General features: G+C 68.7%; 35 protein-coding genes and 3 pseudogenes. 25 read left to right on the top strand and 13 right to left on the bottom strand.

Annotated elements, in window-relative coordinates; translation table 11 throughout:
- Positions 1-936: 936 nt before the first annotated feature.
- Positions 937-1098, top strand: a pseudogene (locus tag AB0D12_RS37535) (TetR/AcrR family transcriptional regulator); the annotation flags it as partial.
- Between the two features lie 302 nt (positions 1099-1400).
- Here AB0D12_RS37535 and AB0D12_RS37530 read toward each other — a convergent pair.
- The gene (locus AB0D12_RS37530) at positions 1401-1556 is read right to left on the bottom strand and encodes a hypothetical protein (RefSeq protein ID WP_362693506.1); all 156 of its coding nucleotides are present in this window, start codon (positions 1554-1556) and stop codon (positions 1401-1403) included.
- Between the two features lie 345 nt (positions 1557-1901).
- A complete protein-coding gene (locus AB0D12_RS37525) occupies positions 1902-4685 on the bottom strand; it encodes an AAA family ATPase (protein ID WP_362693501.1) in 2784 nt (927 codons plus the stop codon).
- 187 nt (positions 4686-4872) lie between these two features.
- Between AB0D12_RS37525 and AB0D12_RS37520 the strand changes: the two genes are divergently transcribed.
- From AB0D12_RS37520 to AB0D12_RS37500, 5 genes are all read left to right on the top strand, one after another.
- Positions 4873-6078, top strand: coding sequence for a PP2C family protein-serine/threonine phosphatase (locus AB0D12_RS37520; protein ID WP_362693498.1), 1206 nt, complete (start codon positions 4873-4875; stop codon positions 6076-6078).
- 102 nt (positions 6079-6180) lie between these two features.
- Complete coding sequence (locus AB0D12_RS37515; protein ID WP_362693495.1) at positions 6181-6618, top strand: ATP-binding protein; 438 nt, start codon at positions 6181-6183, stop codon at positions 6616-6618.
- 235 nt (positions 6619-6853) lie between these two features.
- On the top strand, positions 6854-7588 hold the full coding sequence (locus AB0D12_RS37510) for a response regulator (protein ID WP_362693492.1): 735 nt from the start codon (positions 6854-6856) through the stop codon (positions 7586-7588).
- 143 nt (positions 7589-7731) lie between these two features.
- Complete coding sequence (locus AB0D12_RS37505) at positions 7732-8715, top strand: alpha/beta hydrolase-fold protein (protein ID WP_362693489.1); 984 nt, start codon at positions 7732-7734, stop codon at positions 8713-8715.
- Between the two features lie 174 nt (positions 8716-8889).
- Positions 8890-9567 carry a response regulator transcription factor gene (locus AB0D12_RS37500; RefSeq protein WP_362693486.1) on the top strand — a complete coding sequence of 226 codons (678 nt, stop codon included), beginning with the start codon at positions 8890-8892 and terminating at the stop codon, positions 9565-9567.
- A gap of 67 nt (positions 9568-9634) precedes the next feature.
- Here AB0D12_RS37500 and AB0D12_RS37495 read toward each other — a convergent pair whose 3' ends face one another.
- Positions 9635-10477, bottom strand: a complete 843-nt coding sequence (locus AB0D12_RS37495; RefSeq protein WP_362693483.1) for an endo alpha-1,4 polygalactosaminidase — start codon at positions 10475-10477, stop codon at positions 9635-9637.
- A gap of 229 nt (positions 10478-10706) precedes the next feature.
- Between AB0D12_RS37495 and AB0D12_RS37490 the strand changes: the two are divergent.
- Together AB0D12_RS37490 and AB0D12_RS37485 are read left to right on the top strand one after the other, a co-directional pair.
- Positions 10707-11797, top strand: a pseudogene (locus tag AB0D12_RS37490) (IS630 family transposase).
- Between the two features lie 463 nt (positions 11798-12260).
- On the top strand, positions 12261-12662 hold the full coding sequence (locus AB0D12_RS37485) for a hypothetical protein (protein WP_362693481.1): 402 nt from the start codon (positions 12261-12263) through the stop codon (positions 12660-12662).
- A gap of 35 nt (positions 12663-12697) precedes the next feature.
- Here the strand turns inward: AB0D12_RS37485 and AB0D12_RS37480 are convergent, their stop codons facing one another.
- The 3 genes from AB0D12_RS37480 to AB0D12_RS37470 form a co-directional block, all read right to left on the bottom strand.
- Positions 12698-13270, bottom strand: a complete 573-nt coding sequence (locus AB0D12_RS37480; RefSeq protein ID WP_362693479.1) for a TetR/AcrR family transcriptional regulator — start codon at positions 13268-13270, stop codon at positions 12698-12700.
- Positions 13271-13506: 236 nt separating this feature from the next.
- Positions 13507-14739: an amidohydrolase family protein gene (locus AB0D12_RS37475; RefSeq protein WP_362693476.1), complete on the bottom strand. Its 1233-nt coding sequence runs from the start codon at positions 14737-14739 to the stop codon at positions 13507-13509.
- Positions 14740-14793: 54 nt separating this feature from the next.
- Positions 14794-16470, bottom strand: a complete 1677-nt coding sequence (locus AB0D12_RS37470; RefSeq protein WP_362693473.1) for an ABC transporter substrate-binding protein — start codon at positions 16468-16470, stop codon at positions 14794-14796.
- Positions 16471-16824: 354 nt separating this feature from the next.
- On the opposite strand from AB0D12_RS37470, the gene AB0D12_RS37465 reads away from it, so the two are divergent.
- The 8 genes from AB0D12_RS37465 to AB0D12_RS37430 all read left to right on the top strand — a co-directional run bounded on the left by AB0D12_RS37465 (position 16825) and on the right by AB0D12_RS37430 (position 26110).
- A complete protein-coding gene (locus AB0D12_RS37465) occupies positions 16825-18336 on the top strand; it encodes an aldehyde dehydrogenase family protein (protein ID WP_362693470.1) in 1512 nt (503 codons plus the stop codon).
- A 128-nt stretch (positions 18337-18464) separates the two neighbouring features.
- A complete protein-coding gene (locus AB0D12_RS37460) occupies positions 18465-19406 on the top strand; it encodes an ABC transporter permease (RefSeq protein ID WP_362693467.1) in 942 nt (313 codons plus the stop codon).
- On the top strand, positions 19391-20311 hold the full coding sequence (locus AB0D12_RS37455) for an ABC transporter permease (protein ID WP_362693464.1): 921 nt from the start codon (positions 19391-19393) through the stop codon (positions 20309-20311). The genes AB0D12_RS37460 and AB0D12_RS37455 overlap by 16 nt, the downstream gene beginning before the upstream one ends.
- Positions 20308-21303: an ABC transporter ATP-binding protein gene (locus tag AB0D12_RS37450; RefSeq protein ID WP_362693460.1), complete on the top strand. Its 996-nt coding sequence runs from the start codon at positions 20308-20310 to the stop codon at positions 21301-21303. Before AB0D12_RS37455 ends, AB0D12_RS37450 begins: the two co-directional genes overlap by 4 nt.
- A complete protein-coding gene (locus tag AB0D12_RS37445) occupies positions 21300-22112 on the top strand; it encodes an ABC transporter ATP-binding protein (protein ID WP_362693457.1) in 813 nt (270 codons plus the stop codon). The genes AB0D12_RS37450 and AB0D12_RS37445 overlap by 4 nt, the downstream gene beginning before the upstream one ends.
- A gap of 42 nt (positions 22113-22154) precedes the next feature.
- Positions 22155-24122: a CocE/NonD family hydrolase gene (locus tag AB0D12_RS37440; RefSeq protein WP_362693454.1), complete on the top strand. Its 1968-nt coding sequence runs from the start codon at positions 22155-22157 to the stop codon at positions 24120-24122.
- A gap of 56 nt (positions 24123-24178) precedes the next feature.
- The gene (locus AB0D12_RS37435) at positions 24179-25366 is read left to right on the top strand and encodes an MFS transporter (protein WP_362693452.1); all 1188 of its coding nucleotides are present in this window, start codon (positions 24179-24181) and stop codon (positions 25364-25366) included.
- A 120-nt stretch (positions 25367-25486) separates the two neighbouring features.
- Positions 25487-26110 (top strand): TetR family transcriptional regulator C-terminal domain-containing protein, encoded by a 624-nt coding sequence (locus AB0D12_RS37430; RefSeq protein ID WP_362693449.1) that lies wholly within the window; start codon positions 25487-25489, stop codon positions 26108-26110.
- Between the two features lie 62 nt (positions 26111-26172).
- On the opposite strand, the gene AB0D12_RS37425 is transcribed toward AB0D12_RS37430, so the two are convergent.
- Complete coding sequence (locus AB0D12_RS37425) at positions 26173-27078, bottom strand: DMT family transporter (RefSeq protein WP_362693446.1); 906 nt, start codon at positions 27076-27078, stop codon at positions 26173-26175.
- Between the two features lie 242 nt (positions 27079-27320).
- Here AB0D12_RS37425 and AB0D12_RS37420 point away from each other — a divergent pair, with 242 nt between their 5' ends.
- The 9 genes from AB0D12_RS37420 to AB0D12_RS37380 all read left to right on the top strand — a co-directional run bounded on the left by AB0D12_RS37420 (position 27321) and on the right by AB0D12_RS37380 (position 38500).
- Entirely contained in the window at positions 27321-28478 is a 1158-nt protein-coding gene (locus tag AB0D12_RS37420; protein ID WP_362693443.1) for an acyl-CoA dehydrogenase family protein, read from the top strand.
- A 41-nt stretch (positions 28479-28519) separates the two neighbouring features.
- Positions 28520-30148: a 5-guanidino-2-oxopentanoate decarboxylase gene (locus AB0D12_RS37415; protein ID WP_362693439.1), complete on the top strand. Its 1629-nt coding sequence runs from the start codon at positions 28520-28522 to the stop codon at positions 30146-30148.
- A complete protein-coding gene (locus tag AB0D12_RS37410; RefSeq protein WP_362693436.1) occupies positions 30145-31365 on the top strand; it encodes a Glu/Leu/Phe/Val dehydrogenase dimerization domain-containing protein in 1221 nt (406 codons plus the stop codon). Before AB0D12_RS37415 ends, AB0D12_RS37410 begins: the two co-directional genes overlap by 4 nt.
- Positions 31362-33494, top strand: coding sequence for an acetate--CoA ligase family protein (locus tag AB0D12_RS37405; RefSeq protein ID WP_362693433.1), 2133 nt, complete (start codon positions 31362-31364; stop codon positions 33492-33494). The genes AB0D12_RS37410 and AB0D12_RS37405 overlap by 4 nt, the downstream gene beginning before the upstream one ends.
- A 23-nt stretch (positions 33495-33517) precedes the next feature.
- A complete protein-coding gene (locus AB0D12_RS37400) occupies positions 33518-34315 on the top strand; it encodes an SDR family oxidoreductase (protein ID WP_362693430.1) in 798 nt (265 codons plus the stop codon).
- Positions 34316-34934: 619 nt separating this feature from the next.
- Positions 34935-36203, top strand: a complete 1269-nt coding sequence (locus AB0D12_RS37395) for an amidohydrolase family protein (RefSeq protein WP_362693427.1) — start codon at positions 34935-34937, stop codon at positions 36201-36203.
- 176 nt (positions 36204-36379) lie between these two features.
- Complete coding sequence (locus AB0D12_RS37390; RefSeq protein ID WP_362693423.1) at positions 36380-37558, top strand: ATP-binding protein; 1179 nt, start codon at positions 36380-36382, stop codon at positions 37556-37558.
- A 148-nt stretch (positions 37559-37706) separates the two neighbouring features.
- Positions 37707-38276 carry a winged helix-turn-helix domain-containing protein gene (locus AB0D12_RS37385; RefSeq protein WP_362693504.1) on the top strand — a complete coding sequence of 190 codons (570 nt, stop codon included), beginning with the start codon at positions 37707-37709 and terminating at the stop codon, positions 38274-38276.
- Positions 38177-38500: a transposase gene (locus AB0D12_RS37380; RefSeq protein ID WP_362693420.1), complete on the top strand. Its 324-nt coding sequence runs from the start codon at positions 38177-38179 to the stop codon at positions 38498-38500. Before AB0D12_RS37385 ends, AB0D12_RS37380 begins: the two co-directional genes overlap by 100 nt.
- A 206-nt stretch (positions 38501-38706) precedes the next feature.
- On the opposite strand, the gene AB0D12_RS37375 is transcribed toward AB0D12_RS37380, so the two are convergent.
- The 6 genes and pseudogenes from AB0D12_RS37375 to AB0D12_RS37350 all read right to left on the bottom strand — a co-directional run.
- Entirely contained in the window at positions 38707-39369 is a 663-nt protein-coding gene (locus tag AB0D12_RS37375) for a response regulator transcription factor (RefSeq protein ID WP_362693417.1), read from the bottom strand.
- Entirely contained in the window at positions 39366-40826 is a 1461-nt protein-coding gene (locus AB0D12_RS37370) for a HAMP domain-containing sensor histidine kinase (protein ID WP_362693415.1), read from the bottom strand. The genes AB0D12_RS37375 and AB0D12_RS37370 overlap by 4 nt, the downstream gene beginning before the upstream one ends.
- Positions 40804-41196, bottom strand: a complete 393-nt coding sequence (locus AB0D12_RS37365; protein WP_362693412.1) for a hypothetical protein — start codon at positions 41194-41196, stop codon at positions 40804-40806. The genes AB0D12_RS37370 and AB0D12_RS37365 overlap by 23 nt, the downstream gene beginning before the upstream one ends.
- Before the next feature lie 261 nt (positions 41197-41457).
- Positions 41458-42825 carry a phytase gene (locus AB0D12_RS37360; protein ID WP_362693409.1) on the bottom strand — a complete coding sequence of 456 codons (1368 nt, stop codon included), beginning with the start codon at positions 42823-42825 and terminating at the stop codon, positions 41458-41460.
- Positions 42826-43507: 682 nt separating this feature from the next.
- Positions 43508-43738, bottom strand: a complete 231-nt coding sequence (locus tag AB0D12_RS37355) for a hypothetical protein (RefSeq protein WP_362693405.1) — start codon at positions 43736-43738, stop codon at positions 43508-43510.
- Positions 43739-43789: 51 nt separating this feature from the next.
- Positions 43790-43966 (bottom strand): annotated as a pseudogene (locus AB0D12_RS37350) (IS3 family transposase); the annotation flags it as partial.
- Between the last annotated feature and the right edge of the window lie 325 nt (positions 43967-44291).

Here is a 44291-nt window from a genome sequence, read left to right as displayed (position 1 = left end):
CCTCCGGATACGGAGACTTGCGTCCCACCTGGACATCCCTCCCTGGACCATCAAGATCCATTGTCAGGGTGTCCACTCCAAAGGTTCAGCCTCACGATGAGACTTGAACCAGCGAAGCGCTCAGCTGTTACCGGGGTAGCTTCACAGGCCTCGAAGCACACGACTATGGCGACCGGGGCGAAAGAACCATCCGCCGCACCAGGGCACGATGCACCCGGTAGGCGCTGCTGCCGCTGACTGCACGATGGGGCCCGGGGCAACGGGAAGGTTCGACAAGTCCGGAAAATCTTCGGCGGGAATTTTTAAGGGAGATGCGCGGCGCGCACCGTGACGGCTGAGAGGTACCGCTCAATCGACACTGTGTCGGGCTTCAGCACATCGAGATGATCGTGATTGTCGCCCATGCCGAGCACGCCGCCGACCGGTGGTCCATTGCCACCTGGGCAGCCCCGCTCTGATCAAGTTGCGGGAGGCCCCGAAGTCGGTCGGCGGGGGAGCGCGTGGGGGCGAAAAGACGGGCGCCGCCAGGGCTCACGCGGCGGCCCTGCACCTGCGGCGGGCGTGCACGGGAAGCGCAACTTCCTAGTCGACGAGGTGTTCACCAACGGCGCCACGTTCCACACCGTGGCAAGCTCCTGACTGAGGCCGGAGCGGTCGAAGTTCGGGGACTCGTCCTCGCCCGGGTACCACTCGGCTCCTGACGCCAGACGAACCCGTTCTTGAGCATCCAGAGCCCCGCGAAGCGCCCGCCACGTGAGGCCGTACTCAGGGAACGTGTTGGCCTTCTTCGCGAACGCCTTGCCCAGCGGCAACACGGACCATACGCGGCTCGGGTCAGAGTACCCACCTCAGTCAATTGGCCGCCGGGAGAGACATGTACTCGCGGTCCGCAATTCTTGCGCCGGTTCGCACATCCCGGCCTCCAAGCGGCAACGCATGAGCGGTCAAGGAGGGGCTCTCCGCCGCGCCTTGATTGCCGAGACGCTGCAATTCGTGTCCGAAGCCGGGCTGGAGAACTTCAGTGTCGCCAAAGTCACGCGACGGCTTGGCGTCAGTACCGCAGCGCCCTACCGGCATTTCGCCGATCGTGACGACCTGTTCGCCGCGGTCTTCGCCCGCGCAGCGACGGAACTGGCAGGGGAGTGTGAGCAAGTGGTGCGAGCTCAGGCACCTGGAACAGTGTTGCAACTTGCTGCCACGGCCGGCGTTTACGTTCGCTTCCGCCATCGGCGCCGGATCGGCCTCGATCTCATCTTCGGTTCTGTTGTGGGTCGTACCGTGACCTCGTCGACGCACGCAGCGCCCTGGTCCGCACAGTGCTGCCGCTGGCTGCTCGCTTGGTCACCAGTGCGCCGGAGAGGGAACCGGAAGCAGGTGCCGACAACCTCGACGGAGCGACCCTACAGAGGGCCATGGCTCTTCTGGAGGACCATTCCGCCACTGCGCACGGGTTCAGCGCCCTGGTGGAAGCCGGCGTTTCCCTTCCCGGCCATCCAGACGTCGACGACGTGGCCGACCGCGCGGTACGCGCTGCCATAGCGGTCATTACGGCCCACACAGCGACCGCATTTGCAGCGCGCTGATCGAAGGCCACGGTAGGTCTCCTCAGTATTTCCCAACTCCCGTAACACACGGTCTGGTGCTCTTCACAGGCCGACTGCACGTACTGATTCGTCGATACTCTGCGCGACTGATCTTGGCCAACCGCTCAAGTCGCATCGTGTCCGCAGCGGAGCGCGGCGGGGACGTAATCCCATTCGTTGTATGCCAATAGCAATGCAGGCTTGTGTTGTGGTGCGGCGCGCACCATGAATCGGCCGCCTCCGTGATCAGCTCCGGAGGAGGCCACTGTCGGCGTGCTGCCATCCCCGTGTTGGTGCCCGAACCCCGTGCGGCGGTGCTCAGGAGTCCTGCTGACCGGTCCCGGGGGAGGCCATGTGCGTCTGCACGCTGTCGCGGAGTTGACGTCTGTTGGACATGCCGAGCTTGTCGAAGACGTGACTCAGGTGATACTCCACGGTCTTGGAGCTGAGGAAGAGTTCGGCGGCAATCTCCCGGTTGGTCAGTCCACGTCCGATCAAGTGGGAGATCTCGCGTTCCCGCTGTGTCAGCTGCTGGGTCACGATCGCCGGAACGGCTTGCGGCGCATTGGCAGGCGTGGCGAGATCCGCGGCGCAGCGCTCAGCGAAAGGCCGTGCGTCGAGAGCGAGAAAGCGGTCACGGGCACGCTGCAGCCACTCCGCCCCACGCGGTTCCTCCGGCACGAGCAGGCGGCCGTACGCCTGCTCCAATTGCGCCCGGTTCAGCAGTCCGCCATCGTGCCCGACGGACAGCCGCAGTCCCTGTTCGTACGCACTTCGGGCGGCGCGCGAATCGCCGCGGTGCTCGGCGTGCAGACCGGACAGCCACGCCATCGCCGTACGCAGGAACGGTGCTTGACGAGTGTGATCGGTCAGTTGGTGCAGCGACAGTGCGGCATCGTCGGTGCTGCCCGTCATGATGAGCGACTCCGTGAGCGGTGGCAGCCACAGGATCCTTGTCACCAGAGGCCAGCCCGAGGTCATCGCGAGCATCGGCAGCAGATGCCGTACGACGGTGTGGTGGTCTCCCTGCGCGCCGGCCAGCATGGCCCGGCCGAGAGCGGTGTACACCGGAGCGAGGCCCGACGGATAGATCAGGGCGAGCCGCTCCGCGGTCCGCAGCAGGTTCGTGGCCTGGCCCCAGTCGCCTCTCAGGGAAGGCACCCAGGAGGCGGCCGAGTAGCCGACGACGTAGTACCACTGTCTGTCCTGAGCCGACGCATGGGTCAGCGCCCGCTCGGCGTCGATGACGCAATCGTCCCAGTCGCCGCGCAGGAATGCGGCCGTCGCGAGATTGCCGTGCACGTAATCGTCCACTACCGCACGGCCGCTGCTGTGGCCGATCTCCAGCGCTGTCCGCAAATCCTGCTCGGCTTCGGTGAAATCCGGGCCGCTGACCCGCAGCATCCCCCGGAACGCGAGGTCGAGCGCGTCGGCGGGCAACGGATATCCGTCCCCCAGCCTGGGGTTCAGCTCCGCCAGTGTCCTGAGCCCCGCGGCGGGCCCGTTCTGCAGCGCCTGAGCGAAGCCCAGCATGCCGCGTGTCGAGGCGAGAAGCATCTCGTCGGAGTTGCCGATCCTCAGCGCTCTCTCGGCAGCCTCTTGCGCCAGCGTCCCACGCCCCTGCATGACATAGAGGAGGCTGAGCCACGTACTCGCCGCGGCCGTCATGCGCTCTCCCTCCTCCTCCTCCTCGCTCGCCTCCAGTGCGCTGATCAGTAGTTCCTCGGCCCGTGGCAGGGCGCAACGGTAGATGGCCCAGGAGCCGAGCACGAGATTGCGCAGAGCGGTCGGCGCGCAGCCGTCGACGCGTGGCATGAGCGGCTCCGCCCTGGTGTGGTGCCCCAGCCGGATCAGCAGAGCGACCGCGGTCAGGAAGCGCCGCTCGCTCGGGCTCCCGAGCGGGGAGACGTCCGCCGCCCACAGCAGGAGGGTCGCTGCCCGGCCCGGTGTGCCCGCCGCGACTTGCTCCTCGGCGGCCTGCTGCAGCTCCTGGGCGAGGTTCGGGTCGGGTCCATCGCAGGCCGCGACGCGATGGGCCCAGGCGGCTCCCTCCGGCACCAATGCCGCCGCTGTGGCATGCAGGGCGCGCAGCCGGGCGGTGCTCGTCGCCGCGAGAACGCCGTGACGCAGCAGAGGGTGCCTGACCTGGATCGGAGTGGTGGGCTCGGTCGGCTCCCACTGGAGAAGGCCCCTTGCCACCAGCAGGTCGGTGGCCTCCGCCGGATCGGCGACACCGGCCACCTTGGCGGCCAGAGCCAGTGGAACGGGGCCGTCGAGGACGGAGCTTGCCTGCGCGAGGCGGCGCGCCGGTTCGGGCAGTTCGGTCAACTGCTGGCGGACCAGGGCCGCGAGCGAGGGAGGGAACGGGCGGGAATCACTCGCCCCGCGGGGCCTGTCCGCCGGGGTGTCGGCCAGAAGAGCCTGTACGTAAAGGGGGTTGCCGTTGGTGTCCCGGTGAAGCGTCCGGGCCGCCTCGGGACTCATCCGGTGCCCGGTCCGCTCGGCGAGGAGAGCGATGTGGTCCTGGGTGAGGCCGTCGAGCGTCAGGTGCGTGTTCCGTTCCCCCTGTCCGACCAGCCGCCACAGCTCTTGCCCCGCCTCGCCCGCCCGCAGGAGGAACACCGTCAGTACGGCATCCGCCTCAAGTCGGCGCAGTACGAAGCCCAGCGCCTGCAGCGACCCGGGGTCGGCCCACTGGACGTCGTCCACCAGTACGGCCACGGGCCCTGTGCTCTGCGCATCGCCGAGAACATCGAGCAGACGGGCTCCGACGTTCAGCGCGGACGCCCCTGGGGTCGCGATCAGGCCCTCCAGCGCCTCGGCGGTCTTGGACGCGGCCGGGGCCGCATGGCGGATCAGCTGCCCCACGACGCCGAACGCCAGGTCGCTCTCCACGGGAGCGCACACGGCCCGCAGAAGGGTGAAGTCCGCGAGCTGGGAAGACCGTGCCCACTGCCGGGCGAGCGCGGACTTCCCCGAACCGGCCTCGCCCTCGATCACCACGGTCCACGGGCGTCCGGCCCTGGCCGCCGCCACGCATCCGGCGAGGCGCGCCAGTTCGTCCTCGCGGCCGACGAACGGCATGCGGTCCTCAAGGTCCATGACGTTCCCTCCGTCGCGGCAGCGCCTAATTCTTGATGTACGGCTCGGTGGATACGCAGATTCTCACTTTTGCAGCGATTAGGGAATTCTCCTAGTGACCTTTTGGAAGGGTATAGACCAGACTAAATGCGAGCCTCCGCTCCTAAAAGGGTGGCGGCACCCTTTGTCCTCCACGCAAAGAGTTGAAATGAACACCTCACTCCCCGTGGGCAGGCTGACCCGACTGGTCGACTCCGGCCATGCGCTGCGGAACAGGTTGTCCCTGCCTTGGAAATTCTCCACCGACGGCCGGCCCCTGGCGTCAGTAGTGCCCATCGGCTGGCTCAGGGCTCTTCCCGTGTTGATCATCACAGGAGGCGTGCTCATAGATTTCGCGATGCCGACGTGGTTCGAGGTGCGTTTCCTCCTGGCCGCTGTGCCGCCGCTGGCCGCGATTACTTTTGATCCACTCCGCACCGCCTCCCTTTCGCTGGCCGCGTGCGCCGCTTCCGTTTTTCTCGGCTTTCACTACCAGATTCCCGAAGAGCTCATCACGCTGGAGGATCTCGGCTCCTTCTCCCTTGTCGCCCTGCTGTGCGTCCTGCTCGCCATGGCCCGGTCCCGGGGCGAGCGCCGGCTGAGCCGTATGCGGTCCGTAACGGAGACAATGGTGCGCACCCTGCTGCTGCCCATGCCCTCCAGGCTCGGTCGACTGAGCATCGCCGGCTTCTACCGGGCCTCCGACGAATCCGCCGGTGTGGGTGGTGACTGCTACGACTTCCAGCAGACCACCTTCGGCACCCGCGCCCTCGTGGCCGACGTACGGGGCAAGGGCCTGGAAGCGGTGGGGACGACCGCGGCCGTACTGGGCACCTTCCGGGAGGCGGCACACCATGCTCCCGATCTGCCCGCCCTCGTCGACTGCCTGGAGGCTCGCCTGGAACGCCACCGGGCGTCCCTCGGCTCGGAGGGTGCGGAGCTCTTCGTCACAGCGGAGCTGTTCGAGTTCTCCGACGAGGAATCAGTGGTACGCATTGCGAACTGCGGCCACCCGTCTTCGCTGCTGATCCGCCGCGGCGCCGTCGGGCCACCGAGGGGGCACACGCCCGGTCTGCCCCTTGGCCTCCGCAGGATGACGATGCCGGGCGAGGAGCCACAGGTGTCTGTCACCACCGAGCGGCTCGGGCCCGGTGATGTCCTGCTGGCCTACACCGACGGCGTGACGGAGACACGCAATCGAGCGGGGGAGTTCTACCCCCTGCGCAGCCGGTTGACGGAGACCGTCTCGCCCGAGCGGATGCCGCGGCCCCGCGACGTGACCATGTTCGTCGAGAAGGATCTGCTTTCGTACGGCCGACGGCAGAAGGCCACCGATGACGTCGCGGTCGTCGCCATGTCGGCCACCGGCTCCTGATCCGACCAGGGACTTCCCCTGATTCGCCCGCGCACCGCACCGGCGCATCGTAAAGGGGTCGGAGAGCTCCATTCCTTCACCGAAGAATGCAGGCGAACGCTCATGGCAAGCACACGCGACCAGCCCGCCCGACCGGAGGTCGTCCACCGGGTGGTGGACCTGGAATCCCAGATCCGGGCACCACGCTATGCGCGCCACGTCCTGAAGGACGTACTTGAGGAGAAGAAGCTGCTCAGCGCTTCGGAGGAGAAGATACGGGACCAGGCGCACGCCGCCTTGCTCGTGGTCTCCGAATTGGTGACCAATGCCTGCCGCCACGCCACCGGGCCGCGCGAAATGCGGCTGATCTGGCACGGCAGGGTCCTTCTCATAGAAGTGGACGACGCCAGCGGGATGTTCCCGGCCGTGGTCCCCGACGCCGCGCGCGGCCCCGACGGTGGATACGGCCTCGGCCTCGTCGAGGAACTGGTCGACGGCTGGGACGTTCTTCCGAATTCGGAGGGAAAGACGGTGCAGGTCTCGATGGAATTCCCTCAGTGAAGGGTGCCACCGGGCCGATGGCGCCGTCTGACGGGAGCTGTCCCGGAAGCGCGCCATACGCGGAGCAAACAGCCCGGAGGCTGGGATGGCCGCCGATGGGCGCCCCGCGCGCCGAAAGTCCAGCCGGCCGACTACGCCCATGGGCACGTCACCTGCCAAGGGGTGGCCAGCGCCCTGCCGCAGGTAGTGGGTAGTGGGTAGCCGTCGAGCGGCCGGTGAGCCAGCGCAAGAGGTCATGTTGATCCGCATTCTGATCGTCGAGCAGGACGCCGACTCGGCTGCCTTGCACAGCAGATTTGTCCACTCCCTCGCCGGGTTCCACGTCATCGGCCGGGCACGCTCCGGACTGGAGGCATTGCGACAGCTGCGTACCCACAGAGACGCGGTGGACGTCGTCCTGCTCGATCTGCAGCTGAGCGACGGATCGCTCCCCGGGCTGATAAGTGCCCTGCGCTCCCGACCCTGTCCCATCGACATCATCGGTGTCACGCAGGGAGACGCCGGGGAACCGCTGCGCGCGGCATTCGCACTTGGGGTCGTCCAGTGCCTGGTCAGGCCCCTCAGTTACGCCACGCTGAGCCGACAACTCGCGCGCTACGCCTGGTTCAGGGCGGTGGCGGCCCAGCCGAACATGTCGGTCAGTCAGCAGGATGTCGACGCCTTGTACGCGATCCTCCACACGCCGAGTGGCCTTGAACCAGCGGCTCCCAAAGGGCTGTCCGGCGCCACGCTGAGTTTGATTGCGGACATCATGTGCAATGCGGGCAGGCCTGTCACTGCGGAGGAGACCGCCCGCACCGTCGGCCTGGGACGGGTCACAGCCCGCCGGTATTTGGAACACCTGGCCGATGCCGGCCTTGTGCAACGGACCCCGCTCTACGCGGGTGTCGGCAGACCCACCATCGTCTACTGCTGGCGGCGAGCACCGACTGAGCCGACGCGTAGCCCCCCGGACCACCACCTCGGCTGAAATGCCAGGCCCCGGATCGCCCGCGGCCTGTGAACGGAACGCACTCAATCTGTACGTCGAACGACGGATCGTCGAAGGTCTTGCCACAACATCGGCCGGACCAGCCACGCGCCCCAGGGCCCGTGGAGGGAAAGGAATCACACATGACGCACTTCAGCAGAACGCTCCGAGCTATCAGGGGTGTCATCGCCACCAGCGCGTTCGCCGGGCTCGTGCTTGGCACGTCCGGTGCTGCCCAGGCGGCACCAGCGGCGGAACCCCGCGCGGCCGGCGAGCGCATGGCGACCACAGGCTGCGGCAAGGCGCCCGAGGTGACGCCAGGAGTCACCTCGGAACAGCGGATTGAGTCCGGCGGACTCGCGCGGTCGTATACCGTCCACCTCCCTGAGAACTACAACCCTGGGCACCGCTACCCTGTTGTGCTCTCCTACCACGGCCACAAGCGCACCTCGCAGTGGCAGGAAGAGCTGTCCGGCTTCTCCGCCTACGACACCATCGCCGTCTACCCGCTGGGGCTGACCGGCACCGACGGCGAGTCGGCCTGGCAGGGTGCGCCGTACTCGGCCGACGCCGACGACGTACAGTTCACTGGCGATCTGCTGGACCGTCTCCAGCAGCAGTTCTGTGTCGACGAGCGGCGGATCTACGCTGCGGGCAAGTCCAACGGCGGCGGGTTCGTCGGTGTCCTGGCGTGCCGCATGCCCGAACGTATCGCGGCTTTCGCCCCGGTCGCCGGCGCCTTCTACCCGCAGAGCGGACCCTGCGAGCCTTCCAGGCCCACGTCCATCATCGCCTTCCACGGCACGCAGGACGCGACGATCCCCTACGAGGGGAACCCGGCCAAGGGGCTGCCCGCGCTGCCCGACTGGCTCGAGGGCTGGGCCGAGCGTGACGGATGTCGTCCGGAGCCGAAGACCAGCACACCGCAGCCGCAGGTGCAGGTGCAGGTGCAGGTCCAGCGTTGGACCGGTTGTGACCGCGCGTCGTCGCTGGTCCACTACCGCGTCGAGGGTGCTAAGCACGTGTGGCCGAGCACGACGCCCAACAACGACTCCAGCACCCCCACCGTGATCGATGCCACGCCGGTCATCTGGGACTTCTTCAAGAGTCACGCGCTCAAGCACTGAGAAGGCTCCAAGGCTCCCGGCGGCGTGGGCCTGTCAGGACATCCGCCGGGAGCCTGCATCTCATGAACCGAAGAGGTGCGGATTTTCCATACGCTGCCGATAAGCTCGCCGATATCCCCTTGATCCCGGTTGAGCAATGGAGTTGCCGCCGGAGGCGGGGAGCAGGAGGAGCGCGTGCGCGTGCTGATTGTCGAGGACGAGCCGTATCTGGCGGAGGCTCTCCAGGCGGGCCTGCGCCGGGAGGCCATGGCCGTCGATGTCGCCCCCGACGGAGCGTCCGCTCTTGAACGGCTTGCCTGTCACGACTACGACGTGGTCGTCCTCGACCGTGACCTGCCGCACGTTCATGGCGACGACATCTGCCGACGGCTGAGCGCGGAGGGGCGTTCAGTGCGCATTCTGATGCTCACCGCCGCCTCCTCGCTCGACGACAGAGTCGGGGGTTTTCAGCTGGGCGCCGACGACTACATGGCCAAGCCGTTCGACTTTCCCGAGCTGGTGGCCCGGCTGCACGCGCTGCACCGCCGGGCCGGCGAGCCGCAGCCTCCTGTGCTGGAGTTCACCGGGCTCCGCCTCGACTCCTTCCGGCGCGAGGCCTACCGCGACGACCGCTATTTGCGTCTGACCCGCAAGGAGTTCGCCGTACTGCGGGTGCTGATGCAGGCCGACGGCGGTGTCGTCAGCGCGGAAACGTTGCTGGAGAAGGTCTGGGACGAACACGCCGACCCTTTCACCAACGCTGTACGCATCACGGTTTCCACTCTCCGCCGCAAGCTCGGCGGGCCGTCCCTGCTGCACACGATGACCGGAGTCGGCTACTACCTCGCGGCCCCGGCGGGCAGCCGTACGTGAAAGCGCAGTTCCTCCGCCGCCGACCGGGGTGTGTTTCCCGGTCGGCGGCGGACTTGTGCCCCCGCTGTCAGCAGGCCTTGCGTACGTAGCCGGACTCCGTCGGCTCGTGCACCTGCAGGTCGCGCTGGACTATGGACAGCTTGCCTCCCCAGGTGGAGCAGGCGCGGCTGAAGTCCTGCTTGCGGTATTCGATGACGAAGACACGGTCGCCGTAGCGGGCCGTGTAGTCATCGCATTCGTTCCACCGGCCGCACTCCTCCGCCACGGCGAAGTCGAAACCGTTCCGCTTGCTCTCGGTAAGCAGATCCGCGGTGTTCTTCTGGGCGATGGCCAGGCCCTTCGCGTGTGCGCGCTCCGCCAGGAGCTTGGCGAAGGCCGACGCATGTGACTTGGTCAGCCGGCCGCCGGAACGGTCGTAGGAGTCGAAGTTGTCGGGCTCGACGCCCTTGAAGCCGCTCTTGGCACAGCCGTCGATCCAACCGCCGACGATGGCGGCCAGCCTCTTGCGTTTGCCGGTCGTCGAAATATCCAGCAGAGCCTCGTCCCACCCGCCGTCGACCACGTTGCGACCCTGGGCGTCCTTCAGGAGAAGGTCGTTGTGCTTGGACTTCCACCAACTGAGCTCTTCGGGCTGCGCCTGGAAGGCGTTGACGTAGCAGATGTTGTACAGACCTGCGGCGGGGCTGTCCGAGCGGTCGCGCACGACCACCTTCACTCCGGCTGCGGGCTTGTAGGCGCCGCCGATCTGATAGTCGAAGGGAGCATTCGCGGGCGGCAGGGTGACCTTCTTGGTGCCTGCGGCCTGAGGCGCGGGAGCCTTGCTACCGACGCCCGTCACAGCGGAAGCGCCGAACCACAGCGCTCCGGCGCCCAGCGCCCCGACAACGCCGACGGTGACACCAACTCGCACTGTTCTCGCTGTCCTGGACGGGGCGACGTGCTGGACCACTGATCCTCCTGGGGGCAAGGGCTTCCCCGGTGGGGAGAGCCCGGAAACTGCAGCACCGAAGTTGATCACTACGGCTGTTCGGCCGCCGTATGGCCGAGACCATACGCTCGCGAGACATTCGTTACGGTCGACTAGTGCCCGAGTCGGGAATTCGCTGCGTAATTGGTGGTTGGTTCGGCATGATGTCCGGATGGCGAGGACGGGACGGCCGAAGGCCGAGCTGGTACTGACCGATGATGAGCGTGAGACGTTGTCCCGCTGGGCCAGGCGTCGTACATCCTCGCAGGCTCTGGCCCTGCGGTGCCGGATCGTGCTGGAGTGCGCAACAGGTGCCTCGAACAAGGATGTTGCCGCTCATCTGGGTGTTGCGGCACATACGGTCAGCCGGTGGCGGGCGCGTTTCGTGCAGGACCGTCTGGAAGGTCTGGCCGAAGAGCCCCGGCCGGGCGGGCCGCGGACGGTGACCGATGAGCAGGTCGAAGAGGTCGTCGTGCGCACGCTGGAGAGCACGCCGAAGGGCGCGACGCACTGGTCGACACGGGAGATGGCCCGGCAGACCGGGCTATCGCAGTCGACCGTCTCGCGGATCTGGCGGACCTTCGGCCTCAAACCGCACCTGGTGGACACGTTCAAGCTCTCGAAGGATCCGCAGTTCATCGAGAAGGTCCGCGATGTCGTGGGGCTCTATCTCGCGCCTCCTGACCGGGCACTGGTGCTGTGTGTGGACGAGAAGACGCAGATCCAGGCCCTGGACCGATCGGCCCCGGTGCTGCCGATGATGCCCGGCATGCCTGAGCGCCGCAGCCACGACTACGTGCGCGGCGGGGTCATCACCTTGTTCGCCGCGCTGAACACCGCCACCGGCGAGGTGATCGGCTCACTGCACCGCCGGCATCGCGCGGTGGAGTTCAAGAAGTTCCTCGTCCGGCTGGACAAGGAAGTTTCCGCCGACCTCGACGTGCACCTGATCTGCGACAACGCATCCACACACAAGACGCCGGCGATCCAGAAGTGGCTGCTGGCGCACCCGCGGTTCCACATGCACTTCACCCCGACCAGCTCCTCCTGGCTCAACCAGGTCGAGCGGTGGTTCGGCCTGCTCACCGACAAACAGATACGGCGAGGCGTCCACAAGAACGTCCAGGCCCTGGAGAAGGACATCCGCAACTGGATCAAAACTGGAACCAGGACCCGAAGCCCTTCGTCTGGACGAAGACCGCAGACGAGATCCTCGAACGCCTCGCCGGATATCTGAACCGAATTCCCGACTCAGGACACTAGGTCCTGCGGCGGCCCCCATCGCCGCCACACGGCGGCGCGGCCGGGGAGCGGTCGCCCGCTCCCCGGCCGCGTCGACCAGTCCCCGACGCCTACGCCCCCGCCTCATAGCTGCATCATAGAGTTGCAGCAGAAAGCACTTCTGCTACTCTAAGTTCAGGTTTCTGCGCATTATCGGAGCATGGCGATTACGTTGACCGTGGGTAGCCCACCAGACCTCGTCCCTCGGAAAGTGAGGGGACACGGCATCGACGACACATCGCGTCCTGAAGTGGTAGCGCGGCTGCGCGCCACATACGCTCTCGCGGCGGACGTGGCGAAGCCGAGAGTCGGGGGCTGGGCATCGGAACTGGCCAACACGGTAAGCGAGTTCTACGGCGCGGACCCCAGACGCCTGTCCGATTGCGGCCGCAGGCACACGGTACACAGCGCCCACCGTGCTCGCCGGGTTCAGGACGTCGCGTCGGTGCTGGCGCCGGAGAGCGAGACCGTCAGCCCCGTGCTGCGGGTCCGGGGCGTGCGGAACGTGGAAGAGGCGATCACGTTCGTCTCCGACGGCCCAGACCGCCGGCCGGCTATGGGTTCACCCGCTCAGGCAGCACCGCGGCCGCGTTCGTACGGCGTCCCTTCTCCGGAGACCGTCGGCATCAACAAGGTCGTACGGCAGGGCACCACACCGCACTTGCCGTTCGATGGGGCGGCGGACAGCGGCATGGGCACCTATGACGGACGCTGGGGATTCGACACCTTCAGCCACCGCAAGGCCGGCCTGGTCGGGTCGACGCGTGTCGATCTCCCCCTGGGCCACTCGCCGTACACCCAGGCCAAGTCCGCTTCGCCTACCGGCTTCTGTAACCGCGCATGCTGACCGCGCCACGAAGGCGAAGGGGCGTCAGCCTCGTCTCAACGGGGTGCGGCGCCGTGCAGCACGGTGTCGACGACCAGGGATGCCATCTTGTCGACATCAGCGTCTGCCCAGGGACCGCCCTCCATGACCTGGCCGATGAGCGCGTAGTAGACGCTGCGCACCCAGTCCAGGTCGGCGGCCGCGTCGATCAGACCCGCCAGTTGTGCACGGCGCAGCAGGGCGACACAGTCCTCCGCCATCTCGGCCTGCGTCCGTGCGCTTTCCGGTGTCGCGGGGATTCCGTGGAAAGCGAATCTCCAGTTGCGCTTCACCTGCAGCACATTGGCCGCGACCTGATGCAGCGCGACAAGCGGCGGAGCGGTCCGAGGCCGGGCTGCCTCCACAGCGGCGCGGAAGTCCGCCAGCGCCGAGGCCATCATGGTCTCCAGCAGGGATTCGCGGGTGGCGAAGTGGCGGTGGATCGTCGTCCTGGCCACCCCTGCGGCTTCGGCGATCTGTTCCATCGTCGAGTCCGGGTTGTCACCGAGCGTCTTTTCGGCCGCCGCGAGAATGGCGGTGACCGAGCGCCTGGCGTCCGCCCGTCGCGGGCGCTCCCCGGAAACCTTCAAGGGTGTCACGTCTCCTCGACGCTATTGGGACTCGTTATGTGTCCGATCCGGGTCATGGTAGGTCGTGTGGTCTGCGAAGTGCAACGCGATGTAGCGCATACCGATACTTCCGGACCGCTGACACGTCCGCTGCCGCAGAAGCGCACCGGCCGGCCCGTACGCGTCGCACCCAGGAGCAGCGCGACGGTAACCACCGGTCGTCAGCAGAGCCCGGAGTGCGGCTCGGCCCTGCGGCCTCACGGCCCCTTGAGGACCTCACCGCCCTTCATGACGAAATCCACGTCACGGAAGGCCGTCATATCCTGGGTCGCGTCACCGCGCACGGCGACGATGTCCGCGAACTTGCCGGGAGCGATCGAACCGACGCGGTCCTCCCAGCCCATGCACTCGGCGGCGGTCACCGTGGCCGACGCAAGGGCCTGCAGCGGGGTCATGCCGTGATCGACCATGGTCTGCAGCTGGTTGCCGCGCAGTTCGTGGGGGAAGCAGCCGGAGTCGGTGCCGAAAGCCACCTTGACGCCGGCCCGTACGGCCTTGGTGAACGCCTCTCGCTGCACGAGGGTCGCCTCGTCGTTCTTGGCCAGGGCTTCTTCGCTCCAGCCGTTGGCGGCGGCTTCGGCGGTGATCCAGTCGCTCCACCAGATGTCGGGGACCAGGTAGGTCCCGTGCCGCAGCATCAGCTCGATGCCTTCGTCGTCGAGGTAGCTGCCGTGCTCGATGGAGCGGACGCCGGCGCGGACGGCCATCTTGATGCCTTCGGTACCATGTGCGTGGGCCGCCACATGGGCGCCGTACCACCGCGCTTCCTCGACGGCCGCGCGCATCTCGGCCTCGTTGAACTCCGCTGCCCCCGGCGCGGTGCCGTCGGTCATCACCGAACCGGTGGCGACGAGTTTGATCAGATCCGCGCCGCCGTGGAGGATCTCTCGCACGCACCGGCGCACCTCGTCGACCGTACCCGCCACGCCACGACGGAACTCTCGCGGAAGAGTGATGTCGGGAGCGAGGCCCTGGATCGCTCCGCCTCCGCTGGAGACGGTCACGAAGGCGCCGGCAGCTGCCATCCGGGGCCCCGGAACGATGCCGTCGTTGATGGCATCGCGCAGCGCTGTATCGGTGAACGCCCGGTAGGTGCCCACGTCGCGGACCGTGGTGAAACCACCCAGCACGGTCGTACGGGCATTGCGGACGCCTTCCAGGACCTGCTGCGCGCCGGTGGTGGTCAGCTCACCGCAGCAGTCCCCGGATCCCTCCGGGCCGACGAGATGGGTGTGCAGGTCGATGAGGCCAGGTATGACCGTCGCGTCCCGCAGATCGATCACCCGTGCCCCGGGGGGCGGAGTGTCGGACGAGTCCTGGATCGCGGTGATGCGGTCGCCGGTCACGACAACCGCCCGACCGGTCAGGACTCGCCCGGCGACGACATCGACCAGGTGGCCGCAGTGCAGGACGGTGGGTGCGGTGGACATGGAACTCCTAGGAGAATGCAGAGCGGGAAGGGCGACGGGACCGGGAAACGGCCGTCATTCCGAGACCCACAGCCGGTCGTAGTACGCGGCTGTCTCCCCGCGCATGGTGTAGTCACGCACGCGCGGACTGCGGGCGGCGAGGAAGCGCAGCGAGGACAGGAACACTGCGGGCGCGTCGTCCTTGAGGATTTCCTCGGCCCGGGCGATGGCGGTCATGCTCTGCTTCTCGCCCGTACTGCGTCGTGCCTGCGTGAGCAGCGCGTCCACCCGCCCGTTGCTGTAGCCGGTGTAGTTGCTGGACCCGTCGGAGGCGAAGCACTGACCCGCCAGGTCGAGGGCGTTGGGCATCGCCATGTACCACCTGGCGGGGTAGACGTCCCCCTGCTTGTCATAGGTGGCCTCGTCGAACGCGCTCTTGGACATCTGCTTGAGGACGAGGTCGACGCCCACCGCGCTCCACTGCTGCTGCAGGACCTGGCTCAGGTTGCCCCAGGGATCCTCACCGGAGTGCAGGAACTCCAGGCGCAGGCGCCGGACGCCTGCCGCGGCCAGCAGACTCTTGGCACGCTCCGGGTCGTAATCGTAGGGCTTGGCGGTACGCCGGTAGCCGGGAAGCTCCTTGGGCAGCGGCAGACCCCAGGGCTCCTGGGTGCCATAGGTGAGCTTCATCAGGTTTTCGCGGTCGGTCGCGAGGTTGAGGGCCTGGCGTACCCGGCGGTCACGCAGCTCCGGGCGGCCGAAGTTGAAAGCGAGCCAGCTGGTCGCTCGGACCGGGACGTCCAGGGTGTACTTGCTGCCCAGCCCCGGGTCGGCGCGCACCTGCGGGCCGAGCGACGACGGGATGCCGTCACCGAGGACGTCGATCTGCCCCTTGCGCAGCTGGAGCAGTCCCAGGTCGCTGCTGATGCCCCATCGGTACTCCAGGGTGTCGATGAACGGCGTGCCCTTCTGGAAGTAGTGCGGGTTGCGCCGGAAGACCGACTTGCGTGCCTTGCCGTCGTACGAGGCGCTCATGAACGGGCCCGTGCCGACCGGACGTCGGCCGAATTCCTTGCCGAGCCTTTCGACCTCTTCCCGTGGCACCGCGGCCATGTACGGCTGGCACAGGACGTGTACGAAGGTGATGTCGGGCGCGGTCAGCCGCACGCGCAGCGTGTGAGCGTCCACGCGCCGGAGGCCGGAGACCCGTTTCGCCTTTCCCTCGGAGTAGGCGGTCGCGCCCTCGATGCTGAGGAGGTAACTGCTCGCCCAGGAAGCCAGTTCCGGGTCCAGCACCCGGGTCCACGAATAGATGTAGTCGTCGGCGACCACCCGCCGGCCGTTGTGGAACCTGACGTCGTGCCGAAGCCGGAGGGTGTATGTGCGGCCGTCGTCGGAGATCTCCGGCAGGTCGGCCGCGGCGCTCGGGGCGGGGCCGCCGTGCGCTCCGTCGAACTGGAGCAGCGGAGTGTTGAGCACGGTGGAGATGGCCTCCCACGCCTGCGGGTCCCAGGCGACCGCGGGGTCGTAGGTCATCGGCTCCTCGGCCCAGGCTGTGATCACCCGGCCGCCGCGGCGGATCCTGCCGGACCCGGGCGGCCCTGGAGCGAGTGTGGGAGGGGCAGGGGTGTTGCCGGGCCGCTGCGCCATGGAGGACGGCGTCTCGCCGGGCAGGCATGCCGAGAGGAACGTGGCCGTAGCGCCGAGGCCCAGGCCTTGCAGAACAGTACGGCGGTTCACGGGGGCGGACATGGCAATCCTCGATCCGATCCAGAGGTGTGGTCGAGTGGAGCGGATACTGCCGGTCCCACGAGGTACCGGCTCCGAATCCAAGGCCACCTACTGACTGTCCCATCAGTCAAACTGCGTCGCGTTCGAGCTGTCAAGGGTTTGCTGCCTCCATGCGGTCTCCACTCGGAGTCGATTGGGTTGCGAAGCCGATTCGTGGCCGATTCACGGACTAGTGACTCACCGGTAACCAGTGGATTCATATTGACTCGTGAATCAGTAAGGCTCTACGGTCCGAAAGAGATGGCCCGCTGGGCCTCCTTCCACTTGCTCGGCAGCCGGGATCGCTCCGGCCCCGCCATCCCTAGGAGCATGACCATGGAATCCACGGCCGGCCCAGGTGCCATCGGCACCTTCGCCCCAGACCGCCGTACCTTCTGGATAGACGGTCGGTGGCAGTACCCCCGCGCCGGAGCGGATGCCCCCTTCTGTACGGTGACGAACCCCGCCTCCACACGCACCGTCGGCCGCGTCCCCGTCGGCAGCGCCGAGGATGTCGACGACGCCGTACGCGCCGCCCGGGAAGCGTTCGCCCAATGGGCAACCACCACCCCCGCGGCGCGTGGCACCCTGCTCTCCACCGTGGCCGCCGGAATCCGTGGCCGCGAAGACGAGTTCGCGGCCGTGATCACCGCCGAAATGGGCGCACCGCGGGACAACGCACTCGGCGTACAGACCCGGCTCGCGGCCGAGGTCTTCGAGTCCTACGCCGAGCTCCTCGGGACCTACGCGTGGGAGGAGCGCATCGGCACCTCCCAGATAGTCAAGGAGCCCGCCGGAGTCGTCGCCGCGATCACGCCCTGGAACTACCCCCTCTATCTCATCGCCGCCAAGGCGGCCGCCGCCCTCGCCGCCGGCTGCACCATCGTCCTCAAGCCCAGCCAGGATGCTCCCCTGGACGCCTTTCTGCTGGCCGAGATCTTTGCCGGGGCCTGCGACGCCACCGGGGCCCCCGGGGGTGTGTTCAACCTGCTCACCGGCGCCGGGGCGGTAGTGGGCCAGGCACTTGCCGAGCACCCCCAGGTGGACGTCGTTTCCTTCACCGGTTCCACCGCTGCGGGCCGCAAGGTGGCCGCAACCGCGGCCGCGACCGTCAAACGCGTCGGCCTGGAACTGGGCGGCAAGTCCGCCTGCGTTGTACTGGCCGACGAACCGGGCGGCAGCGAAGTCGGCGACCTCGGGAAGATTCTGAGCGCCGCCCTGGACGATGTCTTCCACAACTCTGGCCAGACCTGTACCGCCTGCACTCGCATCCTGCTCCCCGACGTCGTCTACGACGAGGCGGTCCAACTGGCTGCCGCCGAGGCGCGTCGCCGGCGCCTGGGTGATCCCTCCAGCCCCGGCGACCACCTCGGCCCCATCGCGACGGCCGCCCAGTACGACACCGTGCTGTCCTACATCGACCGCGGCGTGGCCGAGGGCGCGCGCCTGGTGGCCGGTGGGAAGACGGAGGAGGCAGACCGCCCCGACGGCTTCGGCGACGGATTCTGGGTCTCGCCCACCGTCTTCGCGGACGTCACGTCCGACATGTCGATCGCCCAGGAGGAGATCTTCGGGCCGGTGGTGACCCTGCACCGCTACCACGACGAGGACGAGGCCGCTGCCATTGCCAACGACTCGGTCTACGGGCTCGGCGGAGCCGTCTGGTGTGCGGACCCGGTCAGAGCCGGTTCGTTCGCTCGCCGGATCCGCACCGGCCGGGTCAGGGTGAACGGCGGCTCCTTCAACGTCGCGGCACCGACCGGCGGATACAAGCAGTCGGGCATCGGCCGCGAATTGGGTGCGCACGGACTCGACGAGTACCTCGAGATCAAGACCCTTCAGTGGTGACCGGTGCCGGCGCCGGGAAAGCCCGGACGGAACCAGTCCCGACCTTCCGTCGACACGCTGAGAGGACCCCCCATGGCCGCCCCTGTCAATGACGCCGCTTCACCCGCCGAACGGACGGTGATCATCCCATGAGCGGTCTGTCCGTCACCCCGCCGACGCCCCTCGCTCCGCCCGCTCGGGAGGACGATGCCGGGCCACCGATCGCCCAGCGCACGAACCGCGGATCCCACGGACGACAGGGGCGCCCACTCTGGCTCGCGGGAACCTGCCTGCTCGGCGCGCTCATTGTGCTGGCTCTCCTCGCCCCGCTCTTCGGCTCGCCCTACACCATCCACACCGAGGGGCTGAGCCAGCAGGGCCTTCCCTCCGGCTTCGGTGCCGCCTCCCACCTCATGGGGACGGACGCCATCGGGAGAGACCTGACATCACGGTCCCTCCACGGCCTGCGGGCGACGCTCGTGATCGCGCTCGTCGCCAACCTGACCTCCGTGGGCCTGGGCACTGTGGTCGGCCTCGTCGCCGGCTTCTACCGGGGCTGGACCGAGCAGGCGCTGATGCGGATTGTCGACGTCTTCCTCGCCATCCCCACCGTCCTGTCCGGCCTCGCCCTGGCCAGCATCGTCGGCCGCGGCACCAGCGGAATCATCGTTGTGGTCACCGCCCTGTACTGGGCATGGACGGCCCGGCTCGTGTACGGCGAGACCGTACGCCTGCGGGGCAGAGGCTTCGTCGAGGCCGCCCTGGCCCACGGCGTCCGGCCGCGCACGGCGCTGCGGCGCCATGTGCTGCCGCACCTCTCCACCATCCTGCTCAACGTGGCGGCCCTCAACGGAGCGGCCGTCGTGGTGGTCGGCGCAGGTCTGTCCTACCTCGGCGCCGGCATCCAGCAGCCCACCCCGGAACTCGGCAACCTGCTGGCCGAAGGCTCAAGAACAATAATGTACGCCCCGCATACCCTGCTCGTGCCCCTTGCCCTCATCGTCGCGACTGTCCTCGCCTTCGTGCTCATCGCGGAAGGCCTGAACCGCCGCAACCCCCTTTCGGAGCGACGCTCATGGCTCGACGCATAGCCATCCGCCTCCTGCTGGGACTCTGCACCGTCACCGCGGTCGTCCTGCTGACCTTTGTCCTGCAGTACGTACTGCCCGGAGACCCGGCACGCAGCATCGCCGGTCCCAAGGCCGGTCCCGAGGTCCTGGCAAGGATCCGTGAACAACTACACCTCGACGACCCCCTGTGGTCGCAGCTCGTGCACTACTTCTCCGGCGTCGCCACCGGTGACCTCGGCAACTCCTACGCACAGGACGAAGCTGTCCTCCCGCTCATCCTCGACCGGCTTCCGGCCACCGCCCTGCTCGCTGCTGCGGCCTTGCTGGTAGAAGTCGTGATCGGCGGCCTGTGGGGTGTGTGGGAAGCCCTCCGTCCGAAGCGGAGTTGGCTGCTGGCCACCGTCAACGTGGGGCTGCTGTCGATCCCGCCGTTCTCGCTGGGATTCCTGCTGCTGCTCGCCTTCGCCTACCAACTGCCTGTCTTCCCCATCGACGGGGGTACCGGCGTCATGAAGATCGTCCTGCCGGCACTGACCCTCGGCGTCCTCGGCGCCCCCTACTACGCCAACGTCGTCCGTGACAGCATGCGCGAATCGCTGGCCTCCGCCTATGTGCGTACCGCCGTCTCGAAGGGGATGCGCCGCCGGCGGATCGTGGCACGCCACGTGCTGCGCAACACCGCGTCCCCGGTGGTCACGCTGCTCGGCATGGACGTGGCGGTCTTCCTGTCCGGCGTCGTCTTCGTGGAGAAGATCTTCGCCTGGCCGGGCATCGGCCAGATGCAGACCGAGGCCTTCGCGGACCTCGACCGGCCCGTGCTCACCGGCACGGTCATCGTGGCCGCCGTCATCGTGGTGGCCGCCAACCTCATCGCCGACCTCACCCGGACATTGATCGACCCACGCGCACAAATGGAGGCGCTGTGACCGTCACCGAGGTTCCCCGGCCCGACACCCTGGGCAGCGAGGTGAAGATCGAGCGTCTCAGTGTCACCTACGGCTCCTTCACTGCAGTGCGCGATGTCAGCCTGACCGTGCCCGCCGGCACGACGACCGCACTGGTCGGCGAATCAGGATCCGGCAAGTCGACCCTGGCCTTGGCCGCCAGCAGGCTCCTTCCCCCCGGCGCACGCATCAGCGCCGGATCGGTCGTGGTCGACGACACCGACCTCGCCACCCTGACCGGCAAGCCACTTCGTCAGGCACGCGGACGCGTTGCCGCCTACCTGGCCCAGGACGCCTCTGCCGCGCTCAACCCGGTCATCCGCGTCGGCCGTCAGATCGGGGAAGTCCACCGGCTCCGCGAAGACGCCAGCCGCAGGCAGGCCGACACACTTGCCCTGGAAGGTCTCGCGGACGTCGGCATCTCCGACCCCGAACGCGTTGCGCGTCTCTATCCGCACCAGATCTCCGGCGGCATGCGCCAGCGCGTCATGATCGCCACAGCGCTCGCCTTCCGCCCCCAGCTCCTCATCGCGGACGAACCGACCACCGCGCTCGACGTGACGGTGCAGGCCGAGATCCTCGCCCTGGTCAGCCGACTGCAAAAGGAGTACGGGCTGACCGTGGTGTGGATCACCCACGACATGTCCGTCGTCGCCGAACTGGCCGACCGCGTCGCGGTGCTGTACGGCGGACGCCTCGTCGAGCACACGGACGTGCTCTCCGCGTTCGAATCACCCCGCCACCCCTACACCCGCGCCCTCCTCGAGTGCTTCCAAGGCAGCCGCGATGCCGCTCCCAAGGAGCGGTTCACCACCATCTCGGGCAACCCGCCCGTGGGCGGCCTGCCCACCGGCTGCCCGTTCCACCCGCGATGCCGGGACGCCAGCTCAGAATGCCAGACCGCTCTCCCCGAGCCGCAGCTGGTGGCCACTGGGCATCACGCGGCCTGCCACCGTCTGGAGGACCTCCGATGAGGCGGACCGAACCCGAGGGAACCCCGAGCACCACACCCCTGCTTCAGGCGTGCGGAGTTACCAAGCGCTATGGATCCTTCACGGCGCTCAACGCGGTGGACCTGACCGTCGAAGCCGGCCGGACCGTCAGCATCGTCGGCGAGTCCGGTTCGGGAAAGACCACTCTCGCCCGGATCCTGGTCGGACTGGAACGCGCGGACCGGGGCACCGTGCTCCACCGGGGCCGGCCGGTCCGCGGCCGTCGCGCCCGGCGAGAGTTCCAGCGCAGCGTCGGCATGGTTTTCCAGGATCCCTACGAGTCGATGGACCCCCGGATGACGATCGGTGAGGTGGTCGCCGAACCGCTGCGCGCCCACGGGCTCCACGGCCGTGACGGGGAACGCCGCATCCGCGAACTCCTCGACTCCGTGGGCATGGAGGGGGCCGAGCCCGACGCCTACCCGCACCAGTTCTCGGGCGGCCAGCGCCAACGCGTGTGCATCGCCCGAGCCCTTGCCACCGACCCCGAACTGGTCATCTGCGACGAACCCACATCGGCCCTGGACGTCTCGGTGCAGGCCCAGATCCTCAATCTGCTGCTCGACCTCCAGCGCGAGCGCGGGCTGGCTTACCTCTTCATCACTCACGACCTGGACGTCGTCCGCAGAATCAGTGACGAGGTCGACGTCCTGTTCCGGGGCGATGTCGTCGAACGGGGCAGTGCCGAGAAGGTCACCCGGACGCCCGAGCACGCCTATACCCGCAAGCTGCTCGACGCCCTCCCGGCCGACTCTCCGCGTGACCGCCGAATCGGTTCGCCGATCGCGTGACGACCGCCCCCGCCGCACCGCGAACCCGCAGGAGAAGCACGTATGAGCTCCTCGACACCTCCCACCGTCACCAAGCTCATGATTCCCATGAGCGACGGCGTACGGCTGGCCGCCACCCTCTACCTGCCGGACCGCGACGAACCCGCCCCGGCCCTGCTGGAGGCCCTCCCTTACCGCAAGGACGACATCCTCGGTGCTGAGTCACGGCCGGAATACGCACGTCTGCGCGATGAACACGGATATGCCGTCTGCCGGGTAGACGTCCGGGGCACCGGCAGCTCTGAGGGGCTCGCGACAGACGAGTACCCGGCGGGCGAGACCGACGACCTCTGCGAGGTCATCGCGTGGCTCGCCGCCCAGCCGTGGTGCAGTGGTGCCGTCGGCATGTTCGGCACCTCCTACAGCGGTTTCAACTCCTTGCATGTGGCCATGCGCAGACCGCCTGCCCTGAAGGCCATCGTGCCCATCTACAGCTCCGACGACCGTTTCACCGACGACGTCCACTACATGGGCGGTGCCCTGCGCCTCATCGACCTCGTCGACTACCCCGCCTACATGTCGGCGCTCAACGCGCTGCCGCCCGTACCTGCCCTGGCAGGGGCCCATTGGCGCGAAAAATGGCAGGAGCGGCTGGAGAACACCGAGCCTTGGCTGCTCAGCTGGCTCGAGCACCAGCGGCACGGCCCATTCTGGCAGCGCGGCTCCGTCCGCCCCCACTACGACCGAATCGCCTGCCCCACAATGATCGTCGCGGGCTGGGCCGACGGGTACCGCAACAACTCCTTCCGCACCGTGCGAGGTCTCGCCGAAGCGGGCACGCCGTACCGGCTGGTGATCGGTCCATGGAGCCACATGGCGACCGACAGTTCCTTGCCCGGACCCCACAGCGACCTCGTGCCCGAAATGGCCCGCTGGTTCGACCGCTGGCTGCGCGGCACAGACAACGGCATCGACCGCGAGCCGCCGATCATGCTGTTCACCCGTCGTTCCACGAGGCCGGAACCCGACCTGGCTCAGATCAGAGGAGCCTGGCGCGCCGAACCGCAATGGCCCCCGGAGCGCGGCACCGAGCCGGTGCTCGCCCTCTCGGGTGAGGACCGGGTCCTCACCGTGCGCCCGTCAGTGGGAACCGCCGCCTGGAACGACTGCGCCGGCTCCCTCCCCTGGGGCCAGCCCACGGATCAGCGGTACGACGACGCCGACTCGCTCACCTGGGAGTGGGGAACCGGTGAACTGGCCGACGGCCCTGTGGAGATACTCGGCCACCCGCGCGCACGGCTCTCCCTCACCTCGACCGCCCCCGTCGCGTACGTGTCCGTCAAGCTCTGCGATGTCTTCCCCGACGGCACATCGGCGCTGATCACCCGCGGCGTGCTCAACCTGACGCGGCGCAACGGCCATGACACCGCCCCCGTGCCCCTCATCCCCGGCGTCGCCGAGAATGTCACCGTCGAATTGAACGCGACATCCTGGATCCTGGAAGCCGGCCACCGGCTGCGCATGTCGGTGGCAGGTACCGACTGGCCCAACATCGCCGCGCCCCCTGAGCCCTGTGACCTGACGCTGCACGCATCCGCCGGCGCGCTCCACCTCCCGTTGGTGCCCGGCGCCGCACCGCCTCCCGCATCGGACGGGGCAGCCGCTGCCGATCCCGTTGCCTCGGCAGACGCGGCAGGCGTCACCTGGCGCATCGAACGGGACGTCCTGGCCCGGACCACCACCTGTGCGGTCGGCCACGGTTCCACCTGGGCCACCACCGAAGGGACGGGCTGCGAGGACCGGTACACCGGCCGGGTCACGGTCGACGACCGCACCTTCGAACAAACGGTGACCGCTCACTCCGCGTTCACGGTCGAGTGGCCCGAGGCCACCGTCACCGCGACGGCGGACCTCCATCTGATGGCACGTCAGGACCATTACGAAACAAAGATCACCGTGCGTGCCTTCGACGACGGCCGACAAGTCTTCGAGCGCCATTGGCGACGGGATGTCCCCCGCGACCTCGGCTGACGCCCTCACCCGGGCGCGGCGCCGAGTCCTGTCCGCACCCTTCCCCCGGAGCCACCATGAGCACCCGCCACGAGGGTTACGTCGCCCTGCTGCGCACCCCCGGTGTCCCTCGGATCGTGCTGCCGTCGGTGATCGCCCGCCTCCCCATCGGTATGACAGCCGTCCTGCTGATCCTGCTCGTCCAGCAGGGCACCGGCTCGTACCGCACGGCGGGGCTCGCGATGGCCGTGAACTCGTTGGCCTTCGCCGCGACGGCCCCCTGGTTCGGACGGCTGGCCGACCGTGGCCACGCCGCTGCCGTCATCCTCATCACCGGCTGCGCCCACCCTGTCGCCTTGATCGGCCTGCTGCTCGCCGTGCACGTCTCGGCGCCGGACTGGGCCGTCCTCGCGGGTGCGGCGGCAGCAGGCGGCATCTGCCCGCCGGTCGCCGCCGTCACCCGGGCCCTGTGGCCCCGACTTGTCGACGAGGACATGCGCCCCACGGCCTACGGCCTGGAAGCGGTGCTGGCCGAACTCACCTATGTCCTGGGCCCGATGGTTGCCGGCATTGTCCTCGCGGTGGCCGGGGCATCGGCAGGTCTGCTCGTCGCGGCCGCGGCCGTTCTCGCGGGTTCCGTCGGCCTGGCGCGGGCGCGGCCCGTGCGCGAGTTCCGCGCGGCTCCCGCGACGGGCCCCCGCCGTCATGTGCTCGCCTCTCCTGCTCTGCGCGCCGTGCTGTTGGTCACTACGGTGACCTCCGTGGCGTTCGGTATCCTCGAGGTGGCGGTGCCCGCGTTCGCGGTGGAGCACGGTTCGCCCGCCGCCGGAGGCATCCTGGTCGCCCTGTGGTCGACGGCCAGTGTCATCGGGGGCCTGCTCTACGTCCGCCGCAGATGGAAGTCCCCGCTCACCCGGCAGTTCGCCGTGCTGACCGGCGCCAACGCGGTGTCCTTCGCGCTGCTGGCGCTGGCCGATGAGCCGTGGCAGCTGGGTGTCCTGCTCGTCCTCGGCGGCGTGCTCCTGGCGCCGGCCGCCGCGGTGGAGTACGCACTTGTCAGTCATGCGGCGGACCCGTCGGCTGCGACGCAGGCGTTCACCTGGTTCGGCACCGCCGCCTATATCGGCAGTGCGGTGGGCGGCGCGCTCGGCGGCGCGCTGGTCGCGCCCCTGGGACTGACCATGGTCTTCCTGGCGGCAGCCGCCTGCGGACTGCTGGGAGGCGTGTGCGCCTGGCGAGTCGCTACTCTGCTGAGAGGTGTCTGACCTGCGGTGCTCTTGAAGGCGCCGCCTGAGCCGGGTCCCGTCGGGGCCCGGCTCGCACTTGCGGCGGCGGGCTCCGACGGCGTGGTAGTGCGTGCGATGAAGGGGAATAAGGTAACTGCTGTGGCGCGGAAACGGGTGGAACTCAGGCGCGAGGAGATCCTCGAGGCGACGATTGAGCAGATTCAGCAGCGCGGTATCGCGGCGGTCCGGGTGGCGGACGTCGCCACCGCGCTGGGCGTCAGCAACGGACTGGTCTTCTACCACTTCGAGAGCAAGGAAGCGCTGACGCAGGAGGCGTTCGCCTATGCCGCGCGCCGGGACCTGGATGTCCTGCGCGCCACCTGCTCGCGTTCCGTCCCGGCGGCGGTGCGTTTCAAGTCCGTGGTGCGCCAGTACGGCCCGACGGGCAAGGCGCTGGGCTGGAGGCTGTGGATCGACGGCTGGTCGACCGGCCTGCGCGAACCCGGCCTGCGTGCGGTGATGCGCTCCATGGACGAGGACTGGCGAGGCGCCATTACCGGCTTGATCGAGGAAGGTGTCGAGACGGGTGAGTTCTCCTGCGACGATCCGGTCGAAGCCGCCTGGCGGATCACCGCGTTTCTGGACGGTCTGGCGGTGCAGCTGGTGGCCAGGGGCGGTCAGCTGAAGAAGACCAGGACGACGCAATGGGTGAACTCCTTCGTGGCGCGTGAACTGGGCATCGACGCCGCGCTGCTGGAGCCCGGACGTCCTGATCCGCGGTGACTCCGGAGCTTGTCTGCCCGGCACCGCACGCGATGCCGGGCAGGCAAGCTGATGCCAGTCGGTCAGCCGACCACGGGGCGAGCTTTGCGCCCCGTCGAGATCACCAGGTACATCGCCGCCAGGATCAGCAGTCCGCCGACGACCGTGCGCGAGGCCAGCGCGGAGCCGACCAGCACACTGAACAGCGCCACGAACAACGGTTCGGATGCCATGACCACGGCGGCGCTCGTCGCTGAGACGCGTGCTTGGGCCCAGGTCTGCACGGCGTACATTCCGAGGGTCGCCATCAGGGTCAGATAGATGAGCCAGCCCCAGCCGGCGCCGGTGTCGGGCAGGTCGAATCCCGTGGGTACGGCCCAGCACGCCCCCAGGGCGCCGGTGCCCAGCAGTTGCAGCGCGGCGAGTCCGTAGACCTTGTCCCGTTCGGCGTACTGCGCCAGCAGGACCATCTGCAGGGCGTATCCCAAGGCGCCGCCAAGCGTGAGCCAGGTGCCGAGGCCGAGGGAGACCCCGTTGAAGGAGATCACGGCCAGGCCGGCGGTCGCGGTGAGTGCCGCGCCCCACACAGCCGGGGCGATAGCCGTCTTGAACAGCAGGCGCGCCACCAGCGGTGTGAGGACCACGAACAGCGAGCACAGAAAGCCGGACTGGGCCGCTTCGATGTAGAGCTGCCCCTGGGTCTGCAGCAGTGCGCCGGCCGTGAGGCAGCAAGCGAGGCCGAGGCCTGCCAGCGTGTGGCGGCGCCCGAGTGTGAGCACCGCCTTCGGCCTGATCAGCAGCATGATCAGGCCCGCCAGAAGGAAGCGGCCGGCGATCAGGCTCGGCGTCGACATCTCCGGCAGGATCCAGACCGTGGCGATGTAACTCCATCCCCAGACGGCGGCCGCGCACACGAGTGCGATCAGCGCGCTGCGGTTTCCGGCGTTCAACGCCGGGGCGACGGCCTGCGTGGGCATGGTTGCGGTCACGGCAGTTCCCCCTCTGATGGAAGCGGGCCGGAGAGTGCGGAACCCCGGCCGGACGGACGATCCGCGGCCCTTGCTGAGCTGCGGCTACCGAAGGCTATCTTTTGACTGATGAGTCAGTCAAAAGGCATTGACACTACTGCTGATCCGGCGTTCAGTAGTGGTGCTGGCGCCGCACAGGTGTCGCGCTATTACTGACTCACTGGTCAGTAGTAATTCCCCATGAGAGCGACTGGAGGCCCCCAATGACCGACCTCCCCACCGAGTTGTGCAGCCTGACCGAGGAACAGCAGGACATCGTCGACCTGTGCCGCGCCTTCGCGCGTGAGGAGATCCGCCCCATCGCCCAGGACGTGGATGAAGCCGACACAGTCACCCCCCGGGGGCTGTGGAGCAAGGCGGCCGCGGTGGGCATCACCGGCTTCATGCTTCCCGAGGAGTACGGCGGCGGAGGCTTCACCGACGTGTTCACGCAATGCCTCGTGCAGGAGGAGCTCTGCGTGGGCGACCTCGGCATCGGCAACCTGCTGTGCTCCAACGGATTCTTCGCCGACCCCGTGCTGGAACTGGGCACCGAAGAGCAGAAGCGGACATGGCTCACGCCGCTGACCGGTACCGACAGTCCCTTGACCTCTGTCGCCACCACCGAGCCCTCCTCCGGCTCCGATGCGGCGTCCATCACGACCACCGCCGTCCGCGTCCCCGGCGGTTACCGGCTCAACGGCCAGAAGGCGTGGATCTCGAACGCCGGCGAGGCCGGGCAGTACGTCGTCTTCGCCAAGACCGACCCGACCCAGCGTGCCCGGGGCATCAGCGCGTTCCTGATGCCCGCGGACACCGACGGCGTCACCTTCGGCGAGCCGATGAAGAAGATGGGCCAGCGAGCCATCGTCTGCCGGGAGATGTTCTTCACCGACGCCTTCGTCCCCGAGGAGAACCGACTCGGCGAAGAGGGCCAGGGCTTCTACGGCCTGATGCGCACCTTCGACGTCTCCCGCGCCGTACTCGGCGCGGCCGCCACCGGCATCGCCCGGGCCGCCTACGAGTACGCCCGCGACTACGCCCGCGAGCGCGTGCAGTTCGGCAAGCCGATCATCGAACACCAGGCCGTCGCGTTCCGCCTCGCGGACATGCGCAACCGCATCGAGCAGTCCCGCCTGATGACCTGGCGGGCCGCCAAGCGACTCGACGCCGGACTGCCCGCCACGGCCGAGGCAGCCATGGCCAAGCTCACCGCCTCCGAAACCGCCGCCTACTGCACCTGGGCCGCCGTCCAGACCCTCGGCGGCTGGGGCTACTCGCGCGAGTACCCGGTCGAGCAGTGGATGCGCGACGCCAAGCTCGAGGAGATCGAGGAAGGCACCTCCGACATCATGCGTCTCATCATCTCGCGGACCCTCTAATGGCCGGCCACCGTCCCCCGCCCCCTGCCCTCAGGCCGTTGATGAGCGGCGGTCAGGCACTGGTGCGCGCACTCGCCGCACACGGCGTCGACCTGGTCTTCGGCATCCCCGGTACACACAACCTGGAGATCTACGCCCACCTCGGCGGGTACGACGTCACGCACGTCACTCCGCGCCACGAACAGGGCGCCGGGTACGCCGCCGACGCCTACGCAAGGACCACCGGCCGACCCGGCGTGGTGATCACCACCACTGGCCCCGCCCTGCTCAACGCCTCGGCCGCCGTCGGCCAGGCCTACTCCGACAGCGTGCCAGTCCTGGTCATCTCACCCGGTATGCCGCTGCGTCACCCTGAACTCGCGACGGGCCAGCTCCACGAGATGCGCAGTCAGAGCCAGGCTATGGCCGCCATCGCGGCGTTCAGCCACAGGGTGACCTCGGTCGCCGAGATCGACGCCGCCGTCGCACGGGCCTTCGCCCTGTTCCGGTCCGGCCGGCCTCGCCCCGCACACATCGAGATCCCGCTCGACCTCCTCGACTCCACCGAGGCTGTCGACGAACGGCCGCGCACCGCAACTCGCGCCGCGCCCCTGCGGGCCGACGCCGGGTGCCTGCGCCGCGCGGCCGAAACGCTGCAGCGGGCCGAACGCCCCGGAATCGTCCTGGGCGGCGGCGCCCGCACGGCCGGCACGGACTGCCTCCGCCTGGCCGAGGCCCTGGGCGCACCCGTGGTCACGACGGCGAACGGCAAGGGAGTCGTCCCCGAGTCCCATCCACTCGCCCTCGGCGTCGCCCTGCACACCGCCACCGTCCAGGACTGGCTTGCCGACTGCGATGCCGTCCTCGTGGTCGGGAGCGAGCTGGCCGAGTCCGACTTCTGGCGCACCCCGTCGGCCGTCGGCGGCACCCTCATCCGTGCCGACATCGACCCCGGCCAGATGTACGCCGGGCAGCCCGCCGACATCGCCCTGGTCGGCGACGCCGCCGTCGTGATCGACGACCTCCTGGCCCTGGTCCGCGTGCAGACGGCATCCGCCCACCGGGACGGAGCCGTACGCAGTCCCGGGGGTCGCGAGCGGGCCGGCGCGCTCTCCCGTGTCATGCGCGACAAGCACCGCTCGGAGAACGCCGCCCGTGACGCCCGCTGGCTGCCCTATCTCGCGGCGATCCGCAAGGTGTTGCAGCAGGATGCGGTGGTCACGTCCGACAGTGCCATGTGCTGCTACTACGGTGCGCTGCCGCACCTGCCCCTCGACCCGCCCGGCCGGATGCTCCACCCCACCGGCTTCGGCACCCTCGGCTACGCCCTGCCCGCGGCCATCGGCGCCAAAGTCGCCGACCCCGACCGTGAGGTCGTCGCACTGAGCGGCGACGGAGGCCTGCAGTTCTCCGTCCAGGAACTGGCCACGGCCGCGCAGCTCGGACACCCCCTGCCCGTCATCGTCTTCGACAACGGCGGCTACGGAGAGATCCGCGACGAGATGACGGCCCGTGGTGATACGCCCGTGGCCGTCGACCTCCCGGCCCCGGACCTTCCCGCCCTCGCCCGGGCCTACGGCGGCCAGGGCACCAGAGTCTCCACCCCCGAGGCTCTGGCAGCCGCTCTGGCCAAGGCGCTGAACACCAGTGGCCCCACCGTCATCGTCGTTCCTGAGGAGACCACACCATGACCAGCAACCGACCCCACGCCGGAACCCCGTCAGCCGACGGTCGGCCGCCCCTGCTGAGCGTCACCTGGACCGACCACGTCACAGGCCGCAGCGGCTACCTGGTCATCGACCGGCTCGTCCGCGGCGTCTCCAGCGGCGGCCTGCGCATGCGAGCGGGCTGCACTCTCGACGAGGTCCACGGCCTCGCCAAGGGCATGACCATGAAGGAGGCGCTGCACTACGACCCAGCCGCTCGCTACATCCCGCTCGGCGGCGCCAAGGGCGGTATCGACTGCGACCCCGCCGACCCCGACGCGTACGGCCTGCTCGTGCGTTACCTGCAGGCCATGGGCCCGTACATCGAACGTTTCTGGACGACCGGTGAAGACCTGGGACTCACCCAGAGCCTGGTCGACGAGGCGGCCGCCGATGCCGGTCTCACCAGCTCCATCCAGGCGGTCTTCCCACTGCTGGAGGACGAGGACAAGGCCCGCGCCCGGCTCTCGGACGCCTTCGGCGTCGAGGTCGACGGCATCGGGCTGGGCGAACTCGTCGGAGGCTGCGGAGTCGCGGAGGCCGCCCTGGCCACCCTCGACCGGGACGGAGTGCCGTACGCCGGCAGGCGCGTCGCGGTCCAGGGCCTGGGCACCATGGGTGGCGCCACTGCCCGCTTCCTGGCCCGAGCCGGATTGAAGATCGTCGCCGTGTCCGACGTCCGGGGAACCATCGCCAACCCGGACGGCCTCGACGTCGAAAGGCTGCTCGCGGCCCGCGATGAACACGGCACTGTCTCCCGCGACGTACTGCGCCCCGAGGACACCAAGCTGCCCGGCGACGCCTGGCTGGCGGCCGACGCCGACATACTCGTCCCGGCAGCCGTCTCGTACTGCATCACCCCGGACAACGAGAGCCGGATCACGGCCCGTTACATCGTCGAGGCCGCCAACATGCCCGTGCTGCCCGCCGCGGAGACGCTGCTCGCCGCACGTGGTGTCACCGTGCTGCCCGACGTGGTGGTCAACTCCGGTACGAACGCCTGGTGGTGGTGGACGCTCTTCGGCGACGTCGACGCCGACGCCGAGCAGGCCTTCGCGAAGGTCCGCTCCTCGATGCGTGCCCTGATCACCACCATGCTCGACCGGGCCACCACCGAGCGCCGTACACCCCGCTTGGCAGCGCACGCCATCGTCGAGGACCGGCTGCCGCTCATCGCCGACACCTTCGGGCGGTTCCGATGACGACCGTCATGCGCCCGGACAACGGCACTCCACTGACCCCGGCACCCGTCACCGGCCTCTTCGACCCCGGGTCGGTCGCTGTCGTCGGCGCCTCGGACAACGTCGAGAAGTGGGGCCACTGGATCGCCCGCGGCGCCCTGGCGGGCCAACGACGGCGGCAGGTGCATCTGGTGAATCGACGCGGTGGCAGCGTACTCGGCTCGCCGTGCCACACCGGACTCGACCGTCTGACCACGTCCCTAGAACTGGTCTGCGTGGTCGCCCCGCCGCACTCCGTGCGCCCCATCGTCGAGCAGGGGCTCGCACTAGGCGCCCGGTACTTCGTCGTCATCACGGCCGGCGTCGACGTCCCCGGCCTCACCGCCGCCGACGCCGAGGCGGAACTGGCCGCCCTCGTCCGCTCGCGCGGCGCCCGTCTGCTCGGCCCCAACTGCATGGGAGTCGTCGACACCGGCACCGACCTGCGGCTGTCCTGGGGCGACTTCCCGGCTGGGAACGTCGGCATGGTCTCGCAGAGCGGAAATCTCGGACTGGAAATCGGCCGCCTGCTCGGCCGCGCCGGCCAGGGCTTCTCCCGGTTCGTCTCGCTGGGCAACCAGCGGGACATCGACGCCACCGAGGCCATCGAGGCGCTGATCGCCCACGAACCCACCCGAGTCATCGCCGCCTATGTCGAGGACGTGCGCGACGGACGCCGATTCGCCCGGACGCTGGCAACTGCCCGGGACGCCGGAAAACCCGTTCTGCTCCTCACCGTCGGCCGCAGTGCGGCCTCGCAACTGGCGGCCGCCTCCCACACCGGCGCCCTGGTCAGCGACAGCGCCGTCATGGATGCGGTCTTCACCGCAGCGGGCACCCTCCTGCCATCGTCGGCGGGAGCGCTCGTCGACGCCGCGCTCACCCTGCTCGCCCCGGCGTTGCCGGCCGGACGGCGCATCGCGGTGGTCGGCGACAGCGGTGGTCAGGGCGCCCTGGCCGCCGACGCCCTGACCGGTGAGGGCCTCGAGGTGCCCGTACCGGCCGAGTCCACCGCCACGACGCTCGCCGCCCGCCTGCCGGCCGCTGCCGGTGTGCACAACCCGGTCGACCTCGCCGGAGCGGGCGAGGCCGACCTGGGTACGTACGCCGCGGTCGCCGAGACGCTCCTCGCGAGCGGCGACGCCGACGCCGTACTGCTCACCGGCTACTTCGGCGACTACAGCACCGGCACCGCCGGCCTGCTGGAGAAGGAGTGCGCGGTCGCCGGTGCACTGGCCGACGCCGTACACGCCACGGGCCGTCCGCTCGTGGTGCACTCGATGGCTCGTGACACGCCCGCTCTGGCCGTGCTGCGCGAGCGAGGAGTTCCGGTCTACGAGCGCGTCGACCAGGCGGCATCCGCCCTCGCCTCCGCCGAACGCTGGGCGCGCGGCCGCCTGGACGCGGCGGCCGGAACCGTACTCGCAACTGCGGACAACCCACCGGTCCCGCCGGCCGGCCGGCCGCTGCCCGACGGAGACTACCGCACGGTGCGCGCCCTTCTGCATGCGTACGGAGTGGAGTTCCCCGAGGCGGCATTCGTATCCGACCCCGACGAGGCCGCGCGGGAGGCCGATCGCATCGGTTACCCGGTGGTGCTCAAGGCCATGGGCCTGGCACACAAGACCGAAGCGGGTGGTGTGGCCCTGAACCTCGCCGACGCCGAGGAACTGCGCGCCGCCTTCACCAGGATGCACGACGCGGTCGGGGCCGGTGCGTACGCCGTCGAGCGGATGGTGCGCCGCCCCCACGCGGTCGAGCTGATCGTCGGCGTTCGCCGGGACCCGGCCTTCGGCCCGGTCGCCATGGTGGGAATCGGCGGTGTCACCGCCGAACTGCACGCCGACACGGCTCTCGGCCTCGCGCCCCTGAGCGAGGACCGTGCCCGCACTCTGCTCGCCTCGCTGCACCACACGCCCCTCCTGCGCGGCTGGCGCGGAGCCCCGGCAGTCGACCTGGCCGCGGCCGCCCGTGCCGTCGCGGCCGTCTCGCGGGCCGCCTGCGACCACCCGGAGCTGGCTCAGCTCGAAGTCAACCCGCTGGTGACCCACCCGGGGGGAGCCTGCGCGCTGGACGCGCACGGCGTCCTCACCGGCGAGGGATCCCCGTAACTCCACTCCGAAAGGTTGCCCCCATGAACAGCGCTCAGCCCTACACCGACCGCACCATCATCGTCACCGGCGGCGGCAGTGGCATCGGACAGGCCATCGCCGTTGCCCTGGGTGATGTCGGCGCCCGCGTTGTCGTCGCCGGCCGCAGCGAGGACAAACTCCAGGAGACCGTCGCCCTGCTGGTGGGCAAGGGAGCCGAAGCCCTGGCCGTTCCCATGAACGTTCGCGACCCGGAGGCGGTCCAGTTGATGGTGGACCGGGCCGTAGAGCGGTTCGGACGGGTGGACGGCCTGGTCAACAACGCGGCCGGCAACTTCATCTGCCCCGGCATCGATCTCAGCCCCAACGGCTGGGGCGCCGTCGTCGACACCGTCCTCAACGGCACCTTCTACTGCACCCGGGCTGTGACCCGGCAGATGCGCGCACAAGGAACCGGTGGGGCGGTCCTCTCCGTCATCGCCTCCTACGCGTGGCACGGCCACCCCGGCACGGTCCACTCCGCCGCCGCGAAGGCCGGTGTCCTGGCGATGACCCGCACCTTGGCGGTCGAGCTGGCCCCGATGGGCATCCGGCTCAACTGCATAGCCCCCGGCCCCACCGAGACCGAGGGCGCCGGTGCCGCCCTGTGGCCCACGGAGGAGGACCGGCAGCGTGTGCTCTCCTCCGTCCCGGCGGGGCGCTTCGCCGACCCCGCGGAGGTCGCGGACGCGGCGCTGTTCCTGCTCGACCCCCGCACTTCCTACCTGACGGGGGACGTACTGACCCTCGACGGCGGCCAGTGGCTGGGCAAGAAGGTCTACGGTGTACCAACTCCCGGCTGAGCCGTCGGCCGCAGGCAGAAGCGTCGGGTGCCACTCCCGGCCACGTCACCCCGGTGCGGAGGCCACAAGCGACGAGCGATGGCCTCTGCACCGTTCGCATGTCGGGTCAGCCGTCACTGGCGGTGCGTCAGCACTGAGAAGGCGCGGGTCATACGCCTCGGATGGTATGGCGCCACGCCATTGGGGCTCGTGGGAGCCGTGTACGCGGTGAACCTGGACCTCGGCGACGCGGGGGCGCCGTGCGGGAGGCCTGCGCATGGCCGTGGAGGCGCTGGCACTCAGCGCATAGGTGATGCAGTCTGAGCTAATACGAGATACAATTGCACCGTGGTGATGCATTTAGTCTCAGGTCGGCGCATTGGCGCCGGGTCGCCGGTCCTCTGGCACTTCCAGGCCGACTGCGGCCACGCGGTACTGGCCATATCGGAGAAGTCCCCAGTCCTGCGCCGGTCTTGTCGGCGGGGTGGTGATGACTGCTCGAGGGCCGGTCACGCCCACTGCCTGTTGAAGACTGACTGATCAGTCACTAGTAGTGGACGGGTGCGGCCTCCAGCGCGATGACCGCCGCGTCCTCGTCTGCCGGCCCGCGGCCGGCAACCGAATGGAACAGGGAGAATAGATGGCAACCGCGTTGCGTTGTGGATGGCTGGCCGACGTCGAAGCCGGTGAGATGCTGCCCGACAGGACGGTGCTCGTCGACGGCGAACGCATCGTCGCTGTGCAGCCCGGCTCCGCGCCGGTGCCCGAGGGAGTGGAAGCCATCGATCTGGGTGAGGTGACGCTCAGCCCGGGCCTGATCGATCTGCACACCCATCTGATCGGTGTGGCGGCCTGTGGCGACTCCGCCCAGGAGCTCAAGCAGAGCGCCGCGCGGCAGGCCCTCGACGGCGTGGACCACGCCCGTGACACCGTGCTCGCCGGTTTCACCACTGTTCGCGACGTCGGCACGTTTCGCGCCTTCATCGACACGGAGCTTCGCGACGCGATCAACAGGGGCACCGCGATCGGACCACGTATGGCCGTCGCCGGCGCGTACGTCACAGTGTCCAGCGGAGGCGGGATGATCACCGGTCTCGCGCACGACATCGAACTGCCCAAGGACTTCCGCTTCGGTTCCGTCCGGGCCGTGGACGACACCCGCGAGCGCGTGCGGGAGATCCTCCATGGCGGCGCCGACCTCATCAAGCTCATCGCGACCGGCGCAGTAATGGCTGCCGGTACCGTCCCCGGCGCCCCGGAACTCACAGAGGCCCAGATGCGGGCGGCCGTGGAGGAGGCCGCCCAATACGGCGCGTACGTCGCCGCGCACGCACACGGGGCCGCGGGCATCAAGATGGCGGTCCGCGCCGGCGTCCGTTCCATCGAGCACGGCTGCTACCTGGACGACGAAGGCATCGCGCTGATGCTGGAGCACGGTACGTACCTGTCCGCCGACATCTGGTGGAGCGATTGGCTGACTGAGCATGCCACCGACGCCGGCTTCGACGCGGAACAGCAGGCCAAGAACGACGACGCGACCGAGTCCCAGCGCCTGGCCTTCGAGAGGGCGGTCCGCGCCGGAGTCAGAATCGGATTCGGCACGGACGCGGGCGCGTTCCCGCACGGCATACAGGCCAGGCAGCTTCAGACCATGCGGACGTACGGCATGACCCCCCTGGAGGCGCTGCGCGCTGCCACTCTCACCAGTGCTGAGTGCATGGGCTGGGAGGAACGGGTCGGATCGATCACCCCGGGCAAGTACGCCGACCTCATCGCCGTCCCCGGAAGGGCCGATGATCCGACCGTGTTCACCGACGTCCGGTTCGTGATGAAGGGCGGCGCCGTCCTGAAGAACGACCTGCCGGACCACGCTCCAGAGAGAGCACTGAGGGGATGGGCGGGTCAGTGAGCGCGCTGGGCGTGCCCGGAACCTCCAGAGATACGGAAAGGAGCTTTCTCATCGACGGGTCGGCCGGCTTCAAGGCCCGAAGCGTGGAGAAGGAGGAGCGGTGCGCGTGCTGATGGTCGAGGCCGATCCGTATGCGGCTCGTGAACCATGACCCGCGACGTCGTAGGAGGCCCAGGTTGACCATCCGCAGGCGGCTTACTCTGACTTACGGGGGCTTCTTCGTCGTCTCCGGAGCCGCGTTGATCGGTCTGTTGTACGTGTTCATGAGCGTCGGCCCGACCTACGCATGGCCCCAGCCTCCCGGCCCGGGCGGGACATCGATCCACGAGACGGCCGAGTTGCAGATGGCGCCGCGCACGAGTGACATGGCGACACCGGTGCAAGAAGGCCTCTTCACCACGATTTCCGTCGAGGCCAAGTCGGACCTGTTGGGCGCGCTGCTGATCTTCAGCGCTGCGGCACTCGCCATCCTCACGGTGGTCGCCCTTGTACTTGGCTGGTTCCTGGCCGGGCGGCTGCTCGACCCCCTGGAGCGCATCACCCGGGCCGCGCGCTCGGTGGCGGGCGCCAACCTGCACGAGCGCGTCGCGCTCGACGGTCCGCAGGACGAGATCCGTGAACTGGCGGACACCTTCGACGACATGCTGGAGCGGCTGGACGCGTCCTTCGAGGCACAGCAGCGGTTCGCTGCGAACGTCTCGCACGAGCTTCGTACGCCACTGACGGTGATCCGCACTGTATTGCAGGTGGCGCTGGCCGACCCGGAAGGGCATGACCTGAAACACGTCGGCCCCCGGTTGCTGGTGATCAACCAGCGCAGCATCGAGGTCACCGAAGCACTGCTCGCCCTGGCCCGCGCCGACCATGGCGCACTTAAAATCAAGCGGGTCGAACTGGCGGACGTGCTGGCCGAAGTGTGCCGGCAGGCGGAGGACGCGGCAGCCCAGCACGGAGTGACCATCGAGCGGGACGCTGCCCCCATGTGCGTCGCCGGTGACCGAGTGCTGCTGCTCCAGCTGGCCACCAACCTCCTCGACAACGGGATCCGGCACAACCACCGGCACGGCAGGGTCTCACTGCAACTGGAACAGGAAGCAGCACACGCCGTGCGGTTGACGGTGCGCAGCACTGGCCGACAGCTTCGCCCGGAGGAAGTGGAACGGATTTTCGAGCCGTTCCACCGACTGGAACCCAGCCAGGCATCGGCCGGCCAGCCCGGCGGCCACGGACTAGGCCTCGCTATCGTTCAGTCGATCGTGCGGGCACATCACGGAACCCTGAAGGCGGCGCCCTTGCCGGGCGGGGGGCTGGAAGTCAACGTGACGCTTCCGGCGGTCGGATCCGACCAGGCATAGCCGCTACCAGCCTCGGAAGGGCCGGCCACGGCTACTCATGAGTACGGCAATAGCTCACCGGATATCGCCGGCCGACGTGTAGGTGAGGGGCGCACTGGTGGAGTTTCCTCAGGCGCAGGAGCTCTCGCCGGGGGAGCAGCAGTGCATCATGGCCTCGCCGACGAACTGGCCGATGCCTAGCCGAGCCGTACCGGCCGAGCTCGCCATCGTCCTCCCAGACACCCGACATCTTCATCGCCGGGACGGCATCGTCACTGGGCCGTCCCCGCCCGATTCAGAACCCGGTTTGTTGACGGGTCAGCGTGCGGTTGGTTCAGCGGTGGCGGCGGGCTTGGCGGGAAGGCGGGCAGCGGGCTCTGTGTTCACGCGGTCCTGCTTGTCGTCCGAAGCTGAGCGAGGCGTTGTTCGACGTGCTGGCGGAGGAGTTGGCCAAGGGGCCGGGTCGCGCATGGCTGGCCGGGAGCAGAGGTGGAGCCTGGCGCGGATCAAAACGCTCATCGGCCGCAGGTTCCACAAGAGCATGACGCTGTCCGGGATCTCGCAGATGCTCAGAGTTGCAGGCAGCGGCATAACGAGAACCCTCAACACCGCTGTCCGAGAAGCCCAGGGCCCCTCAAAGTGTTCTACGCCGGGGAACAGGTGGTGCTGGTCTGGGACGGGCTGTCCGCCCACTGGAGCCGTGCCATGCGTGCCTGGGTCGCCGAACAGGACTGGCTGACACTCGAACGATTACCCGCCTACGCGCCCGAGCTCAATCCGGTGGAACTCCTGTGGTCGGCGATCAAGAAACGCGAGCTCGCCAACCTCGCCGGCGACCACCTCGCCGATGTCGCCGACGCCACCGAACGAGGCATCCACCGCATCGGCCAGAACAACCAACTTCCCTGGTCCTTCCTGGCTCACACCGGACTCACCATCCAGCCACCACACCAACAGAACTAACGAAAACCTCAGTAAGGGGGCGGTCAAGCCGCGGCTGTCGCCGTGGGTGGGGCTGTGGGGGTGAAGAGCCGACTGTCCCGCAGGAGGGCACAGAGGACGGCGACTCGTCGGCGGGCGAGGGCGATCACGGCCTGGACGTGCGCCGAAGCGGCGGCTGGTACGCGCTGCTGACCACGCTGGGGCAGGTCCGCGCACCTCACACTTCGTCATCCGACGCGGAGGCGGTAACCCGCGCCGCGCACGGTCTCGATGCGGTCGGCTCCGAGTTTGCGGCGCAGATACCGGACGTACACGTCGACGACGTTGGAGCCGGGGTCGTAGTCGAACCCCCACACCTGGCTCAGCAACTGTGCGCGCGTGAGCACCTGGTCCGGGTTGCGCAGGAATACCTCGGCGAGCGCGAACTCGCGGGCCGACAGCTCCACAGGGTGTTCGCCGACATGGATCCGGCGCGTCCGCAGATCCAGGGCGAGTTCGCCGGCCCGCAGGACTGTCGCCTCCGGCGCCGGCCCGGTGCGCAGCCGGAGGCGGACCCGGGCGAGCAACTCCTCGAAGGCGAATGGCTTGCGGATGTAGTCGTCGGCTCCCCCGCCCAGTCCGGCCACGGCGTCGGCCACGCTGTCGCGGGCTGTGAGGATGATGACCGGCGTGCTCACCCGGGCCTCGCGGAGCTGGCGCAACACGGTGAACCCGTCCAGCACCGGCAGCCCGATGTCGAGGATCAGCAGGTCGAAGGCCCCGGTACGTGCGTGCTCGCAGGCGGCGAGGCCGTTCGAGACGGAGGTGGTGACGAACCCCTGCGCGCGGAGCCCCTTCTCCAGGAACGCGGCGATCCGGGCCTCGTCCTCGGCGATGAGGATGCGGCTCATGAGGCTTCTCGTGCCAGAGGACCGCGGACCGGGACCTCCAGGATGAACCTGGCGCCTTCCCCGTCCGACGACTCGACCCGGGCCGTACCCCCGTGCGCCTCGGCGATGCCGCGGACGATCGCGAGCCCGAGGCCGGTCCCCCCCGGCTCCCCCTCGCGTGGCGGTCGCGGCCCGTCTCGGCGGACGAAGCGTTCGAAGATGCGTTCATGGTCACCGGCGGGCACACCGGGCCCGTCGTCACGGACCCACAGCGTCACCCGGTCGTTGCGGACCGCCGAGCCAACCTCCACCAGGCCGCCGTCTTGGGTGTGCCGCACCGCGTTGGCAGCGAGCTGCATGAGCGCCTGCGTGACCTGCTGCCCGTCCGCCTGCATGGTCACCTCGGCGAGGTGGGCGACCCGCCAGTCCCGGCGGGCGAGCGCGCGAGCCTTCGCGACCACCTCGACCGTGAGGTCCGCCACGTCGACCTCGTCGATGGCGAGAAAGTCCGGGCGCCCAGTCCTCGCCAGCGTCAGCAGGTCGTCCACGATGCGGTTCATCCGGCTGAGCTCGTCCAGCACAAGTGCCCGCGTCTCGGCCACCTCCTCGAGGTTGTCGCCCGCCAGTTCGAGGTGCCCTCGGATCACCGTGATCGGGGTTCGAAGCTCGTGCCCCACGTCGTCGAGGAAGCTCCGCTGTGTCTCAAAGGCCTGCTCCAGCCGGTCCAGCATGTGGTTGAACGTCCGGCCGAGCGCCGCGACCTCGTCGTCACCCGAGACGTCGAGCCGCCGGGTCAGGTCGGATTCGCCGATCCGCAGCGCGCTGCGCCGCATCATCCGGAGCGGTGCCAGCACCCGCCCGGCCAGGCTCCAGCTTGCGGACCCGGTGACCACAAGCGCGGCGAAGGCGGTGAGCGCGAGTACATTGATCGCCTCGTCGATCTCGCGTCGTTCGTGGGTCTGGAACTCCAGGACCACGAGCGCCGCTCGGTGGCTGTCGCCGACCACTCGTACCGGAACGACCGCGTACCGGACGCGCCCGGCGGGGCTGTCGGTCCATCCGGCGGTGGGCTCACGCGCGCCGGCGATCCGGGTGATGAAGGCGCTGTCCCGGTCGAGACGGGCTGGAGCCGGGTACGGGCTGCGCCGGTCTGGTCTCCCGTCCACGACGGTGAAGAACGTCTCGTCCTCTTCGGGCACGTTCTCGGTGAGGTACCGGGTCATGAGTGTGGACGCATCCGAGAACTGCCGGCCCGTGCTCGGGTCGCGGGCGGTGTCGGCGAATCTGCGCAGCTTCGCCACCTCGCGCGCCAACTCCGCGTTCTGCTGCTGATCGATCCGCATGAGCAGCACCGTCCGAGTCATCAGGACTGACGTTGCGAGGGCCAGCCCGACGAGGAAGGCCATCCAGCCGACGATGCGCACCCGGGCGGTGAGCGTCTGGCCGGGACGCCCTCTACGACCCGTCGTCATCGTCATCGTCGTCATCGTGGTTGTCGTCATCGTCGTCGCTGCAGGGCGGCGGTTGAGGCTGCGGCGCCGGCGCTCCGTTGTCCGCGTCAGGGGTGTGGCTCGCCCAGGGATCCAGCGGAGACAGCTGGTCGTTCGGCGCTCCTGGCGGCTGGTCTTCGGCCGCGGCGGGCCGGGTGACGACGACAGGAGGACCGAGGTCCAGCGGGGCCTCCCGGTTCATCCACAGGATTCCGGCGGCCAGGCCGCCCGCCGGAACCGCGAGCGCGAGCACCACGATGGCCGCCGCGCGGCGCCCCGCGAAGGCGCCCCACCGGCGCTCGCTGGGCAGCCGGGCGGCGTGCGCTACGGGATCCCCACCAGTTGACGGCGTCACCATGAGTCCCCTACCGACGGTCGTCCATCTGTCCATTCGCCCCACGCGCCAAGGGAAACCGCCGAAGCTATCCGTCCGGTCGGCGACGCCACTCTTGGTTGCCCCATCGTCAATCAGGTTAGCCAAAGCCGTACTTCCGGGTGCGGACAGCGGTACATCGAGTCCTCTCAGCATCGCGGGCATTCAGTCGATCACCGTCCGGAAAGGGGGCCGGGGCCTACTTCCCGCCCGGCCCCCCACGTCCGGCTCACCTCCGGGGCGGAACTAGTCCGTTTCGATGTCCAGCGGCGGGTCAAACGCGGCCGCCACGTCGTCGAGGCCGACGAACTTGAAGTTGGTGTTATCGCGCGGCTCTCCGGCCTCGCCGGGCACGTCCGGGGTGTTCTTCCCGTCCGCGAGGACGAGCAGCCCCTTGCCGAACCGTCCTAGCGGGGCGTTCGCGACGTCCAGTCCATCGGTCTCCTCGGTCGCGTCCACGTCACCCTGACCGTTGGCGGTCGTGAAGCGGCCGACGAACTCGTTCTCGCCCGCACGCTGGTAAACCGCGTAGCTGTTGTTGCCCTGGCTCGAGACGACCAGGAATCCCTCATCGTCATCCGTCTCGACCAGGGCCACGCCCTCGACGTCAGTGGACAGGTTCTTGCCGCCGAAACCGGGATCCGGCCCACTGACCTCGCACTCCTCGGTCTCCGGGTTGAAGGTGGCCGGCACACCGAACTCCTTCGCCTTGTCGATGAGCTGCGGCTCGAACGACTTCAGTGTCGCGTCCACCCGCCACAGACCCACCTGCTCCTGGCCGATGTACGCGACTCCCTCCTCAGCGTCGACGACGAGGCCCTCCTGCTGAGGGGCCTCTCCCGGATCCTCGCACGGCGTGAAGGTAGTGCCGTCGGGAAGGTCGAAGGTGGTGGGCATGTCGGCCGTGCGCACGCGCTCGTACCCGACCGAGCCGTCAGCCCGGGCCTGCAGACGGAACAGCCCGAGGGTCGGTGTGTGCTCGCGGCTGACCAGGGCGTACACCTCTTTCTTCCGCTCGAAGAGCGCGAGCCCGTAGGCGTTGAACTGCTTGTTGACCTCGGCCTGGTCCTTGGAGAAGAGGAACGGGGATGCCGGGTCGGTGATGTCGGTCAGCGGCTGGGTCTTCTTCTCGGCCGCGTCCGGGGAGATCGCGAAGATGCGCAGCTGGTCGCGACCGCGGTCGGTGACCACAGCGATGTCTCGCTTGGCCCTGCCCAGGCTGGCCTTCTGCAGCACGGCGACGTTGTTGAACCTGCCTGGCTCGTCCTCGGGTCCCGGCGCGGCCGGAGCGGCGATCCGCTGGATCTGCTCGCCGTCGAGGTCGAACACCGAGAGCCCCGCGTTCTTCAGCGTGCCGAGCACGATGCTGTCATCGGCCCGATCCGGATGCACCCATATCGCTGGGTCGTCGGCATCGGCCTCGCCGCCTGCCGTGTCGTCGAACTCCGGTTGCGTCTCCACTGCCGGCGTGACGGTTCCCGGCGAGCCCGAGGCGGCGCTGGGGAACTCGCCGGCGAAGGCGAACGGCAGGGCCAGGCTGGCCATCACGCTTGCGGCGAGTGCCGCCAAGGCGAGCCGCCTCTTCGGACTGCGGACGATTCGGTGTTGGGTCACTGTGCCTTCCTTTCCAGTACGGAAATCGGTTTCACGGCCTGGCAGGCTCCTCGGGTCGGGCACGGCATTCCATGGTCGTCGGGCTGCCACCCCGGGCTGAGACGTGATCCGGCCGGGCCGGGGTCCAGCATTTCCTCGTGATGTGAGCCGCCCATGAGACCTAGATGAGAGACTTGCCATTCGGTAGCCGCGAAGTGCAGATGTCAGCTGCTCACCGGCCCGTTCAATTGCGTCTACGACCCCTCCGGGCTCGGCACCGCGCTGTTCGCCTTCTTCGCCGGCACGGCCGAGTCCGAACGCGAGTACATCCGGGAGAAGTCCCTCGAAGGCCAAGCCTCCGCCCGCGAGCGCGGCCGCCACGGCGGGCGGCCCAAGGTGGGCGACGACGACATGGCCACGTACGCGCGCTCCCTACGGGCCCACGGCGTTGCTTTCCCTGAGTCGCCCGCAAGCTCGTCATCCCGTCCGGCAAGAACAAGGCCAGCACCGGTGGCCACCGTCTACCGCATCCTCGCCGAGGACGACACCACTGAACCCGCCTCCTGATCATCGCGCTCAGCTACATGTCACTTCGTTCGCCATTCGTTAACGGCCCGTCGGTGGTGAGTTCAGCGTGACTGATTCCCAATGATGGTTGTCAACCATCTGGACGCTGTATCCGCTCCGCAGCGGGGCGTGAACATCAGGGCTTCAGACTGTGCATGGGCGCCCGGTCCAGTATCTCGATGTACATGATCCGGCTGTACACGACGTCGAGGACCAACATGCCCTTCGAAGGCGAGAGCGGCACGCACCGGTGGCCCTCGCCATACGGCTTGCCCTGCTGGTGCACCGCTGTGTGGATGCTCTGACAGAAGTCGTCGCCACAGTCGCACATGGCGACCAGACGGACATCCCGCACGCAGATTGCCAACTCATGCTCCCTGAGCTTGTTCCGCTTTGACGGACACCGTCGGTGTGGTGGTCAGGCTGCGAGTGCGGTCTCGTAGTCGGCGGGGCTGCGGTAGCCGAGGCTGCTGTGCAGTCGGTGCAAGTTGTACCAGCCCTCAATGAAGTCGAAGATCGCGGTGTGGGCGGCGGCCCGGCTGGGCCAGGGACTGGTGTCGAGCAATTCCCGTTTGATGGTGGCGAAGAACGACTCGGCGAGGGCAGCTGCCCGCGATATTCCCGCGCCGCCCGCTGCCGATTCCCCACACCCACCGCAAAACCTCCAGCTCACAGGGGTGTTGCGACGACCGGTTGAATCCGCCTTGCTTGGACTCAACCGGTCGTCGCAACACCGGCTTCTTGGACCAAGAGTAGGTGTTCGTCGAGGGCTTCGGCGGGTGTCTTCTATCCGAGTGTTTTGCGGTGTCAACGCTCCCGCAAAATTGGTTCTGGATCACTTTCCGTGCAGAGCCACGGAGCGTCACCGAAGCCGCGAACATGAGCGGTTGTGGCTGACGAACTCCTCCAAGACCTCTGGT

Source organism: Streptomyces sp. NPDC048479, from assembly GCF_040651435.1.
Lineage (GTDB): Bacteria > Actinomycetota > Actinomycetes > Streptomycetales > Streptomycetaceae > Streptomyces.
Note: the sequence above shows the minus strand (reverse complement) of the source record. Positions and strands in the feature narration are given on the sequence as shown.

Coding starts and splice junctions, on each gene's coding strand:
- AB0D12_RS37525 (WP_362693501.1), bottom strand. CDS start 4,685: ATGGACCTTGAGGACCGCATGCCGTTCGTCGGCCGCGAGGACGAACTG.
- AB0D12_RS37520 (WP_362693498.1), top strand. CDS start 4,873: ATGAACACCTCACTCCCCGTGGGCAGGCTGACCCGACTGGTCGACTCC.
- AB0D12_RS37515 (WP_362693495.1), top strand. CDS start 6,181: ATGGCAAGCACACGCGACCAGCCCGCCCGACCGGAGGTCGTCCACCGG.
- AB0D12_RS37510 (WP_362693492.1), top strand. CDS start 6,854: ATGTTGATCCGCATTCTGATCGTCGAGCAGGACGCCGACTCGGCTGCC.
- AB0D12_RS37505 (WP_362693489.1), top strand. CDS start 7,732: ATGACGCACTTCAGCAGAACGCTCCGAGCTATCAGGGGTGTCATCGCC.
- AB0D12_RS37475 (WP_362693476.1), bottom strand. CDS start 14,739: ATGTCCACCGCACCCACCGTCCTGCACTGCGGCCACCTGGTCGATGTC.
- AB0D12_RS37470 (WP_362693473.1), bottom strand. CDS start 16,470: ATGTCCGCCCCCGTGAACCGCCGTACTGTTCTGCAAGGCCTGGGCCTC.
- AB0D12_RS37465 (WP_362693470.1), top strand. CDS start 16,825: ATGGAATCCACGGCCGGCCCAGGTGCCATCGGCACCTTCGCCCCAGAC.
- AB0D12_RS37460 (WP_362693467.1), top strand. CDS start 18,465: ATGAGCGGTCTGTCCGTCACCCCGCCGACGCCCCTCGCTCCGCCCGCT.
- AB0D12_RS37455 (WP_362693464.1), top strand. CDS start 19,391: ATGGCTCGACGCATAGCCATCCGCCTCCTGCTGGGACTCTGCACCGTC.
- AB0D12_RS37445 (WP_362693457.1), top strand. CDS start 21,300: ATGAGGCGGACCGAACCCGAGGGAACCCCGAGCACCACACCCCTGCTT.
- AB0D12_RS37440 (WP_362693454.1), top strand. CDS start 22,155: ATGAGCTCCTCGACACCTCCCACCGTCACCAAGCTCATGATTCCCATG.
- AB0D12_RS37435 (WP_362693452.1), top strand. CDS start 24,179: ATGAGCACCCGCCACGAGGGTTACGTCGCCCTGCTGCGCACCCCCGGT.
- AB0D12_RS37420 (WP_362693443.1), top strand. CDS start 27,321: ATGACCGACCTCCCCACCGAGTTGTGCAGCCTGACCGAGGAACAGCAG.
- AB0D12_RS37415 (WP_362693439.1), top strand. CDS start 28,520: ATGAGCGGCGGTCAGGCACTGGTGCGCGCACTCGCCGCACACGGCGTC.
- AB0D12_RS37410 (WP_362693436.1), top strand. CDS start 30,145: ATGACCAGCAACCGACCCCACGCCGGAACCCCGTCAGCCGACGGTCGG.
- AB0D12_RS37405 (WP_362693433.1), top strand. CDS start 31,362: ATGACGACCGTCATGCGCCCGGACAACGGCACTCCACTGACCCCGGCA.
- AB0D12_RS37400 (WP_362693430.1), top strand. CDS start 33,518: ATGAACAGCGCTCAGCCCTACACCGACCGCACCATCATCGTCACCGGC.
- AB0D12_RS37395 (WP_362693427.1), top strand. CDS start 34,935: ATGGCAACCGCGTTGCGTTGTGGATGGCTGGCCGACGTCGAAGCCGGT.
- AB0D12_RS37385 (WP_362693504.1), top strand. CDS start 37,707: ATGGCCTCGCCGACGAACTGGCCGATGCCTAGCCGAGCCGTACCGGCC.
- AB0D12_RS37375 (WP_362693417.1), bottom strand. CDS start 39,369: ATGAGCCGCATCCTCATCGCCGAGGACGAGGCCCGGATCGCCGCGTTC.
- AB0D12_RS37370 (WP_362693415.1), bottom strand. CDS start 40,826: ATGACGATGACGACGGGTCGTAGAGGGCGTCCCGGCCAGACGCTCACC.
- AB0D12_RS37365 (WP_362693412.1), bottom strand. CDS start 41,196: ATGGTGACGCCGTCAACTGGTGGGGATCCCGTAGCGCACGCCGCCCGG.